We start from the raw sequence: 57,671 nt of genomic DNA, 5'->3' as shown, positions 1-57,671 counted from the left end.
CCACCGTGCTGGTGACCAGCATGCGCGTGGAGAACGCCCCCTGCGCATCCGTCACCGGCTCTCCCATCCAGTAACCCGACCCCACACTGTAGTAGCCGGACTCAGGGCTCCTGATGCGGTTGATGCCGTCGGTGTAAAGCCGGCCGCAGAGGGACAAGGTGGCGTCCTTCACCGGCCTGCCATCCGCATCCACCACCTTGCCGGTGAGCAGCTTCTCCGGCTCAAGCACCGCATCGATGGCCTGCCCGCCCTCCTTCCAGGCGAACTGCACCACGTTCAGCGCCATCCCGGGGGCATCCACCCAGAAATGGCCCTTCTCCTTGTCGAAGGACGACTTCACCACGCGGAACTGGCCTTGCGCGTTCGTGCGGGCCTTGGCCCTGCCGCCAATCAAGCCAATGAGGCCGCTGTCATACGCCACGCTGACATACACCGCCGCATCTGCCACCGGCTGCCCGTCCGACTTCCGCGTCACCGTGCCCGTGAGCCAGCTCGTCGCCGTGACCAGCACCAGACGATGTTCATTGCGATCCTGGCTGGAAAACTTGGGCTGCGACTCCCGTGGGCTGACATAATCCGGATGCAACGCCCGCAATTGCAGCGCGGTCGAGTCCGGCACGCCTTCAAAGCGGAAGCGGCCCTGCGCATCGCTCACCGCCTTCCGCACCTCGGGGTCCTCATCGCTGCCGATGCGCAGCGAGCACGAAGCACCGACGACCGGCTTTCCGCGATCATCCACCACCACACCGATCACCACGCCAGGTTCGGCGGTCGCAGCCGTGCCGGCTGGCTGTGGAGCAGAAGCCGGTGCCGTCTGCGCCGGTGTCCGGGTCAGTCCTGTGAACGACAGCAGCGCAAACACCAGCAAGCCCATGCCCCAGCGCGTGCGCCGTCGGCTGGCCACATCCTTCAGCGCCTCGATGCGGCGTTTCAGGTCGTGCTTGTTCTCCGAAATGCCCAGCAGCGTGGCCGAGGACAGCCACAGCAGCCACCCCGCCGCCGCACGATTCGCGAAATCCAGCAGCACCGTGCCGAAGCGATGCGCCTCCTTCACATCCGTGTATCGCAGCGCCAGCGCATCCGCCGCCATCTCCGCCTCCACCCGCAGGCGACGTCCCGCCCACCACACCAGCGGATTGAACCAATGCACCGCGAGGATCAGGGAGGCCATGACTTGCGTCCACAGATCACGCCGCCGCAAATGGGCGATCTCATGCAGCAGGATCAGCCTCAAGGCCGACGCCTCGCAAGACTCCGCCACATCACGAGGCAGCAGGATCATGGGGCGGAACAGCCCGAACAGCGCCGGAGCCCGCACCGCATCCGTCACCCTCACACGCGGCATCCGCGACACTCCGGCAAGCGAAGCCGCATCGCGCAAAATCCCCGCCACTCGCGATGATGGGGGCTCGCCATCCGCACGCAGACGACGCAGCAGACGCAGATGCAGCGCCAGCATCGTTCCCAGCATGCCCATCACTCCCACGAGCCAGCCCAGGGCCAGCTTTTGCTCCACCGTCCAGGGATTTGACTCCAACGGCGGCGTCAGTGGTTCGGCGATCACCGAAACAGCCGGCACCACCGCCTCAGTCATCTGCGATTCCACCGGTTCCGTCACTTCAGCCACCTCAGCGCTCCCATCGATCATGGGCACGCTCGGAGCCGCCAGCGCCGGTTCGTTTCCAAGCCATCCCATCATCGACCAGCGGGACTCGCCCATGTCTGGCAGGGCAAAACGCAGCAGCACCAGCAACCACAACGCATGCCGCCACCCCGGCGACAACTGCCGCCGCAGCGACACCACGATCAAAGCCACGGCGAGGGCGAAAACCGCCCCCTTCCACGACAATCCGGCCAGCAACAGCAGCCACGTCTCAGCACAATCAAACAGCGCGTTCATGAGGAGTCAGGATTTGGGTTGGATGTCGTCCAGCAGCGCCTTCAGTTCCGCGATGTCGGACTTCGTCAGTGAATGATGCTCGGCCACGTGGGCCACCAGCGGCTGCAAAGCACCGCCAAACAGGCGGTTCAGAAAGCTGCGTGTCTCCTCCGCCACACAGGCGGAACGCTCCACCTCCGGCGTGTAGAGGAAGCGGTTCCCCTGCGGCTCCGTCCCCAGCGCCCCCTTCGCCGTCAGTCGTGCCAGCAGCGTGACCACCGTGGCCCGCTTCCAGCCTTTCTGCTCCTCCAGCAGGCCCACAATCTCCTGCGACGTTCGCGGCGCACGTTCCCACAGCAGTTCCATGACCTCCCATTCAGCCTCGGTGATGGCGACGGACTTGGGAGCGGATCGTCCGGCCTTGGCAGCTCGTTTTTTGCTCATGTTTACGATTGTAGTCAGATTCGACTACATCTGTAAACAAAAAACTTCTTCCTGGTTTGCGGCGGCACGTTCTCCAGGTGGTCCGCACAGTCCCCTGTGCGGTGTTCCGTGACGTCTTCCGCCAGGTCAGTCCATCCGTCCTCAGGACCCTTCAGCAGAACGGACCATGAGTCGATGCCAGCATGGAAAGGCACAACGATCTTCCCCGCACCCGCAGTGTGCGGACCACCTGGTCCCAGGCCGTGTTTGAAAACCTCTGCCGCAGAGCGGCAGCCGTCTCGTAGGCCGGCCTTTGAAGGCCGGGAGACGATGTGGGAAATTGCGTTGAGTCATGACCCGCGTCGCAGCGCGACGCCCGAACCCGTCCTCTCGACGCTGCAGGTTCGCGTGTCGCTCTGCGACACAGGATGCCTTGGGCCACCCCGCCGTTTCCGATTCCCGGCCTTGAACGGCCGGGCTACGGCACGTTCGTCGCTCCGCGACTTCCGAACAGGTTTTCAAACGCGACGCCTAGTCCTCCGGCATCTTCACCTCACACGACGCCGCCTCGCCCACATCATTCGCCGCGATGATGTGCAACACGCTGTCAGGCGGCAGATCCATGGGCGGCAGGCGGGTTTCCAGGCCATGCACCGTCGCCAGATTCTCAAAGGCCGTCCCACCGGGGCGCTGGAGCCGCAGACGATAGCGCCGCGCGTGCGTGCCGCGCTTCCACGTGACGAACCAGCCGCCATCCGGCAGCCTTTCCGCCGTGGCCGACCGCACCGGACACGGCGCGGAGGGATGCGCGGGCACATTCAGCCCGAACAGCCGCCACCGCGCATCAGCTTCGGACAGCACGATGTTCAGCTCCCGGATCACGCTGCGGTAACGCTTGCGCAGCTCACGCATCGCCTGGTCTTTGGACACCACGCCGCCACGCAAGGCGCTCTTGCGCTGGTTCACCGCCGAACGCGCGGACTGATACCCCGCATGCGCCGCCTCGCACGCCGCCGCCGTGGCCTGCATGTCCGCGCTTTCCAGGGCCGGATTCGTCCGGAACCAGCCCGCCAGACGGGACAGCAGCGCGGCGCGTTTCGCCTGCGACTCCGGCACCTGCGTGCTGCGGTCCGGGAAACCCGCCGCATCCCACTGCGCGTTGACGGTGGGCCCGTAAAACATCACCAGCCGCAGCCGGCAGAGACTCAGCGTGCGTTCCGCAGCCGCATCGGCCTCCCGCAACGCCTTGCGCCGGGCTGCGCGGTCCTGTTTCTGCCCGCCCACCTCCGCCCGCGCCTGCCGTGCTTTCTCCAGCGCCGCCACCATCACCGCGCCTGTGTTGATCTTCAGCCCGATCCCCTCCCCATGCTCCGCACAGGCCCGGGCCATGTCCGTCAGACGTGCCAGCAACACGGCGTCATTCGTCGGAGTCGGGTTCGCGGCCATGGCAGCATGCAGGGAACGGTTTTCGCTTCGCAGTGAACGGTGGAGAGGCCCCGGACGGCCCCAAAAGCTCCCTGTGGAGCCCAAAGGAGCCTCAAAAACCCCGTCAAGAGTCTAATCCTCTGCCAGAACCGATTCAAGCCTCATCAACCGAGCGTCGTTGAATCGTTCCTGAGACTCGCCACCCCTACCTGAAGCCACTTTCTGTGCCATTCGGGCTTCATGATCCTGCAAACGACAGTCGCTAAGTTTCCATTGAAGATGCGCCTCCCACCCTCGCGATTCCCGCCGCCCCTTCTCCATCTCATGGCCTGCAAAACGCCGGTCGTTGAGCGATCATCGAGCCTTGGCTGCCCCGTCACAGATTCCCAGCGTGGCTTCCCCACTTTCATTTCCCACTAACCGCCCGTCGCTGAGTAATACCCGAGACTGTCCCCGGACCAAAAAACAGTCCATCCAGCCTTCCCCAGCCTCCCTTCCCCCGGCTGAATCTTTCTGCCACCCTGCCCAGCCGCCTCCCGCCCAGCCGGGAACTCGTTTCGCAACCCATCAGGCTCCCCTCGATCGAAACAAATCTCTGCGCCACGTGAACCAAGCGCCTGTCCCAAGCTATTAAACCCGGGGGCCGGGAAAAGACGATGAACAACCCTCCCCCGTGCCGCGCGACGGGGTGAGGGCGCGAAACCGGCAAATGGCGGCTCGCTATCTTTCGGGCGGCAGCTTCGCCTCACATCGATGCAGGAGGGCTTTCGGCTGGCAAGGCCACCGAGGCCAGGTGCTGGAAGTACTTGTCCAGGGGAGCCTTCGACAGGTCGTGCACGGCGTTGGCCTGCATGTCCGCCGAAGGCGTGTGCTCCATCATTTTCAAAATGGACGCGGCGCGGGAACCCTGGTGCTCGCTCGCAATCTCCTTCGTCAGCGTGTCATGGGTGACCGACGACCTCTCCCGCATCTTCTTCATTGTCTGTTTACAGGACAAATCCAGCGCAACGAGCTTCGCCAGATCATGTGCGCTCAACTTGCCGGCATTCACGCGTTCCTTCTGCTCTGGATCGAGCGTGGGGATGTCCAGCAGCTTCATGGCCGCGGCCAAATAGAGCCGCAGGCGGAAGAGATTCACAAACTGCTTCAAGCGCCGTGGGTTGTGTTCCAGCGCGTCGGCCACGTAGCGGGCGCAGAGGAATGCCATGAGCCCGTCATTGAGATGCGTCTCCACCTTCTGCACGTCCGCCTGAACGCGCGCGGCTTCGCGCGCACGCTGCTCCGCCTCGTCCGATGGTTGAAAAGGGCTTTTCGGCGACGAACCAAGCTGAGGCAGCGGTGGCACCGGTGCTCCCGGGGAGATGGGTGGGGAAACCGCAGGCGCATCACTTCCAGCGAGAGCCGCAGCCTTGCCTGACGCCTCGCCTTTCCAGCCGGTGATCATGCGCAGGAACTGATCCTGGTCTGGACCCACAAGCCCCGGCAGATGCAGCGTGATCTGCACGAACTTCTCCAGGAACTCATGGCCGAATCCCAGCGCCTTCTGCTGCGACACCTTGCCATCAGCCTCCGGCGCCAGCAGCAGCGGCAGCAGCTTCTCATGCTTCGCCGCCACAGCGGCGGCCACCTTTTCCCGGTCCATGCCGAGGATGCAGATGACTCCCGGCGGCGCGGGTTCATTCGCACGTCGCTCGTGTCCGGCCACGCTGAGCATGAGGTGCAGGCTTTGCAAAACCTCCGCGGCTTTCGGGGCCTCGCAGCGATCGAGATCGTCGATGAACACCACCACGCGGTTCATCGCCCAACGCGGCTTTTCCGGTGCTTGGAGCTGCTCCGGAGCATCGAGTAGGAAGGTGTAGGACATCTTTCGCAACCAGCGACAGACCGCCAGCAGCAACGCACGGCTCACAAAACGCCACTGCGCGGGCCAGTGCGGATCCGTGTGGCTCCGCACCTCGGCCATGAACCGCTCCAAGGGTCCTGTGCCCGGCGTGTAGGCACGCATCAGACGTGCGAAGTCCTCATGAAACCGGTGCAGGTCGTCCACACTCTCCTGATGATGATCCCGGGTGAAGACGCTCACCATGTCCACCTTCAGCGGACTGCCAAAGCTGCTCACCAGATCCTTTACCATGCCCCAGATCAGCAGGGGCAGGCCCAGCACGGGCAGGTGCTGCGTCAGCAGCGTTTTCACGTCGGTCGCCGAGCCGTCCTTCGTCTCCGTGGCCACCCCATGCGTGAACAGCCACGCCAGCGCCCCCAGGCCCAAGAGCCACAGGCCCAGCCGCATCCCGAGCAGCAGGCGCTCCGCACCGGAAAGCCGCTGCCAGCTCAGCATCGCCCGCCGCCGCCAGCGGCCGGGCCACGACAACTTCTCCGCCATCTGCCGCTCGTAGGCCACGGCAAAGGCCGCCCACAGCGTCTTCCCCGCCTCATGCTTCCACGGATTGAACCACACCGTGGGAATCAGGTTCTGCTTTTCCAGCGATCCACGCAGGCAATGCAGGAAAGAGGTCTTCCCCGCTCCCCACGGTGCCTCCACGGACACCGTGATCGGCGCCTGGGTATCCGGGCAGGCCAGAAAGGCGCGCAGGGCCTCCTTGCACTTCTCCGCCGTGTCCGTCAGCGTCTGCGCCACTCCGTCGGATGCCAGCGCCACGCTGTAGGCCGGTTCCTTGTAGATCTTCTCGATGGCGGGCGGCGGAGGAGCGGGACTGCTGGCAGGCGCTGCTTTCGGATTCGGTCGCTCGGAACTCGGCGGTGTCTTGGCGAAGTCTTTGAAGGCGGGAACGCGTTCTGTGTTCTCGGGATGATTCAGCCACCAGTCGTTGAACCACCTCCGCATGTCTTCGAGCGGTGGGTTCCCCTCCACACAGGCCATGAGCCAGGCGAACAAATGCCCCGCATGGAACTCATCGCGCAAGGCTTCCTGCGCAGACCACCTCCAAGTCGCAAGAAACTCACGGGACATCGACCGTGACCAAAGCGGTGTCAGAACCAGAAGCTCGCTTCCGGCAAGTGCCTTCTCCAAGTCCCTCTGGACTTCGTCCACCATAAACTCGTGAGATCCTCGTCCCAAGACGGAGAAATCAGCCGCAACAGCACGAGAAACAGCGTCGGAGGTGAAGGCGACGTAGACGGAGGGGGCGGAGGCGGCATAAGCGGAGACAGCGGAGGCGACGGCAGCTGTAGCGAAGGCGGCAGCGGAGGCGGTGTCGGCGGCGGAGGCAGCGAAGGTGGAAGCTGCGGCGCTGGCGTCGGCGGCTCTTTGCTCGATCTCAGTCCCGAATCGCTCATAGCATAGCCCCAGTGCCAGTTGGCTGTATATCGCCGTGCCGAACTGCTCCCACCAATCACGATGCTCCTTCTGATTCCGCCAGCCAATGAACATCAGGGGCACCACCCGCCACGCTGCACGAGCCGCTATGGCCACCTGCTTCTCTCGTGGAAGTCCATGCAACTGCTCCTGCACCCTCTGCCGATAGGCCTCGCGATCAAAGCGTGGTGAATCAGTGTCGGGAGGTGCGGATGACATGACGAAGCCGGATCAAATCCCTCTGCCGCTCCCCACGCAAGCACATTGTCCTGCCTGTGTCCCTTCAGCTCCGATCTGTACCCCTTTCTGGCTCAGGCCAGCCTTGCCGCGACTTGCTTCCAGACGGCCTCATGCACAACTTCGGGCGTCGCATTGGCATCAATGATCTGGATGCGCTCCGGCTCGGCCTTGGCGAGGGAGAGGTAGCCTTGGCGGACTTTTTCGAAGAACTCGGGCGGCTGGCTTTCCATGCGGTCGAGTTCGCGACCGGTGGCGTGGATGCGCTGCCAGGCGGTTTGCACATCGAGATCGAGCAACAACGTGAGCTGCGGCAGCGTGCCGCCGATGGCGAAGCGGTTGATGGCGTTCACCGCATCGAGCGGAAGGCCGCGGGCATGGCCTTGATACACCGTGGTGGAGTCGAGAAAGCGGTCGAGGATCACAAACACGCCGCTTTCGACCAGCGGACGAATCTTCTCCCGCACGATCTGCGCCCGGCTGGCGGCGAAGAGGAGCAGCTCGGTCTCCGGCGTCATGGAATGGCCTTCTTTGGCATGCTGGAGCAGATGACGGATGCTTTCGCCGATCTCCGTGCCGCCCGGTTCGCGCAGGACCTCGACTTTGCGGCCAGCGTTTTCGAGCCGCTCTTTCAGAAGCCGGATCTGCGTGGATTTCCCGCAGCCTTCGGAGCCTTCGAAGGAGAGGAGGAAGCCAGGAGAAGAATAGGCGGACACAGCGGGCAGCGATGAAAGAGACGTTCTACGTCGATAAACAGCCCCGGCAGACATGCCAAGCAGAATCCAACGGCGCGAATCTCAAAAGGGGCACGATGAAGATGACCGGGCTGATCAAGAGCCAAACGAAGCGTCGAGCTTGTCGAGAACCGCGAGGCCCTTTTTGACGGAGCCGCGCTTCGCACGCGCACGGAAACGGGTTTCGGCATCGAACTCCGTGATGCTGATGGTGGCGAGTTCCTCCATGAGCTTGTTGATGCTCATGGAACGATGCGCGGCCAGTTTGCGCAGACGCAGGTGCTTGTCGTCAGGAAGACGGATGGTGAGCGTGCTCATGGGATGCGTATGGATTTCAGAAATTGGGACGGGGTGAGGATCTGGAGCTTGGGAAAGCTGAGTTCGGAGCGTCGGAGATCGCGGACGTTGCTGCTCACGATGGCGTCGGCACCTGCGGCCACAGCAAGCTCAATGAGATGATTGTCCGCTTCATCGGGCAGATTCGGCCGCCAGAGATAATAGACCCGAACCCACTCGCAGACAGACAAAAAGGCGTCGAGCAGGGTTTCCCTCTCTTTCGGCGTAAGCGGGCTCGCAGCCATCAGGGCAGGACGGTGGATCAGGTCCTCATACTCCTGAAACAAAGCCTCGCCGACCAGCGGGAGGGCTGCCCCCTTGAGACAAGCACGCAGGACATCACGATTGCTGCCCGCCGGGCTGAGCATGGCGGCGGTGATCACATTCGTGTCCACGACGATTCGGGCAGGCATGCACCGATGGTGGCATATGTGCTGTCACGATTCAAGAAGCCAGTCTCACTCCCACTCGATGCTCGCGGGCGGCTTGGTGCTGATGTCATACAGCACGCGGTTCACGCCTTTGACGCGGTTGAGGATCTGGTTGGAGGTGCTGGCGAGCACTTCGTAGGGCAGGCGGACCCATTCGGCGGTCATGGCGTCTTCGCTGATGACGGCGCGGAGGCTGATGGCCTGCTCGTAGCTGCGTTCGTCGCCTTTGACGCCGACGGTCTTCACGGGGAGCAGCGCGGCGTAGGCCTGCCAGGTCTGCTCATACCAACCGCTGCGGCGGAGTTCGCCGATGAAGATGGCATCGGCCTGCTGGGTGATGGCGACGCGCTCGGGCGTGATTTCGCCCGGGATGCGCACGGCGAGGCCGGGGCCGGGGAAGGGATGACGCCACAGGGCGCGGTGTGGGATGCCAAGGCTGGCACCGAGGGCACGGACTTCGTCTTTGAAGAGCTCGGCGAGCGGTTCGAGCACTTTGCCCTGCTCTTTGAGCTCCATGATCTTATCGACGCGGTTGTGATGCGTTTTGATCTTGCTGGCGATGCTGCCGCTGGTGGCGCTCTCGATCACGTCGGGATACAAGGTGCCCTGCGCGAGCAATTCGACGTTGTCGGCCACTTTCCAGAACTCCTCGACGAACAGCGTGCCGATGATGCGGCGCTTTTGCTCGGGATCGGTGACGCCTTTGAGGGCGCCGAGGAAGATGGCGCTGGCGTCGATTTGCTCGATGGGCACACCGACTTCATCAAAGAGCGTTTTGACCTCTGCGGCCTCGTTGAGACGCATCATGCCGGTGTCGATGAAGATGCAGCGCACCTTCACGCCGGCCTTGGCGAGCAACACAGCGAGCACCGTGCTGTCCACGCCGCCGGAGACGCCGCAGATGACCTCGCGGTTGCCGACCTCGGCCTTGATGCTCTCGAGCATCTGCGCCTTGAACGCGTTGATGTCGAACTTGGCGAGCTGAGCGCCGCTTTTCGTGAGGAAGTTTTTGAGGATGGCGGTGCCTTCGTGCGAATGCGTGACCTCCGGGTGGAACTGGATGCCCCAGCAGCGATCGGACCACTTCAAGGCCACCGGAACGGCGTCTTCATTCGTGGCGATGACTTTTGTCGTGTCGGCGAGGTTCGCGCAGGTGTCACTGTGGCTCATCCAGACCTGCGATTCGTGCGAGATGCCGCTGAAGAGGTCCTCGTGGTCGGTGACGACGAGTTTGGCCGGACCATACTCGCGGGTGACGCCGGGCTTCACGGTGCCGCCGTGCTTGATGTTGAGGAGTTGCATGCCGTAGCACACGCCGAGCACGGGAACGCCGAAGGACATGAGTTTGGCGTAATCGACATCCGGCGCGTCTTTCTCCGAAGTGCTGCGAGGTCCACCGGAAAGGATGATGACACCTGGCGATTGCAGATTCGCCAGCTCGGCGGGCGGATACAGGTGCGAGGCAAAGCCGAGCTCGCGCACGCGGCGAACGATGAGCTGGGAATACTGGGAGCCGTAATCGAGGACGGCGACTTCTTGGGCGGTCATGAGGGATGAAATGACGAATGCAGAATAGCGAACGAGACCGATCAATGCGGCTCGTAGTTCACCGGTTCCTCGGTGATGACGACATCATGCGGATGGCTTTCCTTGAGACCGCCAGCCGTGATGCGGACGAAGCGGGCCTTGGCGCGCAGTTCGTCGAGCGTGTTGGCACCGACGTAGCCCATGCCACTGCGCAGGCCACCGATGAGCTGGAAGACGACATCGGCGAGCGGGCCTTTGTAAGGCACGCGGGCCTCGACGCCTTCAGGAACGAGTTTGCCGGAGCTGTTTTGGCCGTAGCGGTCCCCTGCCCCTTTGCGCATGGCTTTGAGGCTGCCCATGCCGCGGTATTCCTTGAAGGTGCGGCCCTGCCACTTGACCATGTTTCCCGGACTTTCGGAGGTGCCGGCGAGCAAGGAGCCGAGCATGACGACGTCCGCACCACCAGCGAGCGCTTTGACGATATCGCCCGAATAACGGATACCACCGTCGGCGATGACGGTGACGCCCGCAGGCCTGCAAACCTCGGCGACTTCCTGAATGGCGCTGAACTGGGCCATTCCGACGCCGGAGATGATGCGCGTGGTGCAGATGGAGCCGGGGCCGACACCTACCTTGATGGCCGACACGCCTGCGGACATCAGATCGCGGGCTCCATCGGCCGTGACGACGTTTCCGGCGACGATCGGCACGCCAGCGCCCAGATTTTCGCGAAGGCGGGCGATGACGCTCATCACACGGCTGGTATGGCCGGTGGCAGCGTCGATGAAGATGGCATCCGCACCTGCGGCAAGCAGCGCTTTGCCACGATCGATGCAATCATCACCGACCCCGACAGCAGCGCCGACGCGAAGCTGTCCATTTGCGTCCTTGGCAGCATTCTTGAAGGTCTGGCGCTTGATGATGTCCTGCTTGGTGATGAGACCGGCGAGTTTGCCACTGGAATCGATCAGCGGCAGCTTTTCGATGCGGTGGGTGTAGATGATTTTGAGCGCGTCCTCGAAGTTGGTCTGCGGCGTGCCGGTGGCGAGGCGGGTGCCCGGGGTCATCACGGCGGAGACCGGCGTGTTTTCATCCTCAATGTACCAAAGGTCACGGCTGGTGACCATGCCGACGAGTTTGCCGTCCTTGTCCACGACGGGGAAACCGCTGACGCCCTTTTCGTGCATGAGGCGATGGAGTTCCCCAAGACGTGTGTCCGGCGTGACCGTGTGCGGATTTTGAATGACCGTGTTTTCGCTGCGCTTCACCCGCGCGACCTGATCGGCCTGCTGGTCGATGGGCATGTTCCGATGCACGACACCAAGTCCGCCCTCGCGAGCGAGAGCAATGGCGAGTTCGGACTCCGTCACGGTGTCCATGGCTGAGGATAGAACAGGCACATTCAGGCCTATGGAGGCCAGTTTGGTGCCCACATTGACTTCCCCAGGCAAAACAGCGCTGTGCGCCGGAAGGAGAAGAACGTCGTCGAAACTTAAAGCAAGAGAAGGCAGATCACCCATGTCGCAGGTAAGCGGCGATCAGGCGACTGTCATGCGGAAAGTTGTTTGATGTGCGGCCTCCGGGATCCGCAGCAGCGAATTGGCTTCAAACCAGCACTCAGAAACCCGGTTTGTAGTTCCGCGCCTTCCCGGTGAACGGGTCGATCTGGATCGTGTAGAAGTTTTTGGGGAGGTTGCCCACATTAATTGTCGCACCGATATCGTAAGTGATCGTGAAAAAACTCTCCGAAAGCGTCTGAAAGGTCAATACAGCCTGGGTCACGCCATCCGAACTAGTCGTTGCGCCAACTTTCCGGCAAGTCCCGTCAGGCATGAATCGAATGGCACAGAACTTTGCCCCGGAAACCCCGGAATACCCAGGAGTAGCCCCATTCTTGGTATCTTCCAGTTGATCGCCAGATAATGCCTTCGACAACTCGTCGTCCACTGGAATGACAATTCCTTCAGCAAACTTCGTCAGGTTCCCGGCGGGGACCATTGATTCACTGATTTTCAGGGCCGTGCCAGTTCCCTCTACTTTTGTCTCAACCTTGAGCATTTGGTAAGATCTAAACATTGGCGAATCATCGGCGAAATCCCCACTGTAGCTGAAAAAACGCAGTTCGACCGGGACACCCTGAGCAAATGCGAGTTGCTGGGCTTCCGAGATTGCACCGAGCAAGGTGTCCCCTGTCGATGACAGCCTACTGGATTGCAATGTCTTCATCAGAGCAGGTGTGGAGAAGGCCAGCAGGAGCACAATGATTGTGACCACAACAAGCATTTCGATCAGGGTAAATGCCAGCCGGCTCTTTTTGCGAATGAACGACAAACGAGTCATGAGAGGTGCTTCGTGCTAAATGTAAAGTCCAACCGTTCAGTAGCTCCAGCGGGCTTGCTTGAGAGCGATTGTGGTCGTAAAAACCCTGAAGTTAAGTTTTTGCGCCTGAAGAAGCGAGGTCAACGCCGCTGGCTGGTCGCTGGTTCCTAGCACTTCTTGATTGAAACTCGCTGCGCTTCGGAAAAACCCTCCAGTGGAGGAGAGCACGCTACTACGCATCGACTCGTTCTCCTGCCGCGACAGAAACTCACCTGACCTCTCATCCAATGCAATCATCGTTACTTTGAGAAGAGGTGGCAGCAAATGTTGTGTGCCTTGCGGATTGACTGAATTAGCGGTCGCACCAGGGTTCACCGTCAACGTCGAATCATACAAGTAATTTGGCGCAATCGAATAGGCTGGAGTCGTGCTGCCTATCGTTTCGGTCTGGGGGGAAATCACTAAAGCCAGAATATTTTCTGCAATCGGCCGGGTGAAGGCACGGGTTGCGGTCGTTTCTGAGGTTGTCACCCGGCTACTCAGCGCGGCAGAAGTACCTTCGTTAAACCACCGCCCCCCGTTATTAACCGATGAATCTACGAGGGGCCTCAACGTAGAGTCATAGATGCGATTCATCTCCGCTGTAGGGCTGTACTCCATCAATCGAAGGCGACTTCTCGTCGGCACCGAACTCAGTTGGTTCAAGAATGCAGGTCGATACGGAGCATCGTCTCCCCATTCGACAAAGTATCCTCGACCACACAACAAATTCACCATGTTCTCCGTGTTGGCAACAGTGCTGGCAGTAGAGGCCCCAACGGGCGTCAGGCGAGTCACTCCCAATGGTGCCTGGAAAAAAACGGCGTGACCTGGAAAATTGGAAACCTGGCCTGCCGCAGCGTCCAAAACCTCCGTTGTGGGGCCGCAAATGAATTGTAACTCAGATTGCCGAACATAGTTCTTGGCGCGGGTAACGGCCTGCCCGGCTGCGTCAGTACGCAAAGGATCAAATTCGTTGTCCCAGTAAGTGTTCAACGTGGCCTGCGACAGATTACGCGTCAGAACATCAAATGCTGTTCGGGCTTCCCGGAATTGGGACACACGAGAATTCGAACGCACCCAAGTGCGCTGAACAATTCCGACAACCTGGGTAACCACAAGCATCAAGATCACCAAAAAGGTCATCGAGACGAGTAACTCGATAAGCGTAAATCCCTCCTCAGACAGATCGAGGCGGGAGCGACGGCGGATGGCAAGTCGGCAAATCATGGCAGAGTATCAGCGAGTTTTGGCGACCAAGTGGTTGAAAGTGGTGTATCGAAGAGGACTTCCGGAGTCGAAGTCGAAGTCCGAACTGCTCGAATTGGCAATCCTGATGACATATTTTTTGAGATACGGCTGATCTTTCTCAGCTTGAGGCAATGACGCCGGAGTTGCTGTCTCAGGATCAATCTCAACGACATATACGATCTCTGTGGAGTCCGCAGACACCTCAGCCCCCTGATCATTATAATACTTTTTAACAGCTGATGTGGGCAGCAAGGAGAAGCGGGCATTGTCCAAATCACGAGAAATCTGCTCCAATATGTTGCTGTTTGTGGTGATCAGCGCGGTTTTTCGAGACATTTCCAGGCCCTGAGGAAGCAGGCCAAGAAGCGTGATTATGGCTAGCGCTGCAATCGCCACCGCGAGGGTGACTTCCACAAGCGAGAAACCACCCGATTGTGATGATACCAGTCTTGGCTGTTTCATGATCATTCCATTCCCTGTTGGAGTTAGTAGGCAGGTCATCAAGGGCTGAAACGCTTGCTCTCAAGCGTGCGGAACCGGTAGAACGTGTCGAGCGGAGCTTGCCCAAGCGGGTTCGTGGAGGCTGCATAATCGGGAATCGGAGTGGTGACATCCGTCGGATCGATGTAGCGCTCGATAAGAGTTGAACCGCGGTACTCACCCAACACAGCATCCTTGACCGGATCGAAAGTATTGGAGGGAGTGGAGCGAGCTTTGCGAACCACCTGGGCACGCATGTGAACGCGGAAGGTATTCCCGCGCGTAGTCACACGGTTGTAAAGGTTCGAATAGGGCCGTTCACGCGTATTGTCACCTGTGGAAGAGTGGTTCTGCCAGAACTGATCCATAATGGTCTGAATCGTCGTGGTAGCCGTGTTTTCACTAATGTTGGAAATACCGCTGATATTCTCTCCGTTAGAAGATGCCCCTGCCTTGACGTCTGGGATCAGGTGGATCTCGCAAATTTGACTGGCACTCCGGAACAAGCCATTATAGCGACCCGCCGCATGGTTGGCCCCCGTGGCTTTGTGAAGAAACTTCTGTTCAAATTGGTAAAGTGTCCGTGTGACATCAATAGGACGATGCCAGAACTTGCGATTTGAACTCTCATCCCAAAAACGATCTCCCGTGCTGCCCCACATGGCTGCCGTGGCCGCAGTCTGGTGGGATTTGGCGTTGTTGACATCGTTAGTAGGTATGGCGGTCATGAATTCCCCTTTCATCAGCGCATGCATGCCAGTGGCGCGGGTGATGTGGGTAAAGGGCATGATCTGGTAATTGAGGTTGAGGCGCCCAGCGACCGACAGCGGTTCGCTGATGGCATAAGGCTCAACCACCGGCATGCAAAACATGTCCAGGAGGTAGTGATCACGCGGATTGTTGTCGCCTGGATGGCCAGTGGAAACTGGTTTTCCCAGCGTCGAATGAGAACGAGCGTATGGACGAAACAGCAATGTCTGCCAAGGTTTACCATCCGTGTTGGTATTGTATGCAACACCACTGCCGCTCACCGCATTGGTGTTGACACTTCCTCCCCCCCAAATTCCAGTCGGCAGAGAACCAAACATGACCGGTGACGACACCATGCGATTGGGTGTCATGTAAACACCGCTGCGCCAGTCATCACTGTTTCGCCAAGGCTCATAGAAATAGCCGGAACGGTAGAACTTTTTCACACCATGACGGGTAAATTCTGCGGCATGGAAATTGCCTTCATCTGGTTTGTTAATGTAGGCGCCGTCCCGCGAGTTGCCAATGCCATTGTCAAAGTCGCCGTAACTGTTCGCTACCGCAGCCCAAGCGTCCGACGGGGGAAGATCAGGGATGCGATCATCGCCATACGGCACGTCTTTAACCAGGAAAGGGCTGTTCTTGACGTAGTTATAGAAGGCCGATGTCGTTACCCGCATCGATGATGTGGGAAGGACGCAGCCAGCTTCACCACCAGCCGAATGCGTGGTGAATGTGTGAATGTTGCGAGGCTGGTTGGCGGGGGAGAGATTGTCAATCGCTTGCCAGACAGGATGTTTCATCCACATCGAGTTAGGAACATCACGTCGAGCTGCAATCAGACGATAATCTCCAACCGCAGGGACATACGTGCGGATGACATCGCTTCCACTCCAGGGACGGCCTTGCTCGTCTGTCAACTGCTCTGTTGCTTCAATCGGTATGACTCCAATTCCAACATTCCCGCCGCCGTTACCGGGGCCGCCGAAACTCGTCGCAGTATCAAGCCGACCATGCAGTAGTTGGTCATCTGCGCCGTCGAAAGTCTGATCAAACGACGGAGTTGTGGCGTATAGTGAACTTGGAGGATCCGAAGTCCGATAACCTGGATTGACGTTGCCTTGCATTCTGCCGAGGCAGCCCATGCGATTAAAGCACCACCAGTGTGGTCCCTGGAGGGAGCGTCTCCAAGTAAGTTGGCCGGCCGCGTTGGTCGTCCACCAGTGATTGATTTCGTTACGATTGACAGGGTCGCTCTGAGGTTGCCCACCACGGCGACGCTCACCCGAGTAGACCAATGCAGGAGCTGGAAGCGACATATTGTCAAAGGATAAATTGATGGTCTGAACTTCCTCACCGCTGCGACCGGCTCTCTCATGCTTGTCATAAATCTTAATTTTTAGGTCACGAGAACCGAAAGTGAGTACTATGGGGCCGGAACGAGGAACGGTCACAAACTGACTGACCAAACCATAATTATTCAATCCGGTATGCCCGGGATTGTCGGGCTGCATGTACCTGTTTCCCGTAGAGTTTCGAGCGTTGCCATCCAAATATGGATCAGTGTCATCACCAATTTGCGAGCTTCCCCAACCGGGAACCGAGCGGCCACCCGACATGGAGCTGGGTCCAGCATGCCCCCCCAAAGAATAAACATTGCTGAATTCGTAGAGGTTTGTGTTCGATTTTATGATGACGGGTCGTGTGGTTGGGAAAAGAGGCACATCATTGCCCGCAACGTCGCGAACTTTGATCGAACGAATGAACTGATCATCGAGTTCAATGGCCCATTCCGGGTGAAACTTGGTCCATCCTAACATAGGACAGAATGTTTCCAGCATGAGCATCACTTGAATGCGTTTCTGGTTCGTTGTAAGTGGCGTGTTGGGAAGCAACGTAAGATTCCAATTCTTCGGATTGTAGCCTGGGTGACGTGACGGGTGCTTCTGGCTTGTCGGATCGTCTGGATCGCAGCCGTAGTAATATTTGCCCGCACTGTCTTTATACGGGGGGGTGAGAGGGGGGAAATTGGAGTACCACCGCCTAAATCCAAGCGTGTTGGTGCCTGGCGGATACGACGCGGTTAAGAACTCTGGTGCTGCATTCCCATCCCCCTCATTCGAGGCCCTGGGAGACGTTGCCATGGGAGCACTCCCACCACCACTAAGGATGCCTCCGCAGTTGACCGGATATCGTTCATCGTTCTTTCCATCAGCGGTGCAGATGATCTGAAAACCAACCTCGGAAATGGTGAACATCCGGCCAAGCCCCTGATACACTTGACTGCCCTTTTGCCAGCGAGCAGGAGTTACTTGGCCATGACCCGGTAGCACTCCAGTACTGTCCGACAGGACGTTATTGCCCTGCCTGTAGCTGGAGCCCGACCTCGTGCCGCCGCTGGCCTTTGTCGTGCCCCGCTGTTCAGTGTAGGTGTAGCGGCTGCTGGTGAGATCGTCCCGTTTGTCATACAAGGCCGTGCCCGTCGGCGAAATGTTGCCATTAACATCGAGAATGCTGGAGGCATCATTGTCACGGGCCAAAAGGCCATCGTAAAGGTTGGTGCAACGGATGTAGTCAAAAAACTGTACGGCTAGCTGTGCGGCGTTAGCAGTTCCATACTTCGCACCAAAGTCTCCACTGCTGCCCAACGACGATGTCCGCGGAAACTGCAGGCCGGTCATTTGCGCATAGAGATAATTCAGCAAATTGGAGTTACGGGCCAAACCCTGAGATGTTCCATAGCCACTGGCCGAGCCGCTGACGTCGTAACTTCCGCTGTGCGGCTCCGCCCGGCGGAAGATGTAACTATTCGCAATGGTAGCCCCAGTTTTGCCTCCGCCGATGGTGGCGCAGAGTGCAATCATGTTATCAAAGCTGGTGCGCTTGGTCGCCCCCTGTCCCTCGTCAGCCACTGGCCACATGGCCACCCGAGGAAGCCCATAAATGCTGAACTCGGGTGCCCGGCTGTGCGCCGTGAGAAAGAAGCGAGACCTTTCAAGTGTGTCACGCCCCATCAGATATCGAGTAGTGTCGCCTGGAATCGCGACCCGAGCGGCAATACGACCTTGGGAACCGCTGTAGTTGCCGCCGTCCAGATCATCTTGGAACAACATTTCATCCACACTGGCAAACAGACGCTCCTTCCTAGCGTTAACCGCATCACCATTGGTGGCCGGCTGCTCCTCACCATTCGAAGATGAGAACTCGTCTGTCATGAACGGGCGTGTACCAGACATGGACCCACCTGAAGCCACTTTAGGCATCAAGCGGTAAATCAACTCCTTGGTCTGGACTATGTTGTTGATCGCTGACTTGGCCAATCCTGGAGCAAAAGGGTCGAGGCTGATTCCAGGAGCAAGAACGGCGCTCAATGCCACGGTGGCGGGATGACCTGGGTAACGTTGGTATTCTGCTGATGCTGGAGGGAAGTTGGCCCACTTGGAATCACGCTGATGGTAAAAGTATGGAGGGGAGAAGAAAGTGGGCTCCGAAGCTGTGTTGATGTTGACCTTGCAGGACTCATCATCAGTCCAGAACGCGACACGCCCAACGATGGGATTTGCTGACGAAGGTTGTTTGCTGGGTTGGGAGCTGATAAAATTATTGCTGCCATCCAAAGCACCCGTGGTGCCATCTTGCAGAATGTAGATCCACTCCACAGGCATGGGCAGCCTCATCTTGTCAGGGTCACTGCCTGCAGCCGACGGTGTGACGACCTCATTATAGGTGACGGAAGCGCCACCCACGGACGGTGTTTTATTATCATATTCAAAACCCTCTACTGCTACCAGCTTTTCACCGGATACAGGCGAGTTTCCGGTGTAAGCAGCCCTGGGATCGATGATCGGGAAAAAGAGCGCCGTCGTTCCCCCAGTCAGCGCCGGACGAATGACAGGCTCATTGAGGTCAACATATCTAGCTTTGTTGTTGGGGGCATTCCAATCCGATGGCACCTGATGGGCGGAGCTGAAAATTTCCGCTTCGCTGCCACTGGTAACGACCATTTGAGAACTCGAGTAAAGCTTGTGGGCGCGGACGAAATTACCAATTGCGTTATAAACTCGAGCCATCCCGGGTTGCGTCGCATGGATCGTTCGCGAGGCAGCTGTGGTCGCGGTGTTCTGTGCATTCTGCAACTGCGCTTGGGTGATGGCGACCGCGAAATCCGCCAACTGTTTGGCTGAACGCGCAGCAACAAAATTCTGGGTGGCTTTGTACTCCGTTCGCGTCAGCGAAAAAATTGCTACGATCAACATCGAGATGAGGGCGACGGTTGTCACAACCATCACCAGAGCCATCGCTTTGCGACGTTTTGAGCCTGTCGAAGTGAGTTGAATGGCTTTCATAATGTCAGAACTTCAATTTCGTGAATTTAAGCGATGCTACGAAATCTCTTTGCAAAGCTCAAGGTATTTATTTTGTAATTACAAACCGCCATCAAAACGGCAGAATCTACCAAGCGCTATTAGCAGCGACGGCGACGGCGCCACCCCAATGCGAAGGCCCCAAAGGCAAGGAGAAGCAGACGACTCGGCTCTGGAACAGCAACAATGATCGTGCCAGCCGTGTAAAGTTGGCTGATATCCCAGAACTTGCCCAATCCCAGATCAGGCAGGTCCGTGAAATTGGAGCTGTAGGTGCCCGTAAGGTTCGAGAAAGTGCTTGTTGGGACGATGCCAGCCCAGTCGATCAACTTCCACGTGTCGCCCACGCCGAATGACGCCGGATCAAGGCCGTTGATGGCTGAAACAACAAGGGTTGAGCCCGTCAAATTGACTGCAGGAGTGCCCGTTTTGCTGAAAACCAGACGGTCTGCTTCACTGGATGTCGTGAGGCTTTCATTCAGCAACAGGTCCAGGCGCAAAGTGCCTCCCAGAATGAGATCGCTACCAGTTTCCAAGCTGACAGTCAACGTTTGGGCGAGATTGCTTCCCGGGGTTCCGACAGTCAGGTTAGCACCGGTCGCAATGGTGATGTCACTGCCATTGGAAGGTGCCAGCCTTCCGGTACCGCCCAAAGTGGCTCCAGAATTAACCAACACAGCTCCAGACCCTGTACCAGACCCTGTCAGGTTATTGACAAGGAGTGTCCCGGCCGAGATGGTGGTAGATCCGTGATAAGTATTGGCTCCAGTCATGGTGACGACTCCCGTTCCAACCTTGAGCAGCGAAAGGATATCGTCTTGGGCCGTTGAGCCACCATCAGCTTCACGAAGCACGCCGCTAAACGCCACGCCCAAGCCTGTAGTGGTGCTGGAGTCCACTGTGACAGTCTTGGTCTCCTGGACACCGGAGCGCACGTCTTGCAATGTGACAGAACCCGTAAAGGTCACCGGATTGGCAGATGCAATGATGGTGCTGCCAAAGCCGTTGGCATTGACATCGATATTCTGCGACACCGTTGTGAGTGCGGCATTGTCGATCTGAAGTCTCACATCGGGATTTGACTCATCTCTGACCCAGTGAACAGGGGCCGTGTCCACGCCATTCACAACTCCAACATCAGGGGCCGCCATAAAATAAGTCTGGCCTGCGTAAGTCCCGTTGCTCACAGTCACCTGGGTTCCATAACGCATGTTGGAAGCTGTGCTGAACTCCGTCACGCGGACGAGGTTCATGGTGAGGTCGTCATTGATGGCGATGATGGAGTAGATGCCGTTGCGTTCGGGGTTGTCGATCTCATCCTTCACCAAGATCGTTTTGCCGATATCTGCGGAACCAAATGTGGTGCCATCGATAACCCTGCTCACACTGTAAAAGGCACCAGGACCCGCATTTCTAGTTTCAGCAACAATCAATCCACCTCCATTTGGGTCGAATGCGCCTCCATAAGCCCCAATATTTCCTGCGCCAGGATCAACAGTGCGCTCAATACCGAGAACGGAACTGCCAGCCGTCGCGTAGTCGACATTCGCAACAACAGTGGTCGCATCGCCAAGCTCCAGTGTTGAACCAACTCCCAAGGATCCTGGGTTCGAGACAACCAGAGTGCCATTGCGAATGATCGTTCCGCCCGTTGCAGCAGAACCCGTGGTGCCAGTGTGTGATCCATAAGTATTCGCGCCCGAAAGCGTCACGGTGCCACCCCCAAGAAGAGTGATGCCACCTGTTCCAGAGATCACGCCTTGATAGTCGGTGCTGCTCGAATCAGGTGTCACGAGGAGAATATTCCCTCCAGAAACTCGACCCACTTCGATCGACCCAGTCACGGTGGTCGCAAACCCACTTGTGGTGAACACAGAAATGCCCTCACCATTGACATTGCCGTATTTCATGGCGTTGCTCATGACGCTCCCTTGGAAGACGAGATTAAGCGCCGCATCTGGAGACCTGGTGTCAGTCGTTGTTCCGATCTCAACCAGACCCGTTCCAAGAGAGCCATCATTCACAGCCACAAGCGTCCCTTCTGCCAAGGATGTTCCCCCGGTGAAGGTATTGACGGCGTTGAGTTCCAACACCCCGTTACCCGCCTTTACAACACGCCCGCCCTCAGCCTCCAGAACACCATTGACTCGCGCGTCAACGTAGGTGCTGGAGTTTCCGCTGATGACCTCAAACATGCGCGATTTCCGCCCTAAGTCGATTCCGTTGACAAAGACGACCGTCTTGTCGGCATCCTGCGCACCCAGAATCAACGAGGTATTGTCAGGGACAAAGCCACCAGCCCCCCAGGTGACCGTCGCGCCGCTGTTGCCGAGATTCACCGTGCGATCAATGGTGTAGGCCGCAAATCCCCCACTGCTCGTCCAGTCAACTTGATTCGCACCAGTGCCCAGGCTTCTGGTGAAGTTTGCGGAATTGAGTCCTACCACACCACCATCGATCCGCAGATGGCTGTTCGAAGGAAGCGCCCCAATCGAATCCAGGCGCAAGACACCGCCTTGGACGTAGGTGGCTCCTGTGTAGCTGTTGCTGCCAGACAGCGCGGTCGTTCCATCCCCTGTCTGCACCAAGTTCACGATCCTGTTCAACGCAGCATTGTTAACGATGCTGGAGGAGATCACGAGCGGTGCCTTGGGGTTCCAATTGTGAATGATGAGATCGGCACTCACTCCATCAGTATTGACCAGGCCGGTGGTGAGCATGCCGCCCACGATCGAATTGCGATGATTGCCGACATGTGTCGTCTGGAGGATCGCGCCACCGTTGAGTGTCAGGAGATCTGTGACGGTGACGACACTGGAGTTCATAGCGGCCGGCACCTCTGCCAGGTACTCGGAATACAGTGTGACGTTGGAAGCAGTCGCAGTTGCGTTTTCGCTCAGATAAATGGTGTTGTTGAACGTATCGACGAAAACAATACGTGCCCCTCCGTAAGTCAAAGTGGCCGAAGGATCAGTGACCGATGCGCTGGCAGACAGCGTGATGGTGGTTCCCGAAATTGCCGAAATCACCGTTCCCGATGGGATGCCCACGCCGACAACCGGCATTCCCACCGTCAGATTTGGATTCGGAGCGGCGAGCGTGACTGAATTGCTTCCAGTCGTCGTTCCACTGGTGGCCACGATGGCGTCCGGAATGCCATTGCCAGTGACGACCTGACCTGCACGAAGACGCGAGTCTGTCACATTGGTCACCATGTTGCTGCCTTGCACAATGTTGCCGGTCAGGAACGCATTGTCGAAGGCGTAAAGTGTTGGCGCTGTATTATCCGTGACGGTGGGCGCCTTGCTCAAGTTGATGGTCGCGGCGTTCGTGTCCACGGCGGTGATAACTGCTCCGGTCGGCACACCGCTTCCCCGCACCAACTGACCGATCTGCAGGCGATCGACACCTGGAACTCGTGTCACCAATGTGTTGGAAGCAACCGTATCTCCAGCAGTCGAGAAGTCGCTGTTGAAGAACAAGATGGTGTTCACAGCCGCATTCGCAATTGTTGCACCTACGAAAGACTCTTCAAGCAGGGCGCCGTCATGAACGTTATTTACTGCGTTCCAGGAGGCAATGTCAGAAATGAAGTCATGCGCACCCTTGATGTCTGATCCAGTGATCAAAGAAGTTGAGGGGTCAACAAAACCGAAGTCGTTGACGCCTGGATTCAGTGGATCCCGGAAGGTGAATGTGAAACGAGGAATGATCACGCCCACATCGATGAGAGCACGTCCAGCCAGCGCCACACGGGCATTCGCGGATCCACCCTGAACATCAAAAAGAACCGTGCCTGCTTTTTCCATCGTCACGGCTGACGGGTTATTGACGTCTTGCAGGTTAAGGAAGGAGAATGTGTTGTCCGCGATACTGCCGATCACGCGCACAACTGACGCTCCTTCGAGCACCTGAAGAGTGCCGATCATGTTCTGAGTTGTGGTCCGTCCGGTCACACTCTGAAGCTCCAGCACCCCACCGGCCAGAATCAGCCCTCCGACATCGTTGCGCACGTATTGGTCGTTGAAAGCTGGCGACAGACGCAAGGTCCCGTCTTCCACTGTCATCCCCTCAAGACCGTAGCCCCCGAAAGCCGTTCCTCGCATGTCCAAGGTTCCTTCACCGCGTTTTGTGATCGTGTAAAACTCCTCGGTGGCCGGTGTTGCGTAATTGCCGCCCCAGGTGAGCACAGTGAAAGCATTGCCTATGTCCAGAATGGCTGGCTGGTTGATGGTAAATCCACGGTCGGTGCTGGCATTGGTGCCGTTGTGTTGGAGGATGCCCCCGTTGAACACCAGGTTGCCAGTGGCGTTCCCAGAAGCGCCGAGTCCACTGGCGGTTCCAGCAAAAACCAAGTTGTTGGCACCGGAGTAAATCGCAGGCACAGAAATCTCGATCTGAGTATCGCTAAGAATCGCAGTCACGACCGCGCCTTCGGGAATGCCCGGGCCGGAGACCGCCTGACCAACACTGAGCTTATTGCTATTTCCAGACGGAATATTCACGGTGGTGCTGCCACTGCTTGTTGTGGAAAGCAGTGTCGCACCAATGCTTCCGGAGACCAGTGCATAGGTCAGATTGTTCTGCCCAGTGGCCGTGACGGGGTTCGAAATCTCAATTCTGGATCCATCGAGAATGCGCAGAATAGTGGAACCGGAAGGTATGCCATTCCCCGAGATGCCTTGTCCAACCGTCATTCCAAGTGTGCTGCCGACAACAATGACAGCACCGCTCTGAGTGTTCGCAGCACGAGTGCCAGAAAACAGGGCAGGATCACCAAAGGTGAGATTGCTCGTCACTGACTGGTTCGCGTTGATGGGAGTACCGCTCACGCCTATGGTGATTTGGGTGCCGTTGACAATCGAGAGAATTGTCACTGTTGACCCTGTTGGAATACCGGTGCCAGAAACAACCTGGCCGATGCTGAGTCCTGCTGTGCCACTAGGAACAGTGACCGTCGCGCTACCGTTGGTGGTTGTCGCGGAGATGGCACCCGTCCTGCCCGTGATGTTGCTGCCAAAGGTCAGACTGGCTCCGTCAACCGTGACTAACGCACCATTGGACAAAGTAACGGTGCTGACCCCGGCGGGGGTTATGGCACTGATCGCCGTGATCGTGACCCCGGCTGGAAGCTCGGCTCCGGTCACGCTCTGCCCGATGGTCAATCCAGTGGTGTCAACGTTCAGACTTCGTCCAAGGGACGGAGCAAACGATATCAACTGCTGATTCGCCGCGAAGCCTTGCACCGCAAACGTCTTGATGGTGGTTGTGCCCGCATTGAGTGTGGTGACACCCGTATAGGTGTTCATACCGGAGAGCATCAAATTCCCCAGGCCCGTCTTATCAAGACCATTCACCACTGGATTGAAACTGAGCGCCGTCAACGTGCCGCTTCCGGCTGAAGAATTGGCACTCATCGTAAGCGTGCCGATCTGATTAACCGCATCAGTGACTGTGATCGTGTTGATTGTGGCATTCACCCCCGAACCGGTGACCACAACACCAGGAGCAAGTCCAACCAAACTGACTCCCGTGATTGTGTTCGTGCCGCTAGTTACCGTGCCATTCCGCCCTGTCGGGGCCAGATTCGCTATCGTGACCCCAATGTCCAGCACTCCGCTGCCCGTGTTGTTCTGGATGATAAGGAGGTCGGCGTTAGAACCAGCGCCACCGCTGAGAGATCCTGTGCCTCCGAGGTAAGCGGAATGAGCCCCCATGTTGGCCGTGACGAGCATGCCACTTGCCTGGATCACATTGGCTCCCGTCAATGTCACATTGTATAGGCTGTTGCCTGAAACAGATGGAGTGTTGTTGAAGCGGATCGTATTCGCCGTGCGTGTATCCTGAATACTGTTCCCGATCACATCCATATTTGCATTCACAGCCCAGTCATTTGAAAGAGGACCAGGCAGCGCCCCTGTGTTTGTGTATGCAGTCAGTCCACGAATCAGAAGATCAGCACCAGTTGAACTTCCCGTGTCAGCACCTGCTTCATTGAATGTGCTTTTCACCGCCCAAGTCGAGCCGGCAACAGTCGCCCAGCCACCGATGATGCCATTGGTGTTGTTGGTATCGGTGCTCGCAATGTCATTGGCGCTAAAATCGAGAGTCGCGCCTGTGCTGCGACTGATACCATTCATGCGAAGTTTGTTGAGGCCGCTTGTTCGGATGATTTTGTTCGCACCAGCACCCAGGGAGACGCCTGAAACAATCTCCACGTGGTTGTTTGCATCGAGTGAGGATGCGAGTTCCAAAATCCCACCCAAGCGTCCGCCACCAAGAACTAGCGCACCGGTGTCTGACAGCTTGCTTTGGTTATTGGTGGAATAATCCAGCTTCAACGTGCCTGCTTGGACAGTGTGATTAGGCACCACTGCACTCGTGAGGCTGTTGCGCGTTGTTGGATCAGCCTGACCCGACAGGATCAGAGTGCCTTCGCCTAACTGGTTGATCGCTGCGGCGCCGCCGAACGTTCCTTTGATCTCCAGGCTGGCGCCCTGCTGCACCGAAATGATGGAGTTGGCGGTGGCGAACACTGGACCAGCCCAAGAACTCGTGCCCGTGGTCGTTGCAAGCGTGCCTCCAGAGAGGTACATGGTCTGCACCGTGTTGTAGGCGACATTTCGAAGATCAACCGTGGCATTGCGAGTGCCCAAAGATACAATCCCGTCGGTACCGCCGGCCACGATGACACCTGCCCCCCCGGCCGCCCCGAATGCACCGTCCACCGTGGCTGCGAGAATCCCTGCGGTCACCAAGGTTTCACCTTTGTAAGAACTGGCCGTTCCAAGCACCCAGGTGCCGTTGCCAATCTTGTTGAGCGAAGTGTATCCGCCTTCTCCATCTCCCAGTGCAAGGTTGAACAAGTTATTGCCGCGATTGGCACCGCCCAGAGTTAGTGTGCGGCTTCCAGAACCGATGAATTCAACGGCAGGCGACAATCCATTGAAACCAAACGTGAGCACCGCACCAATGACGGAGCCATCGGCAATGATTGCCCCCGCACTGTCGCCAGTCCCAAGAGTGAACGAGCGATCTGTAAATGATGAAGTGTTCTCAAAGAACCTCAGAGATCCTCCATTCAACACAAGATTAGCCGCTGCATTAGATGCTGCGCCAAGGCTGCTGACGTTACCACCAAACCCAAGTTGGGCCACACGGATCCCCCCACCATTGATGACGGTCGGACCACTGTAACTGCTGTTCACTGAAGCAAGCGTCAGGATGCCATTCCCCGACTTTGTAAGTGCCAGCATGCCGCCCGTGTTGTCACCATTGGAAAGCACACCATCGTAGGTGAAGCTGTCGGAGGAATTGACAGTGAGGACGGAAACAGTGCCGAAGGCGGCATTGTTGGTAATCGTGCCGCTACCAGTCACACTCGCCACGGTGGTGGAGAAACCATTAAGATCAATCGTCCCGTTGTTCCGCATGCTGTAGCCTGAGTCGCTACGAAGCCCGGTATTGCTCTCAAACCTGGCGCTGCCGCTGTTCACGGTCAGTGTGCCACCAAATTCGTTATCTCCACCGAGGCGCAGCGTGCCGTTGGCTATCAGGATGTTGCTTGTGAGAGTATTATTTCCCAAAAGCGCGATGTTCGAACCCAGCAGCCGGATGAAGCCAATGGTGTTGTTGCCCGTCAGCTTCATGGTGTTGAAACCGCTGTAAACAAGCCCCTCGTTGGTTCCATTGCCAACGGCTGCAGTGGACAGGGTAAAGGACGTGCCATCAATGATGCTTGCAACGGTGGAGCCTTCTGCAATGCCTTCACCGGACACTGTTGCCCCGACCTCGAGTCCGGCAGTATTTGACACTGTAACCAGAGTGCTGCCGTTCAGGAACGTCGATGAAAGAGTTCCCGTCGTGGCAGGCTGGTCGCCACTTGTTTCCAGGCCACCCGTCAAGTTGTTGTTTCCTGCGATAACCAACACCCCACGGCTGCTGCCATCAGCAGCAAAGATCAGCCTGCCATCAGTGCCGGTGATTGTGTTAACTGAACCGAGGGTCAGAGTCCGATTATCTGCCACTCGGAACAGACCATCGGCCACACCGATTGTGATGCCGCGGTTGGAATCATTGAACACCAAGTCTGTGCTGGCGCGCAGAATCCCGCCATTCACGGTCAACTGGTCTGACACAAACGTTCCGGGATTCAAACCAAGATCGCTTTCCCGGGCGATCTGCAACACACCTTCATTGATGTACGTCCGGCCTGTGTAGTTGTTCGGCAGCGTAAATGCAAGGGTGCTCGACACAGCGGCATTCGGCTGTTGCGAGAGCCGGACGCCATTGTTGCCTATGAGCGCGACCACCGTAGTGCCAGGAGCGATGCCTGAACCGGTGACCGCCGCTCCCACGACGACCCCTGTGTTGAAGGAACCCGACGCCAAAGTCACGTCGAAGCTGTTTGGATTCAGGAGACCGTTTGTACCAATGCTCAAAGTTGGATTGAGCACGAGTGTAGCCGCACCAGCCTTCACCAACTTCGTGGACTGCTGGATGAAATCAAAGGCCAGTCCAGTCCCAGCAATGACCGCCTGATCGAGGGTTATCTGACTGGCCGAGTCAATCGACACGATCGTTGCGGCACCTTGGAAACCGCCCGGTGACACAACACGCATCCCAACGATCAACCCTGCGGTGTTGGACAGGCCGGTGACCACCTCTGTTCCGCTTGAAGTGCCCGTCAGCCGTGTGGTGGTGTCAGCAATCACGCTGGTGATGTTCAGGGTGTTGCTCGGAGTATAAACAACCAACTCATAAGGGTTCAACGAGCCGGCATGAGTGCCCGCGATCAGCTTTCCACCAGCAATAGTGTGAGTATTGAGAGCCGATATGATACCACCGCTGTTGATCGTGAGGCTGCGTTCCGCACCCGATGTCACCGGATTGAGGGTGATTGTGCGCCCACCAGTATCCTGCAGGTTCAATGAATGAATGGTGCGACTGGAAGTGAGCACCTGATTGAAACCTGTCACTTTGACATTCTGGCTGGATACCCAGGAGTCCGACGAGGTCGTGCTCGACGTGATGCTATAGCTGGAATCCGGGAGCGGCACAACAAGCCCCCCTGACATCGTTGCCCACTCACGTTCAACGACATTTGAATTCACTGTGTTTCTCACCGCCCAACCACCAATGATGTTGTTCACAAGCGTGGGCGAACTGCTGAAGGCAATGGTGCCTGTGGTCGTCGATCCGGTGACAGTGTCAAAGACAACCATCGACCCTGCCGCCCGCGTGCCGAAGCTTGCAAAAGTCATTGTGTTGGATGCTGCGTTGTTGTCCAGGCTGTAAACAAGATTAGACCCGCCGGCGAGGGACAATTGCCCCACAGTCTCGGAGAATGTCCCAGCGCCACCCGTGCCATTGCCCACCAAAGTCATGCGCCCGGCATTTAGCACAATGGCTGCTGAGTCGTTGAGACGGTTGCCATTGTTTGCATCAACTGTGTTGGTGATGTTAAGCCCTTGCTGTGTCGCAGCGTTTCCACCGGCTGTGCTGCCGCTGCCAGCGATCGTCACAGTCGTGGCACCAGCAATAGAACCACCATTGGCAAGACGCAGGTCGGCGGCGAGGACGTCGATTGTTCCAGCCACCGTGCTGGCAGAATTCACGTTGAGAATGGCCCCGTTGGTGATGTTATCACCAGTACCCTGAAGTCTCAATCCGCCTGAGACAACATAAACCGGTGATCCCCAATTTACTGTTGTGAGGTTTTCGATACCCAGCACGGAGAAACCGCTGGAGACCACCGTGGTCGAGTTGAAGTTGGTGGCACCGCCGTTCACCACGGAGAATCCACCGCCAATCTGTGAACTTCCGTAAACCAAAGAGACGTTTGTTTTATTGCCAGTCGGCGTGGCAGACAAGCGGTACGTCGTGCCACTGAGAATCTGCTCGATGTAGGCCCCCGCTGGAATTCCATCACCAGCAACACTCAGCCCAACCTTCAAATTGCCGGTCGAACCGACCGTGACGGTCGTCCCGCTGGTGTTGAATGTGCTCGTGGCAATTGTTCCTGCTCCATAGGTCAATCCCGTGTTTGTGCCGTCGGCTGTCGGAGCAGCAGACAGTTCAAACGTCGTGTCGCTAAGTATCTGCTTGATTGCCGAGCCGGCGGGAATGCCTGTTCCTGCAACGCTCATTCCGGGCGTCAATCCAACGGTGCTCGCAACAGTCACCGTGGTATTGCCTGAGACATACGTAGAGATAGCCGATCCGTTGAAATTCAGATTCAGAGTGCCGTTTCCTCCGTCGCGGAACATTCCGCCGGATCCCGACACGATGCGGTTGAAATTCCACGTGCCTCCATTGTTGATGCGGAAGCCGAGCGTGCCGTTGTTGCCGATCGTGCGTGAACCAATGGCTGTGTTCGCTGCGCTGCCGACTCCGTTTCCAAAACTCGTGGCGCTTTCAAGCACCAACGTGGCCCCCGGATTGACGAGAGTACTGCCGCTGTAACTGATATTGCCAAGAGCAAGCACCTGGGTGCCGTCCCCTCCGATCACCAGGCTCAGCACGCCCGTGCCGGTGTTATTGGCGCGATCGCGAAGGAAGCCGTTGTAGTAGTTCGTGCCACTGGAGTTAAGAATAAGCGTGCCGTTGGCGGATTGGTTTTCGCCTTCGAGGTTTTCAACGACCGCACTGGCCGTAAAATCCGACAACCCGCGCACAGTCTCCGTGAAGCCCATTAACTTGAAATAAGTGTTGTTGCCGTTGTTGCCGGTGGAATTACCACCGAACCCGGCGTCGAACCGAATCAGCGAGGTATCTGCTATCTGCTCGCTGGCACCAAGCTGGACAACCGCGCTTCCTGTGCCTCCCATGCTGACGTTACCGATCTTGAGGTCACCCAGGATGGCACCATTTGCGACATAGCTACCGTATGTTGCATTGCTCGCCGCATTGCCAGTGGCATCAGCAGAAATGACGATCTGGGTCTGGTTCTTGACTGCCTGGATGACTGTTCCATCCGGGATACTGGGGTGACCATTGATCACCATTCCGGCATACATGCCAGTGGAACTGGTCACATTCACCGTTCGCCGCGTATCAAATGTCGTCGAGACGCTGGTTCCCGCCGTCGAGGCAGCCACAGAGATGACGAACTGAGTGGTGCTGTTGATTTGCGTGACCACAGCGCCGGGTGGAATATTGGCGTTGCCGGAGATTGGCATGCCCACGTAGAAGTTGTTGGTGTTACCACTGGTGAGTGTGACTGTGGTGCTGTTGGCGGACGTGGTGGCATTAGAAACCTGCTGGGAAGTGCCTATCGGCGTTGTGCTGATCACGCTGGTGGTCTTGGCAAGAACAAGCTGCGGGTTGCCGGCATCACCAAAGCCCCTGTTGAACACTGTTGTCAGCCCGGTGTAGCTATTGGCGGTCTGGCCGCTCAGCGTCACTCGCCCTCCCCCCATGAAGTCAATGCCCAGGCTGGAACCTGTGACCTGCGAAATGACGCCGCTGATGTCCATGCGGGCTGTCGCGCCGCCCGAGTTCACATTCACCCGCAAATTGCTCTCGAGAACAACCGGAGCACTGATCATGTCCACGGCCACAGTAGTGCTGTTGGATTGAACCTTGCTGAGCAAGGCACGGCCATAGTCGCCATTATTGAAGAACAGACTGCCTGTTCCAGCCCCTCTGACGATCTCAAAATGATGGGTGTTATTTTGGTCGCCAATGGTGAGGATGCCCACCTTTTTGTTACCATCCAGCGTGATCGTTGCGTGCGCACCACCTGTGGCAGATGTGAAGGCAGACACATTGTTGGTCATGCTGACGATCGCCCCGATCGAATTTGGAATGGAAGAAGGCCTCCAGTTGGCGGCAAGATTCCATGAGGCGTTACGGTCGGTGTTGAAAGAGTTCATCAACACAGGAATCACCCCTGGCTTGGTGATGGTCAGAATGATTCCATACTGGCTGAATTGACTGACGTCATAGACCAACCCCCCTCCCAAGGTGGGTAGGATCAAATTCCCGCCACCCGAACCACCGGTGCGGTAGTTTTCACCCACATCGAATGTGGACAGTGCGCTGAGGTCGAGCCATTTGCCGAGATTGAAGATGTCTCCACTCTGCGCCTTGCCTGACGCCGTAGCCTGGGTGAGGTAGTTGTTGATGTCCAACACGGTGAAAGTGTGCTGACCGAGTGTCAGCATGCCATTCACCTGAAGATAGTCGTGCCGGCCAGCGGTGACCGCAGCCGCATCCCATGCAGCGACATTCAACTCACGATAGCCGCCTGTGGTGTCATACGTCCCCGTGGCCAGCGCCGAAAGGAGCCCAGAACCACCGTTCAGAGTGGACTGGTTGATTTGGAATATGGATGACGAACCGTCGTTCAACGCGAGGTTGCCATTGAAAGTCAGCGTGCTTCGATCTGCCCCGAAGTTGGTGCCAGGAGTGAGCAAAGCACCACTGTTGATAACGTGGTTGGTGCCGTCGAGGAAGTTGTTGCCGACGGTCCCGGAGGTTCCATTGATGATACCAGTGCCCGCAAGACTGCCTCCGCTGTTCACCACCAGGCCTCCCGAACCTGTGCGGTGAGTGGCTGACGTTCCCACCTGTAGGATGCCTCCATTCACTGTGGTGGTTCCAGAGTAGGTGTTGACGCCAGTGATGATCCAGTTGCCAGTGCCGTTTTTGATGAGGCTGGTCGCACCACCGCTGTCACCAACTATGGTTGCCAGCGTGTTGTTTCCAGTCTGCGTGCCGGCAAGCGTCAGCGCACGGACGCCCGACCCGGTGAATGCCATACTGCCTGAATTATTCAGAGTCAGCGTTCCGGTACCAGTGACTTCGATTGTGCCGCCCCCCACTCCCAGAGTGAAAAGACGATTCGATGTCACGTTGGCACCTGTGTAGCGCAACGTCCCTCCATTGAGGACGAGGCTGGCCGCATTCGTCGTATTGTTGGTCGAGATCCCGGCGCCAATATTGCTGTTGGCTCCGATGTTCGCGAGATTGGCCACCTGCAACACACCGCCCGTGATTGTGGTGGGACCAGTGTAGGTGTTGAGTCGGGTCAGCGCCCACGTATTGCTGCCAGCCTTGGTCAAAGACGTCAGATTCGGACTGGTGCCGCTGTTCGCGATCAACAAGGACATGGTGTTGATGAGCGACGAGTCGCTTGTCCCGGTCAGCGTCAGTGTTCGGGCTGCGGTGCTCGTAAAGCCCATTGAACCAGCACTATTGGAAAACACCAGCGCCCCCGTGCCAGATGCGTCAATCGCGCCAGTCGTTCCGAGGTTGAACTGACGGTTGGTGCTGGAACCTTCACCAGTGTAACGCAGCGTGCCGCCATTGATAACCAGATTGGCTGCGGCGTTTGTGGAGGCTCCAATCGCACTGGCAATGCCGCCATTCTTGATATCTGTGATGCTCAGAACACCTCCCGTGATGGTGGTTGCACCAGTGTAACCATTTCCGGCAGCGGCATCAAATGCGATGTTGCGGCTTGATTCCGCAGGTTTGAAAATGGTGACATTGTCACCGGCGACAACTGTCACGGTGTACTCACCATTGGGATCCGGATTGCCCTGAAAGTCTGTTGTGGCCCCCACCGTAAGCGAGTGTCCGGGCAGGTTGAGAAGGGCCGTGTCCGCAGGAGCCATCGCCTCGCTGGTTTGGTTCATGGTGAAGCTCAGTCCGTCTCCGGCGATCGAAACCACGTATGAACCCGGCTTGATGCCTTCCCCTGTGAGAAGCTGGTTGACCACGAGACCACTGGCATCTGCCACCACAGTCGTCGTTCCATTGATGATGCCATTCACTGAGGCAAGACCATTGCCAGGGGAGAGAATCCATGTTCCACCATCAGCTTTCGTGACAGAAGTTGCGCCTGTATTGTTTCCAACCGCCACCATCATGGTGTTATCAGCCGTGCTGTCACCTCGCAGCGTAAGTGTTCGTGCAGTTGTCACGCCATCAAAGCGCATGGCTCCAATGCCATTGAACACCAGGGCTCCCGTGCCATCGGCATCAATGGTCCCGCCCCCTGTTCCGATCGAGAAAAGACGGTTGGTGATGTCCCCGGAACCCGTGTACCGGAGGCTGGCGTTGTTGGTGATCACCAGGTTCGTGGCATCCGCAGTGGCAGCGCCGATGCTGCTGGCTGTCACACCACCTGCAAGGCGCACTGCTTCCAGCACTCCAGCTGTGATGCGAGTGGCGCCGCGGTAAGTGTTGGCCGTGTTATTAAGCTTCAGTGTTCCGACTCCCGATTTGGTGATGGACATTCCCGCGCCAATGTCACTGACCAACGCATCCACGTTAAGTCCGTTGGTGACTGCATTGGCAATGTTCCACGTTTGATTGGCCGTCAATCGAAGGGAAACACCGGAGCCAATGGTATGCACCCCGGAGCCAGCCTGAACGGTGATGCCCCCAGCTCCAACGCTGAGCCTTTCAGTGCCGTTAATGGACACGGAACCTGTCGCAGAAGTTCCTGTTCCGGTGAATGTCAGGCTGCCAATCTGGAAATTGGCCCCGAGATTTGTGCTAAGGTTCCCGGCCGAGTTTGCCGTGAGGAACACGTTGTCCACGACATCAGGCACGGCTCCAGTCGGGCTTCCCGTGGCTGCCGAACTCCAGTTGTCATTGACGTTCCAGAACGAACTCACAGAGCCATCCCAATAACGATTGCTGACGGTGGCCGTGGCGACAATGAGTTGAAGCGCCGTATTGGTCGCGTTGGCCGCGAGAGTCAACTTGTAGCCCAGATTGGCGGTCAATGGGTCATTGTCGGGGTCAAACACAAGACCATTGGAATCCAGCGTGGCAGTCGAACCACTCACCCCAGTGATGCTGCTTCCCGTGATGAGGTTGAAAATGCCGCCATCAAACGTCGTGGACGACGTTCCCCCCGTCACCCCGGAGCCACTTCCGTTCAAAGTAAATGTATTGGCCACATAGTCCACGGAAGCCACGGTGCGCCCCACGATACTGGAGTTCGCGCTGCTCACGATTGGCATGCCAACGTAGAAACTGCTGACGTCCGTGGCGGACCCATTTACCGTTCCGGCCGCCATGGTGATGTTCACTGTTTGCTGGATGGATGTCGTGACACTGGTCAACGGATTGATGGTGAATTCCGCCCCGGCTCCAGTGAATGCAACGCCACGACTCACAGCTATCCGGTCACTCGGAAGCGCACCTCCGGAGCCACCCGTGTTAATGTCAAAGAACATTTTCACCTGACCCGAACCAGTGCCACTGCCGATGCTCAGCCCAGTCGCTGGACCGCTGGCATTCTGAAGCAGATTGAAAGTGCCAATGGCATCATTCGAGGCATTGAAGGTTGAGCCTGGGTTGAGCGTCAATGTGGCCCCCTGTCCCGCCGTGGCAACAGACCCTGCGGTGTAAGAGCCAGCCGCCGTCACAGAAAGCACCGCGCCTGATGCGGCCGTGACCGCGGTGTTTGCGAGGGAACCACCGGAGAGGACCAAGGTCCCTGCGTTCACGTTGGTGCTGCCTGTATAGCTGTTCGCACCGCCCAGCGCCCAGGTGTTGGAACCGTTCTTGACGACGCTGGTGACACCCGTGTTGTTGGCAATCACCGAGCCAAAAGAGTTGACCAACCCTGCGGCCGAAGATCCGGTGAACGTGATGGTACGAGCGGTTGTGCCAGAATAGGAAAGTGATGCAGCGGTGAACGAAAGCGCACCGCTCCCAGAGGCATCTAGAATTGCCCCATTGGCACCAATGGTAAGGGATCGGTTGGTCGTGGCAGTGACACCGGTGTAACGCAGCGTGCCGCCATTGAGAACGATATTGCCGGAGTCACTCGCTGCTGCGCCGATGCCACTGCTCGTGCCACCGTTGCCGAGAGAACTGACGCTTATCCCTCCGCTCCAAACTCCGCCCCCGAGGTCCACGCCGTTGATGGTTGTGGTTCCGGAGTAGTTGTTCACTCCGCTGAGCGTCAAAATGCCGCTGCCGTTTTTGACCAGATCAAGACCGGAGACATTTGCAGCCGTGATCACACCTGAGAAGACAGTGCTACTGTTATCACCACCAACGGTCAGCGTGGACTTCACACTTGTGGTGGAATTAGTTATCAATCCTGCGCCAGCAACCGATCCCACGGTTTCGCTACGTCCCGCCAAGTCCAGAACACCACCTTGAGCGACAGTTAGAGCCGAGCCATTTGGAATGACCTCATTGGCACCGAGTCGAAGCACGCCGTTGTTTATGGTGGTAGCACCAGCATAACTGTTGCCGGTGTTGTAGATGATCAGTGTGCCCAAGCCGGATTTCCCTAATCCGCCACCGCTGCCGCTAATGACACCGTTCAGGTATGTCGTCACGTAAGGACTATCAACGTTGATTGTGCGCACCCCCCCCGTGCCAAGATTCACAGTGCCCGTCAGGAACAGGCTGTGTGAGAAGTTGGTACCACCAAAGGTGAAGTCACCGTTCACATTGATGTTGTTGGCCAGCCATGTGGTGTAATTCAGGTTGTTAGTTGCCGCTCCAGTACCACCTGCGTTCGCGGAGAGAGTGTATCCCGTGTCTGTAATTCCAGACAGAACAAAAGCTCCCGGCACATTCGTACCGTTCACCGGCTGGCCCACAGTGAGCAACCGTCCGTTGGGGCTGGTCATGGTCACTGCCGCCGAACCACCGGTCGTGGTGGAACTGATCACGGTATATCCCGCTGCCATCACGGTGGTTCCTTGTCCGATACTCAATACACCCAAGCCCGGCGCACCGTTCGCGATGGCTGTTGTCCCAGCCGTGGTGGCCGTGGTGCCCGTGCCAACAATGAGAGCCCCCTCATTGAGGTTGAAACCGTTGTTGAAGGTGTTCGCGCCGCTAAGCACGAGCGAGCCGTTGCCAGTCTTCGTGATGGTGCCTCCACCGGTGACAATCGGAGCCTGGATGATGAAGCCGGTGGGAGAAACGCCGGACACATGGATCACGGGCGCGGCGTTGGAGAACTGCAAAGCCGAATTGGTGGCGGTGGCCGCGGGCGCGATGATCGGCGTGGTTCCTAGATTGTTGTTCACCACTGTGATGGCGCTCGCACCGGAAAGCACCAAGGTGTGCAACGCCGTGGGGGTGTTGAACCGCACGCCGGCCTGGGTTGTACCGCCATCGTTGTTGAAGGTTAGGCTGTTCAACGTGGTGGTGGTGGCGCCGGTGTAGTTGAAGAAGTTCAGCGTGGCTCCGCCGTTCAGCGTCACGTTGCTCGTGGCGGCGATCTGGCTGGTGGTAGCGTTGAACTTGTTGGCGTTGGCGAAGGTCACCGTCGCATTGCTGATGGTGAGATCGCCCGGAATCGCAATGGTGTTCGCGGCGCTGCTCAGGTTGAGCGTGCCCCCATTGACATAAGTTCCGCCAGTATAGTCATTCGACACACCTGCGACCTGGCCGGGATTCAAGGTGAGTGCTCCAGCTCCGCTTTTGATGACACTGATGGCACCTGTGATCTTCGTGTTAAACGTGGTCGTTCCTTGATTGGTAAAGACCACCAGCTCGCCCGCAGCCGCAGTGAGCGCCGAACCAGCGTTGCTTGCTGTGATGGCCATCGCTTGGGCGGAATTGGTGAGAATGCCGACTCCCAAGGTCAGGATGGAGTTGTTGCCGAGCGTGATGGTCTGCGCCGCCGTCGGGGCCATGCGCAGGGAATTGATGGTCTTGGATAAGGACAACGTGCGGTTGCTGCTATCGTTGATGTTCCAGGTGATCTGCGTGGCAGCCGCGGTGAGGTCAGTGCCATTGTAGCCGGGGAATACATTGCCGCCGGCAAACACATTGCCGCCCACCGTGGAGCCAAGCTCACCGATGCCAACACCATCGAGATAGGTGGCAAAGCTGTTGCCGTTCACCACAGCCCATCCGCCGATCAAACCATTCACCAACTGGCTGGCAGAGAAACCCGCGCCATTGACAGAAGAAACCAGAGCGCGAGCGTTGTTATTGTTCCCAGAACCACCCATGCCTACATTGGTGGTGAAATTGACCACACCGTGATTGGCGACATCCCGTTGCAGATTACCGATAGTCAATTGCACGGCGCTGCCTGCATTGACCGTGGGAAGGAGGCTCACGATGCTGTCGCCACGCAGAATCGAAAGACTGTCCAGTGTCACCACCGTGTCCGCGGAACCACCGCCACGAATAATCAGGGAGCCGCCCTGCAGACTGACCGGAGTTGCCGCAACAAGACGCGCCGGATTGTCTGAACCCAGTGGGTTGAGTCCAGTGTTGTCCCAGTCCAGCGTGGCGAAGTTCACGTTGACTGCACTGGTGGCAGTGAAAGCGCCATTGTCACGCAGCACGAGGGTTCCTCCACGCACCACGGTGGTGCCCGTGTGGGTGCTGGCATTGCTCAAAACAAGAGTCCCGGCAACGTTGTTGACCAAAGTGCTGGAATGTTCAAATGCGAGGTTCCCAGCCAGAACTCCGGCAAATATATTGGTGGCGTTGCCAGGGCTGACAGCTCTGAGGACGACAGACGTCACAGACGAATTTGTCACCGTGCCGCCGAGGGCCAGCGGGTTGGTGGTGAACATCGTGCCCACCATCTGGTTGAAGCCGCTGAGGTCGAGCGTGCCGCCGTTCATTGCCAGGTTCTGGAAGCTGCCCAACGTTGCGGTCGGAGTCACCACGATCGTGTTGTCCCCGCCGTTGAGAATCAGTTTGCCTTCATTGACGGTGGTCTGTCCGGTGTAGAAGGCGCGGGCATTGAGGCTGAGCGCACCAGTGCCGGACTTCCACAGGCCTGAGCCGTTTGCATTGCCCAAATGGCCATTGACGGCAAGAGTAGTTGCATCGCCGATGGTGTGAAACACGAAGAAACCGCTAGAGGAGTTGAGGGCGGGCAGGTTCAGGCCAGCGTTGCCCTCGAAAGCGATGACACCGCCGGTGCGGATGGTTTCGGTAAGGATGCCAGCCCCAGTGGTGAACTTGCCAAAGGCCGCCACGTTGGCATTGCTAATGCCACCGCCACTGTTGAGCATCAGGCTGTTGATGCTCTGGCTGGCAGTCATCGTCGCGTTTGTGTTCAAGGAGATGTTAGTCGTGGAACCGTTGATCAGAGAGGTGCTGACCTCATTGGACGCGAGAGGACGCAGCAAGGTCGTCGCTGAATCACGTGTGATGAATGACAGGCCGCTGCCATCAATGGCGGAACCAATCATGTCGGGACGAATCGTCATCGTGGTGGTGCCGTTGGCCCCATTTCCCTGGCCACTAACGGTGTTGAAATTTGTCGTGACGGCCACACGAGAGAACCCATTGATCGTGTTGGCTCCAGCGGCATTGAAATCGCCACGAATCCATAGCGTGCCTCCCGTCTGAATCCCGTTAAGCGTGGTCATGGTTAATGTGATGCCTGTGGCTGGATCGGCATCCAAAACCATTTCACCGGCCCCGGCGCCCACAGTAAGCGCCGTGATGGTTTCGGTGACGCTTGCTCCATTGTTCGGCAGAATGGTGAGCAAACCGCCACTCATGTTCAGCGTCGATGAGGGAAGGCCGGTCAACGGTGAGGCGAGACGATTGTTGACGGCCGCGCCACTGTTGTCGAGCGTGAGGACGCCGCCTTCGAGCACCGTGTGGTTTGCCAGGAGAGCCTTGCCAGTCCCGCCGCTATAAGTTACCCCGCCACCCGCGATGGTAAGAACGCCGGAGGAGCCACTCAGAGCGTTCTGTGCCCCGGTGATGGTCATCACACCAGCTCCAGTTTTAATGATGTTGACCGCATTCGGAGTGGCATCATTAAAACGACTGATCAGACCGGAGAAGGTGGTGTCGTCATTATTGAAGCCCACGGTCAACGTCGGGGCGTTCGCCACACTGTTAAACACCGTGCCGCTGCCTGCCAGGGCACCCCAGTTGGTGTTCTGTCCGTTGAGATTGAGGAAGGTTCCTGACTGCAGTGTGAGCGTGGAAAACCTCGATCCGCTGTTGGCCGCACCTGACAGTATGGTGCCGGCTGCCACATTGACCGCTCCGGTGAAGATCGACTGGTTGATCTGTAAGACTCCGTTGCCATTCTTTGTAAAACCACCCGACGAGCCAAGAAGCCCGCCGAGAATAAACCCAGGTGTGGTAGGCGCAAAGTTGGTCACGCCATTGAAGTCATACGTGTTTACCGTGATCGAATTGGCTGTGGAGCCAAGATCAATCCTCCCCACAATCAAAGGTGCCGAGGCTGGGTTATAGGGGTTGGCAACAATTCCACCAGTTCCAATGGTCAGCAACCCTTCTCCAGAACTGACTGTTGGAGGTGTCGTGCCACCGCCAGTGCCGTTGAGAACAATGCCGTGCAGATTCTGCTCGCCGGCGAGCACCAGCAACCCGGTGCCGTTGACTGTCACCGTATTCGCGACGAACAGGCTTGCAGACGCGTTGTCGAGAGCGGCAGCGTGGCTCAAGGTGATGCTGTTGGCCCCAATTGCGGTGATGGTGGTGCCATCCACGACGCCATCACCCCGCACGACCTGTCCGACCACCAAATTCGACGTGTCGATGCCGGTCACCATGGTGTTTCCATTAGTGATCGAGCCGGTCTTGCTGATGTCAATGACACCACCCGCCCGCTGGACCAGAATGCCACTGCCTGAGTTGAAACCACCGTTGATCGTGATGTTCCCGGCTCCAACGTTGCCAGTAGCTCCGATGATCAGCACCCCGCCGTTGACCACTGTTCCTCCGCTGTAAGTGTTAGTACCATTCAGCGTGAGATTGGCCGCGCCATCGCTGCCGGAGAACACCAGACGCACAGGGCCCGTGCCATTGTTGACGATTGATGCATCGATAATCGCAGTGCGGTTCACTCCACCGTAAGGCAAGGCATGTACATAAAGGTCGCTGGCACTGTTAACAACACCACTGGTGATGGCACCATTGGTGACAGTGATGTTGCGGTTGTCGCCGCTGTGCGCGAGGAGCAAACCTCCCCCTTGAAGGGTGAGCTGGAAGCCGCCCAGATTCACAGTTGTCTGTGCCGCTCCAGGATTTACAAGCGCAAAGGTGTTTACGGTGGTGTTGTTGAACAGGGGACCCACATTACCCGTGGCACGGATATTGTCTGTTGCCTGCGGTGCGGAGCTCCCCAAACCCGTAAGTGAGTTAGCCGAATAGCCAGCGAAGCCTGTTTGGTTCAGTCTGCCGACGCCGACGTCTGGGACGTAGCTGGCGAATTCACGGTCAACCACTGCCCATGGCCCTATGAGGTTGTTGGTGAGACCCGCCCCGACAGTGCCAGTCGTTGTATCAACACCGTTCAAAGTGGCTATACGAATAGCTGCGGTCAATCCGACGAGATCCTGGCGATTGTCTGGGAAACGAACTGTCGCTGTTGACCCCGCTGAACGACTTAGAGAGGCTAGGTTCAAGGTCGTGCTGGCGATACTTGCAGGACTGTTAAGGGTCGTGGTGCCACCACTGGTGGTGCTAAAAAACGACATCGCCGTCTGGATCATATTGTAACCTTCGTTCAGCGAAACATGGCCCACGCTTTGACTCACATCACTTTGGAGTCGCCCTTGATAGACCAAGCTGCCGCCGCGCAATGTGATGTCTGCATTAATGTTTACGCGATCGGAAGTCACGTAATTGAGACTGTCATCCAGGCGGAAGAGGGCATAATTCACCGCGATGGAGCTTGTCTGCGAGAGCCTGCCGCCGTCCACTAGGTAATTGTTGCCTCCTGTGAATACTGTCGGCCCCGTATGATCACTGTCTGCCAGGAAATTGATAAGACCTGAACTGCTCTTCAAAAATGCCACGTTGCCGGTGATCTTGCCGCCCCAACTGATCGTCGTCCCCTCGTTACCCAAAATGATGGAGGCTGCTCCTCCTGAGCTGGTGATCGTGCCTGCATTGCCAGCCAACGCGCCGCCGTCGCCTCGGGTGCCCAAAACAAATTGTGTGGTGCCGTTGAGGTCAAGGGTGGCACCTGGGGCAATCAGCATGAACTGGTTGGGAGTCAAAGTGTTGTTTCCACCTCCCAGCTTCACGGTTCCTGCATTGATGGCAAAATTGCCGGTCAATATCTGGCCGCTGATGTTGGCCAGTCCCGCACGATTGCCAGGGGCGTTCAGGATCAAGGTTCCGGGCAGATCCTTGACAAAACCAGATGCCCCGCTCAGGAGGCTGTTAACAGTCAAAGTGGTGCTGGAGGCGACCGCCATGTAGCCCTCGGCACCCAATGCAAGTCTTGGCACGCTGATTGTATTGTTGCCGCCGACATTCAAGACAGCTCCAGCGGTCAGTGTGAGGGTCGCGCCTTGTGTGGTGATGCCGTTGCCGATGTTGATTCCGGTGCCGTTGATCTTGATGGCGTTGGCTGTGCGATTGGTTGTGCCTGCGAACACAGGTGTCGCGGTGATGTTCATCGTCGCGTTCGTGGTCGCGGCAAGGCTGTCAATGCTGTTGGAGGTATTATAACCAGTGAACGCCTGAATGCCATTCGTGTTCGATGCCGTGCCGTTGTGATTATAGGAGACGAAATCGGTGCCGTTGAACGTCGCCCGTTGCAGCAGATTGTTCGTGAGCCCTGGAGCTGTCGTGAACACGATTCTGCTGCTGGCGTTGCCGATATTCGAGCCGGAGAAGATGATCGAAGCATCGCCATTAAGGGTCAAACTCGCGAATGTCAGGGTGTTCGTTGTTCCGCCAGGACTGAAGTCGATGATATTCGTCCGGCTTCGGTTAAGGGTCAGAATGCCAAGGTTTTCACTGGAACCGGTGCCGCCAGAGATATTGAATGTGCCGCCGGTTAATGTCAGCGGTCGTGCACTCGTCGTGTGATCCAGGCCGCCAAGCCAGTTAAGCGCCCCGGAAGGTCCCTGCACCGAGATCGTGCTGGTTCCTCCGATCGTGGCACCAGCGTTCATGGCAAACACACCTTCATTGACCACAAGAGCTCCGGTGAACGATGTGCTGTTCACCCCGAGTGTGAAAGTGCCACTCCCTTGCTTGGTTATTGAGGCCACCGCGCCAAATCCCGTGGTGGTTTTGTTGATCGCGCCGGCGCCGGTAAAGGTCAGCGCCTGACCGCTGCTGAGCGTTCCAGTGAGATTCAGCGTGGTTCCGGCGTCGGCACCGATGGTGGTGGCAGATCCAAGAGTCACCGTGCCACTGACTGTGCTGCTACCCGAGAAGGCTTGGAGGGCGCCCGCACCATTGATGCCTGCGCCGTTCAAGGTAACCGGCTCGGCCGTGGTGACAGCACCCAGTTGCAAGGCAGCTCCGGTGCCGCTGACCACTGTGTTACCCGCAGTTGTTCCAAGCGCACTGGCGTTTGTGATTCTCACGACACCAGCCCCGATGGTGAGCCCCCCCGTCCAGGAACTGTTGGCAGCAGCCATCACCAACGTGCCGTTGTCATTTTTCCGCAGGGCATTGTTCACAGCTCCCAAGACAAACGATGAATTGAGAGTGAGCACTTCCCCTGCGACCACTTCAATGGCGTTGCTGGCTCGGTTCAACTGGATCGTGCGGCTCGTGGCAAAAGTCCCGGTGGCGCGGAGGCCGACTCCCGTCGCCGCATTCACGTTCAAGATCACCTGATTGGCCGCATTACCCAATGCAGCATCACTGTCCACTGCAAGCACCCCGCCCTGGATGTCAATGTTTCCGGTGAAGGTGTTGGTTCCGTTGAGTGCGAGGGTGCCATTTCCCATCTTTGTGATGGACGAGCTGCCACCCAGCGGGCCGGAGAAGGTCAGGCCCTGCACCGCATTCGAAGTGGTGGCAGTTGAGACGCTGATGATCTGATTGCTGCCCAAAGTAGCCGGACCCGTCAGTTCGAGCCCGTGACCATGGTTATTGGTGATTGCCAGCGGCCCGTTCAGGGCGAAAGCCGCCATCTGGAGCGTCTTGTTCGAAGCAGTGGTGAACAATGGCGCGTAGGTGCTTCCCAGCCGTCCAATGGTCAGATTGACAGCACCACTTGGATTCAATGTGATGCCGGTTGCAATCGTCTCCATGGCACCCGTGCCGTTGCCGTCGTGCAACAGGGCGATATTACCTGCGTTAAGGTTCACTGCCACAGTATTGCCCGAATCCAAAGCGCCCAAGGCCAATGTTCCCAGCCCTGTTTTGGTGATGGAGATCGCTCCGGGCCCTCCCTGCTTGGTAACTGTGCCCAGTGCAGCGGTCATTCCGGGATTGACCACATCGATCGTCAGTGTCCCGGGCAGGGTGACGGTTCCGCTCAGCGTGAGGTTTGTGCCAGCAGCAACCGTGCTGTCGAACGACAGATTGCCAGCCGCGATGGCATCGTTGCCAACAACGAAATTGCCGCTCGAAAGCAGGCGGGTGTTCGCGGCCAGTGTCAAAACGCCAGTGCCGGCTGGACCGGCGGAGACGCCACCAAGGGTCCCATTGTTGAAACTGCTGCTGCCGCCAAAAACAATGCCGCCGGCCTGCACATTCAATCCGCCCGAGTAGGTGCTTGCTCCGCCGAGTTGAAGCAATCCATCGCCCGTCTTGTTGATTCCAGCCGCACCAATCATCACCCCTGTGATGTTAAGTGTCGGCTGCAAGGGGGCGATGTTGACCCCATTGGCTGTGACCGCCGAGACGTTGAACGTGCGCGTGGAGCCACCCAGGTCGATCGCACCCAGTCCACCGAATGAAAGGAGGTTGTTTCCATTGGCGGTCGCAGGTGCCGACAATGTGATGGTCGTTCCGTCATTGATTGCCGTGATCACCGTTCCAGCAGCGATTCCACTGCCCGTCACTGCTGTTCCCACCGCCAAGCCAGCCGTGCTTCCCACGGTCACTGTGCTTGAACCCGTGACCACACGGGAATACATTGAACCAGTGCTGATGAGTGACACACCGCCAAGACTGGAGGATGTCGCCGTGATGTTGCCATTCAATGGCACCGTCCCCAAGGTCAGCTTACCCGGACCGACATGCAGGATCGGTGTGTTGCCGCCAGTGTTGTCAAAGACCAGGTTGCCCAAGGTTTGATTGAACCCGTTCAACTCGAGGGCGGAGCCCCCCAGCATCGTCAGAGTGGCTGTGCTGGCGATCTGGTTTGATGCTCCCAAAACGACCGTGGTCGTGCGTTCCTGGAAAGTCGCTCCGTTCGTGCTCGCCCCACCTGTGATCGTGACATTTCCTGTGCCGAATGCCTGCCCCGGGGAATTGAGAACGACAAAGCCGGAGTTCACGAACGTTCCGCCCGAATAAGTGTTGTTGCCGCTGAGCACCAGTTCGTTGGTGCGGAAATCACTGATGCCAGCGAAGCTGCCACGACCTTCCGTGCCATTGATGACAAGGGTCACTGCCCCCGCACCATTGTCCACGATGTTGGCACCCACAAAGACGTCACGATTCTGCACATTGGTGTTTCCGTTCACATATCCAATCGCATGCAAATAGAGATCCGCCGCAGCGTTCGGGGTGCCTCCGGCGGTTAGATTCCCGTTCTGAATGGTGATCGGCATGTAGAGGGCGCTGACGTAATCTCGCCCAGTCGGCGAGCTGCTGGTGGCGTTGGCATTGCCGTCAAGAGTAGCCTCGAGTCCGTTGATAGCCGTGACCGTTCTGCCCAGCACAGTGGATCCCACGACGAAGTTCTGCGGAACGCTCGCAAGAGTGATGACGTTGCTGCTTGTGGAACTGTTCACCACCGTGACCTGCGTATTGGTGGTGCTGAAGCCCTGTGAGGCTATCAAGCCGCCGCTGGTCAGATTCAGGGTGAAACCACCCAGGTCCAGCGTTGAATTGCCTGAAACCACCATCGCGAGACTGTTGATCGTGCGGTCCCCCGTCAGCGCCATCGTTTGGGGCAGAGTCAGCGTCGGATTCGCGGTCCCAAGGGTCTGCGTGATAGTGAACTGGGTGTCGCTGATGATCGACGCCACCTTGGCGTTGGCAGGAATGCCGGTGCCAAGAACAGAATCACCCACTGTCAGACCAGCGGTGCTGGCAATGGTGAGCAGGTTCTCCCCGACCGCTCCCACCGAAGCCACACCAGGGAAAGTGATCCGCATGTTCTCCGAATCCGAACCGTTGTTGAAAAAGAGACTTGTCGGAGCGCTGATGTCCGCATTGGCATTGCCCGCAAGTGTGACAGTGGTGCCATTGATCGACGTCACCGTGGAACCCAGGAATGCACTGCCGACAACAAGTCCGGCCGGCACAGTGGAAACCTGGGCTGTGTTGGTTGAAGTGGAACTCGACAGAACCGTTGCCCTGCCAGTCAGGAGATTTGGAGAGTAGCCTGCATAACCGACCCCGTTAAGGGCGCCAACGCCGGTTCCTGGCGTATAGCTGGCGAACTCACGCTCAAACACGGCCCATCCTCCGATGAGGTGGTTGGTGAGGCCGTCACCGACGTTTGTTGTGGGCACGCCATTGAGGTTGGAGGTGAAAACACGAGCCAGACTGCCCTGGGCGCCATCCACGTTGAAAAACCGGAGCGTGGCGTGCGATCCAGCCTGCCGGTTCAGGCCGACGAAGATAGCTGTGGAGCTATTGATGCCAGTGCCTGGCTCAGCCACATCAATGATACTGTTACCTTCCGCCAAAGTCAGAGCTCCGAATACTTCCGTGCCTTCGAATCCATTGCGAGCGCGATATTGAAGCATGCCGCCACGCATCAAGATGGGCGCGGTGTCATTGATCCGGTTGTCCACCTGCTGGTCCAGAATGCTCACGGCGTTATTGTTGGTGATCAACAACGTCGCGTGACTGATCTCCAGAGAACTGGTGTTTTCAAAAGTCGCCTCTCCCAGCAACTGGGTGCGTCCACCATTGAGAATGGTCTTGCCGGTGAAATTGTTGGCCGAGTAAATGTTCCAGTCAGTGAAGCTGTCGGCAGCTGTGGACCGCACTAATGCGATATCGCCCGAGATTGAGCCTGAGAAGTTGACACCAGCATTGACGAGACCGAGCGTCGCTTCCGTTCCAGATGAGTTGATGACCGTTCCTCCTCCGGCACCGGGAACGAGATTGGCATTCTGAGCAAAAGCTCCATCAATGCGCAGGCGGCTGAGCACTTGCGCCGTGCCATTGAGGTCGAGCATTCCTCCCTGAAGAATAAAATCGTTGTTGTAGAACAATGTGTTGGACCCACCGGCGAGTTTCAGCGTGCCTTCATTGACCACAGTGACGCCGGAATAGAACTGGGGAGTCGAGAGTGTCATCGTCCCTGCCCCGGCCTTCGCGAGGCCTCCAGAGGCACCATGCATCGTCGCCGTCACATTCAAATCACCCAGAGTGTGGAAAATGAACTGACGATTGCTCAAAGTGGAGAGGCGGCCCCCGTTAATTCCGACATTGCCGGAGAATGCGAGCACGCCACCGCTGTCGAGGATCAAAGACTGGGCCGATTGAGCCGAAGTTCCGCCACCGCTTTTCAAAGTCAGCGAATTCACGGTAATGGTGTTCAAGGTCAGCGCATTGCTCACGGAGCCGACGCCCGACAATGAGACATTGAGAGGGGTTGCAACTCCACCCAGGTTGTTGCTCAGCGTCGTCACCATTTCGGTGGCTGGATTCAAGGGGCGGAGCAACCCGTTCGCCGTGTCTGCAGTTGCGAATGAGGTTCCCAAGCCTGTGGCAGAAGGATCGACGATAGCATAGGGGAGAATGGCTTTGTTGGTCGATCCTGCCGCACCAGCCTGACCGATGAAAGCATAACCTCCGCCCGTGGCCTGGATGGTGGCGACTCCGTTACCTGCAGCTGAGCCCAAATTGCTGCCGCGGATCAACACTGTGCTACCAGAGTTTCTAGTCACCGGCCCGGTGGTGATGTCTAATTGTCTGGAAGCGTTCGCGGTCAATGTGATGACAGCCTGTCCTGGGTTGAAGGTCAGAGCACCAGTGGTGGTCTCCGTGGTGTTGGCGGCACTGTTCCCGGTGATGTCAAGACGGCCTCCATACAGAGTCAGCGCACGGTTGCTGAAGCGATTGTTGGCGTTCGCAGCTGACGCGTTGTCCAGGGTTAACGTGCCGCTCGGCATGATGTAAACAATGCCGGCTCCTCCGTTGGTTCCAGGCACACCAATTGTCCCGTTTCCGCTCAATTTGAGATTCCCCTGATGAACGTAGATGCTCTGACCGGGAAACGCATTGGCAGATGTAAGCGTCCATGTCCCCGTGCCCGCCTTGACCAACGAGTAGGCGCCAGAAGCGAGATCACCCGTGTAGGCCATCGGGGTGGTAATGGTGCCGTTGCCAGCACCGACCAGCCCAAACCAAGCCCCGCGATTGCTGCCACTCGTGCCCACTCTCCCAGTAATCACCCCACTGATGTTGAGAGTCGATCCTGAATCGACGCCGATGGTCGCGGCACGCATCTGACTGTCGGTACCACTAGCACCCGAGAAAGTGATCGTGCCAGTCCAATCGTTGACGCCAGACACGCTGCGCAGCGCACCACCACCACTGATGCCATTCGAGGTGTTGTTGTTTCCTGGCTGGAAGACCAACGCCTCCGACACCGTGATGCCGCCGGCCAGTTCGAGCGCGGCAGCCACATTGGCAATCAATGTGGCTCCAGAAGCCACGCCGCTGGACAGGTTGAAGGAACCGCCGCTGCCAAGGGCGCTTCCATTGCTAATCCGCAACACCCCCTGGCCCACCGTCATATTCCCTCCCCAGGAGCCTTGCGATTGGGTAAGAAGAAGTGTGCCCAGGTTATTCTTCTGCAGGTTGTAAGTGCTGGACGTGAAGGTGAATGCGGCATTCATGGTCAGCGTGTTGCCATCCGTGACCTCAAGGGAATTGTTCCCCTGGTTCATGATGAATGTCCTGCTGGTGCCGAACGTCCCGTCTGCACGAAGCCCGGCTGTCGCGGAATTCGTGTTTGAGAGAATCTGGTTGGTCGAGTTTCCAAGCGCTCCATCACTGGTGAACGCCAAAACTCCCTGCGAAACGTTGATCATCGAGTTGGCGCTGGTGGTGGCAGTGGTGCCCGAGGACGCCACCGCCTGGTTCAGCACCAGTTGGGAGAGCACCAGCGTCGGATCATCGACCGTAACCGGCGCACTGAGAGTGACCTGCCTCCTCACCAAGGTCGGATTATCCACTGTGATATTCTGGCTCAGACGAAGCGTGACTCCATCAACCACCTCCGCTACGTAGGTGCCGGCCGGAATCCCATTACCGGAAACAGCCATGCCCACGCGGAAGCTGCTGGTGTCTGAAACTGTCACCAAGTTCGGACTGAAAATGGCAGAACCTGTCGTGGGAGTCGTCACGTTATTGTTCACTGCAGTGACCGTGGCCCCTCCTGGGATACCAGTCCCCGACACTGGCATGTTCACGACGAAGACGTTGTTGAGATCGACTCCCAAGGTCAGCACGGTGCCGCCATTTCCGACGCTGGCTGCGAAGTTCTGCACGTTAATGCTGTTCACAACCGTGCCGGCATTAAGGCTGGTGGCACTGACTCGTTGTCCCGCCACCAAGTTGGACACGCTTTCGACAGTCAGTGTTCCATTGCCAGCGATGTTTGCAGCCAACGCGGAGAAGTTCACCGCACCTCCAAAACTATTCGAGCCATTGCTCAATAGAAGCGTGCCATTGCCGTTTTTCAGAATGCTCGTGGCACCAGTGACCTGCCCCGCCAGTTCAAGTCCCGGCAGGACATTGGAATTTGTAGCTGTGTTGACCGTGAAAGTGGTCGCACCACTGAGCGCGGTGCCGCCTGTGACCTGCAACCCGTAGCCGTTATTGTTCGCAATGGCCAAAATCTGCCGCCCTGACGCCAGACTTGCGATTTGCATCCGCTTGTTGGCCGCCTGGATGTAATACGGAGCCTGTGAACTCGCCGTGCGTCCCACCGCGAGCGTGGCATTGCCAGTGACTGTGATGGCATGATTGAAATTGAAATTCTGCGTGCCTCCGCTGCCATCACCGTCATCGAGCATCTGCAATGTGCCGCCAGCCATCACGAAGGTCTTCCCAGACAGCGATCCCACTCCCTCAAGGCGGAGATTGGAGCCCGGTTCAAAGCTTAACGTCCCGTTGAAGCCTGCATTATCACCAGCGAGTGTCACCGTGCCACTTTGGGAGGCAAAACCAATTTGCTGCGTCACGCCATCCGCCAGAGCGTTCACCGCCGTGATGGTCGTCCCGGCATTCTTTTGCGTGGAACGAATGATCAGGGTGGTTGTGTTATCACCCGTGATTCCTCCCGCGATGACAAGGTTTGCACCAGGGTCCGTGTTTGGACGGCCGCCAGCGATGGCGTCCAACACCAAGGTCTTTCCACTCGCAATGGCAATCCCATGGAGGCTGTCCCCTAATGTCAGCGTGGAGGCATTCGCGACTGACTGGATCACTGCGTTCTCATTGACGGTCACCTGATTTGCGAACACAGGCCCGCCTCCTGACGAAGTAGCCCCTTTTGAGTCCAGGACCAAGTTGCCACCATTCAAAACGATCTGGGCCGACCCGATTGGGTTGAATGCCCCGGTTGCTGTGCTGCCGGTCAGGACCAGCGTTGGTGTCTTGCTGAAGGTCAACGTCGCAGAGTTCACCTGTTCAAATGCATTGGCCGCCGACGCATTGCCAGAGACCATGAACGTGGTGCCATCAATGATCTTGGTGACAACTGAACCCTGTTTGATACCAGAGCCGCTCACAGTCATTCCCACCGCCAGGTTCGTCGTATCGCCAGTCATGACGATCCCTGACTGTTGGATCTCGAAATCATTCGGCTCAAAGTACAGGAATTGCGCCGCTGTGCTCTCATTGACGCCGACCATTTCAATGCTTGTGCCCGCATTGAGGTTGTTCAGGCTGGTCGTGTTGTTGAAATACATCCAGCCTGCGCCGGTTTTCTGAATGGTCATCGCACGTCCTTCATCAGAAACCGCGCCGTCAAAGGCAACGTTCACGTCCGAACTGATCGTCACCGTTCCTGCCGATCCCGAGCCCGGAGTGCCAAAGATCGTGGGTTGGCCAGCCGTGCCGCCGAACCGCAAGGTCTTCCCAAATCCTGCTCCGTTTCCAACGATCTGTGCGCCGACAAGGTCGTATGCACCGACTGAGAGAGTCGTTCCAGTGTTGAGTAACAGCCTACCGAGCTGTGCCGAGGTGAATTCAGTGTTCGTCAGATTGATCTGCGCGTCACCTGTGATGTGAACCGCGTTATTCAATTGCAGAGCGTTGCTCGACCCCGCTGCCGTGTTGACTTCTGCCTGGCTGAGACTGCTGGTAGGGATGACCTTGCGGATCTGCCCGTTGCCTTCGTCGGTGTCCGGACCCGCGTATCCCAGGTTGATATTTCCGCCTCCCGAGCCCTGCACATAATCAATCCGGATGTCATGCATGCCTGACGAAAGAAAAACAGGAGAGCTTGAGAGATCCGTGGCTCCCTTGCCACCATCATTGTTCACCACAAGGACGCCATCGATGTAGATTCTGGCCCCATCATCCACACTGGCAAAAAAGGTATAGGCTCCAGCGGTTCCGATGCTTACCTTGCCCAGCCACTGCACGCCGTAACTGCTTGCCGTGCTCGTGGCACCATTCAGCACGTATTGAATGGAGGTGGCAGCCGCATTCCCGTTCAAACTCGCCACCACATGGGTGGGATCGTTAGGGAGTCCTGCGGAGAATGCACCTGCTGGCAGGGAAGCCCCGGTGGCAATTCCGCTGAAATCAACCCGGCTGCTGTCACCAGTGCCGCTCGTGTCGAATACGCGTCCAGAAAGTCCATCCGGCGTGGATGAAAGCCCCCGGATGTCGAAAACCGACCCGGCCTGAAGTGTGATTTGATTGGTGCCCAGTGGATTCTTGTTGCTGCTCAGGTCACTGGAAGCCACTTCGACCGCGAGTTTCACCCTCTCCCCCACCGTGATGCCACCCTCAAGCGTGCTGGCAAATCCAGCGCCAAGCGAGCCAAGTTTGAGGACGGCATAACCTGGCCCTGCAAACGATGAAGTGTCATCAAACTGAACCGAGATCCCATTGGTTCCGGCGAGCGGAGCGTTGATGGCTACTTCAGTGTCGAAGGCGAAAGAATCCCCCTTGATGGTGATCGTAGGCGACGCGCCAGCGAACGTAAGCGTGTTGAATTCCGAGAATGTCTGCAGATTCACGCCCGCCGCATCGAACACCAATGCTCCCACAGTGACGCTGTCGGGCAGGTTCACCAGCGTCGGCCCGCTGCCGAAGCTGCCAAACACAGCTGTGTGATTGCCGGGGCTCGTCCACGTGGTGCTCATGGGCACGTTGTAGCTGGTGCTGGTCCACCAATTGGTGCCGGTGGTGTTCCAGTCTCCCCCTTCCTGGGGATCAGGGCCAAAACCAATATCAGGTGCCCAGTAGAAAGTCGCGGCTCGCAGAGGCGTGGCGATCTGCAGCGTGGCGACGAGCAGGGTCATGCACCATCCGAGGAAGAGGCGGTTTCGGCGGAGTGTTTTCATCGAATTAGGGAAAGAAAGCGGGAGAAAAAGGGGAAAATCGAAAGTGAGGACGCAAAGGGAAAGCCCTCTGGCGTTTCATCGTGACAAGGCGCTGATTATCACCGTCCAAATCGGGGTAGGATCGTGTCTTGCAGCGGCGTTGGGTGGTCTCATGAACTATGACTTTAGACAATGCTACGAAAGGTGTCCGCGTATGACACTTTTTCCGGGCATTGCGTTCAGAATAGCGAAGCGGGCCGCGTTACGTCAACGCAAATACATGGACCATACCAATTTCTGGATTTCCCAAGCCTCAGGGCACCACCACCGCAGCGCCGTCTAAGATTTCCACCCGGAAGGCGGCTAAATCGCCGGAATCCCGAGTGATGAGCACGCTAATTCGGTGGGTTCCCGCCGTGAGTTCCAGGTCTTGCTGAGGAGCCAGTTCCTTCAGTTCAGTCCCATCCACCGCCACAACAATCCCCTTCACGGCGCTGAAGCCGAGTTTCACCTTGCCAGCGGAGTCCAGTTTGAGGCCAAATTGCACGATTTTCGGGAACCATGGGTACATCCGCTGCGCGGCCGGGAGGTCAGCCAGCGGCAAGTCGCCATTCACCTGGCTGATCGCGATCTGCCACGGATAGGGGTATTTTTCGTCGTTCAAGGCAAAGCTGCCCACGTGACGAACGTGGTCCACGTCCTTCTGCTCCATCTTGCCCATCGCCTTCCAGGTGCGGACGTAGCGGTTTGGCTGGGTCTTGTAGGCCCCTTCCCGGCCCAGTTCGCTCAGGAAGCGCACCAGATCGACGAACTCATCCTCCCGCAGGCTGGCGGTCAAACCGGGAGGCATCATGCTCACCGGACTCATTTGGCGGCTGGCGACGGCCGATTTGGCCACCTTCACAATCTGATTGGCAGGGTCACGAATCGTCAACTCTTCCGCACCGTCGTTCACAAGCCCGCCGGAGACGACTCCGCCGTCTTTTTTGGTCACAATGACCATGTGGTAGCCCTCTTTGATCTTCTTGCTCGGCTCCAGCAGGCTTTCGATCAGATAATCGACCGGTGCCGAGGCTCCGATGCTGACCAGATTCGGTCCCAGCACGCCGCCGCTCTCGCCAATGGCATGACACGTCGTGCAGAGAAGCTGCTGGCGACGATAAACCGCCTCGCCACGGGCAGGATCACCCTGGGATTTCACTTTGGCGACCATCGCGGCCATTTCGTCGGCCGTCAGAGGTTTGTCCATCTGCTTCACATTGCCCGCTTTTTTGAGCGCCTCGGCCAGCGGTCCCTGGATGCCGCGGCTGGTCACCATGCGGATGCCTTCGACCGCCACGAGGTCAGGAATCGTCTTGCCCGCCAGCTCCTTCGCCAGCACACCAGGGAGCTGCTTGTTCTTCAAAAACGCCGTCAGAACCGGCTTCGCGGCCTGAACATCGGCGGTCGCGAGGAAATCCACGGCTCGTCTGGCTGCCATCTGCGGCCCCACAGAGGTCAGACCGTCAATCATGAGGCCCTTGAGCCCCAGATCGGTCGATTCGGCGAACAGTTTGTCGAACAAATCACGGGTTTTCACGCCACCGAGCGCAGTCAGGCCTCGCATGGCTCCATCCCGGATGGCCGGGATCGTTTTGGCATCGGTCAGGAGCGCCACCAGCTTGTCTCGAGCCGCTTCGATCTTCCAAAGGCCGGCCAAAATGGCCGCGCGATGCACCACATGGGGTTCAGGACGGTCAAACCAGGCCATCACCGTGTCCTGCGCCCCTTCCGGAATGATCTTCCGGTCGGTGGCAGCCTTTACGAGGGCGTCCTGCAGCCCGATGTAATGCGGAGCCATGGCTGCATCGTTCACCATGTCGGCCATCACCCTTGCCTGGGCCATGTCTGCAGCGTCTCCTGCCATCGCCAGCACGGCGGCGGCGTCCTCCTTGCTCAGTTTGCCTTCTTTCAGCGACGTAAACAGCGGGGGCAGGGCATCGCTGCGGCCGGTGCTCTTCATGGCATAGACCAGGTGCTTTGGACGGTCGTCCATTGTCATTTTGCCGCTCACCACCGCAGGCATCCACACGTCCGCCTGTTCACGACAGGTCAGCTCCAGTAGGAAGTCCAGGGATTCATCCATCGGCTGGTCCAGCGTCTTCAAAGCCAGGCTGATCGCCGCTGGCTTGCGCATTTCAGCCAAGACCGCCACGGCCCAGAGGCGGACCTGGGCGTTTTCGTCGGCGACGGCCGCAGCCAGGACCTTCATCGCGTCGGGAAACTCCTTCCAGCGGTGGCTCAGAATGCGCAACGCGGCGGCACGGATGCGGGCATCGCTGTTTTCCCACAGCTTCCGCCAGATCGTGGGCGAAAACGCATTCACGCCCTCACGTGCCCAGGCGGCCTCCAGAAGTGCGTGCGCGTCGGCTTCCTTCGCCGGATCGAGCTTCGCTGCCCAAGTGTCGAGGCTTGACGTGACCTTGGCAGCGCCCTGATCCCGCAGTTCCCGCTTGGCGAAACGACGCACGTAGGCCCGGTCGCTCTTCAGCATCTCCAGCAGCTCACCGGTGCTGGCACCGGCGATTTTCGGCTTCGGGCTCAGGGGGCGGCCTTTCGCGGTTACGCGCCAGATGCGGCCGTGCTGGTGGTCACGCCGTGGGTCACGGAAATCGACTTCGCCGTGCTGGATGATTGGGTTGTACCAATCCGCAATGTACAGAGCGCCGTCGGGGCCCACTTTGACATCGATCGGACGGAAGGCGCGATGCGTGCTCGCCAGCACGTCCGGCATCTGCTTGGCGATGTAGCTGCTGCCGCTGGGAGTCAGCTTGAAACGGTTCACGCGATTGCCGCGGAAGTCGTTCAGCACGAAGGAACCCTGCCAGTCCTCCGGAAAATGCGGGTCCTCGACGATTTCCAGCCCGCACTGCTTCGGCTGGCCGGGGCTGAGGCCGTGCAGGATGCGCTTGGCTCCTGGCGAAGTGGCGAAAACACTGCCCGGAAAGATGAAATTGATCCCTTCCCCGCCTGCGCCGTCGCAGGCAAAGCTTTGCCCCCAGCGGTCGAACTCAAAACCCCACGGGTTGATCAGCCCCTTGCTCAGAATCTCCGCCCGCCGCGTCTCCGGCCGGAACTCCCACACGCCACCGCCCATGAGGCGGCGGATGCCATGCGGCGTCTCCATGTGCGTGTGGATGTAGATGGACTGGAGGAAGTAAAGCATGCCCTCCGGCCCCCAACGGAAAGTGTGCAGCAGATGGTGCGTGTCTTCCGTGCCGAAACCGCTCAGCATGATCGTGCGCTCGTCCGCCTTCAGGTCGCCGTTGGTGTCCTTCAAAAACAGCACTTCGGTCGAATTCGCCACATACAGACCGCCGTCCCCCGGGGCCAGAGCGGTCGGAATGTGCAGTCCGTCGGCAAAAGGCGTCGATTTATCGGCTTTGCCATCGCCATCGGTATCTTCGAGCACCACGACCTGATCCTTGGCCTCCTCTCCCGGTTTGATGTGCGGATAAGTCGTGCTGGAGACGACCCACAGGCGGCCCTGGGCGTCCCAGTTCATCTGCACCGGCTTCTGGATCATCGGCTCCGCCGCGAAAAGGTTCACCTCGAAGCCTTCCGGCACCACGAAGGACTTCAATTCGGCCTCGGGATTGGCGTCAGGCAGGTCGGCCAGCGAGGTCGGCTGCGAAGCACACACACAACCAATCGAACAGACAAAAAACAGGGCTAGGCGGGAGGTCATAAAACGAGGAGGGCAGATTACGCCCCCGCCCTGCCTTTTTGGCAAGCATTCTCTCCTGAAATCCAGCGCTTCACCGCCTCGCCAGATAGCTCCGCCGTTCCGGCTCCGGCAGTTTCTCGATGGCGTAGCGCAACATGGTGCGTGGCATTCGGGAAGCATGAGCGTCCAGGAAGGTGCGGAGCACCTGGATGTCGCGCTTTCCCGCCTCCCGCAGCATCCAGCCGCAGGCCTTGTGCATCAGGTCATGCGGATGAGACAGGAAGTGAACGCACAGGTCCAGCGTGTCAGCGAAATCACCCTTGCGGATGAAGGCCAGCGTCGCCAGCACGGCGATCCGCTGCTCCCACAGGCTCTTCGACTGCGCCAGCGTGCCCAGAATGGTGCGGTCCCGCTTCAGCAGCCAGATGCCGAGGATCAGTGGCGCACTTGTGTCCACGAGGTCCCAGTTGTTGATCCACGCGGTGTTCGCCAGATACAGGCTCACGATCTTCTCACGCGCAGCCTCGTCCTTGCGGGCCTTTTCAAAACGACGCACCAGGATCAGCAGCGCCAGCAGGCGTTCCTCATGCCAGTTCGAGTGCAGCAGCTCGAGAACTTCCGACTCCGCCAGACCGTCCGTCTGCGGCAGGAGGGCGCGGACTTGCGGCACGGTGATGCCGAGGAACAGGTCGCCCTCGCCATACTCGCCGGGGCCGGTTTTGAAGAATCGGGCCGCCCCGGCCGCCCGGTCGGGGCTGCCAAGAGCGCGGAAGTGCCGGCGGAACGATGCGAAGGTCATGCCCGGGGCCGTTTTCATCGCCACAGCGCCACGGCCGATGAGTGATCGTGATAAAAGCGCTCAAACTTCGCCGACGAGCCATTGAACAGGTCGCGGTCGCAGAAATGCCGCAGAGCAGGCCGCCCGCCGTTGCGTGTGTAGGCCGCCCCCACCTGGCCGGAGAACTCCTGGGCCGCCAGCGCGGTCTTTGGACGTCCGGCCACGTCCCCGCAATACTGCCAGAATGTCCAGTCTCCGAACACCCGTGGCACGCTGAACCTGACCGAGTGGCCGGGCTGCTCGCCGTAACGCGGCACCCACAGCCCGCAGGCACGCAGCACCTGGCGTTGACCGGCGGTCAAGGCGTTCAGTTCCTGGCATTGCTGGAGAAAGGCCGCCGTTCCGTGCAAAGGCACACTGCAATACAGCAGCGGCCACACCTGGGTCCGGGCCTGCACCATCTGCGCCGCCCGCGCCAGCTCTCCCCACGACACACGGTCCGCCCCCTCGTTGTCCAGCACCAGCATCACGCGGTGAGCGGAGGTGCCGTTCCGTCGTGCCACCGCCTCCACCACGTTCATGAAGCGCTGGAGCTGCGCCGGCACGTTTTCACGACGTTTGAGATAATGATAAGCGCCCCAGTGCAGCCCGGCGGCACGTGCCGGACGCTCCCGCCGGGCGTAATCCTCGTCCGTTCCGCTCCGGCCCCGTGTCGCCCGGTGAATCATGAGCCGCACACCCATCGCCCGCAGCAGATCGGGGCGGATCGTCCCGCCATCCCAGCCGAAATCCACCGTGTTATTGAGGCAGCCACGAGCCGCCCCCAGCGTCATCGTCTCCGTGCGGATCGGCGAGCAGGCACTCAGCAGCAGCACGGTGCCGTTCACCCAGCAACACAAACGCGTCCAGTTCATGCGGCCGGTTTAGCCGCAGCGGCCGCACGGCGTCAACCAACAAAACCGGCCCGTTGCACAGGCCATCTGCCTGTCAGAGGGCCAGCAGATCACGCAAGGCCGCACGCACCTCCGACATTTGCACGGGTGTCAGAGTCCCCATCCGACGCTGGAGCTTTGAATGATCAAAACTCGCCAGGCCTTGCACGTTCACCGCAGACTCCTTCGGCAGCCACGACGGCTTCCCGAGGTGCACCTCACCACGCATGTGCCGCAACTGGGACGTCAGCGGTGCAACGACGCAGAGCGCCCGGGCATCCGCAGGTTGAGGCATCGACAGAACGAGTACCGGGCGGCTTTTTTCGACCATGCCTAGTGGTTCGGAACGGCCAAGTCGAGGGGTGAAAAGCGGTGTTGTGGTGGTAAAAGAGGTGCATGGCC

18 protein-coding genes (1 of these 18 running past the window's edge) are annotated in these 57,671 nt (G+C 58.2%); all 18 read right to left on the bottom strand.

Annotated elements, in window-relative coordinates; genetic code table 11:
- On the bottom strand, positions 1-1,900 hold the 5' portion of the coding sequence (locus IAE77_RS23050; RefSeq protein ID WP_294231827.1) for a M56 family metallopeptidase. 1,706 nt of this gene lie to the left of the window's left edge; the window shows 1,900 of its 3,606 coding nt (coding positions 1-1,900); it begins with the start codon at positions 1,898-1,900; the stop codon falls past the left edge of the window.
- A 6-nt stretch (positions 1,901-1,906) separates the two neighbouring features.
- Positions 1,907-2,323, bottom strand: a complete 417-nt coding sequence (locus IAE77_RS23045) for a BlaI/MecI/CopY family transcriptional regulator (protein WP_294231825.1) — start codon at positions 2,321-2,323, stop codon at positions 1,907-1,909.
- A gap of 510 nt (positions 2,324-2,833) precedes the next feature.
- Positions 2,834-3,748 (bottom strand): hypothetical protein, encoded by a 915-nt coding sequence (locus IAE77_RS23040; protein ID WP_294231823.1) that lies wholly within the window; start codon positions 3,746-3,748, stop codon positions 2,834-2,836.
- Between the two features lie 724 nt (positions 3,749-4,472).
- Positions 4,473-7,262 carry a P-loop NTPase fold protein gene (locus IAE77_RS23035; RefSeq protein WP_294231821.1) on the bottom strand — a complete coding sequence of 930 codons (2,790 nt, stop codon included), beginning with the start codon at positions 7,260-7,262 and terminating at the stop codon, positions 4,473-4,475.
- Positions 7,263-7,354: 92 nt separating this feature from the next.
- Positions 7,355-8,050: a dTMP kinase gene (tmk, locus tag IAE77_RS23030; protein ID WP_294231819.1), complete on the bottom strand. Its 696-nt coding sequence runs from the start codon at positions 8,048-8,050 to the stop codon at positions 7,355-7,357.
- Between the two features lie 60 nt (positions 8,051-8,110).
- Entirely contained in the window at positions 8,111-8,332 is a 222-nt protein-coding gene (locus IAE77_RS23025) for a hypothetical protein (RefSeq protein ID WP_294231817.1), read from the bottom strand.
- A complete protein-coding gene (locus IAE77_RS23020) occupies positions 8,329-8,763 on the bottom strand; it encodes a putative toxin-antitoxin system toxin component, PIN family (protein WP_294231815.1) in 435 nt (144 codons plus the stop codon). Before IAE77_RS23020 ends, IAE77_RS23025 begins: the two co-directional genes overlap by 4 nt.
- Before the next feature lie 45 nt (positions 8,764-8,808).
- Positions 8,809-10,329 (bottom strand): glutamine-hydrolyzing GMP synthase, encoded by a 1,521-nt coding sequence (gene guaA / locus IAE77_RS23015; RefSeq protein ID WP_294231814.1) that lies wholly within the window; start codon positions 10,327-10,329, stop codon positions 8,809-8,811.
- 41 nt (positions 10,330-10,370) lie between these two features.
- Positions 10,371-11,828 carry an IMP dehydrogenase gene (gene guaB / locus IAE77_RS23010; RefSeq protein ID WP_294231812.1) on the bottom strand — a complete coding sequence of 486 codons (1,458 nt, stop codon included), beginning with the start codon at positions 11,826-11,828 and terminating at the stop codon, positions 10,371-10,373.
- Positions 11,829-11,925: 97 nt separating this feature from the next.
- The gene (gene vccD / locus IAE77_RS23005) at positions 11,926-12,648 is read right to left on the bottom strand and encodes a Verru_Chthon cassette protein D (RefSeq protein WP_294231810.1); all 723 of its coding nucleotides are present in this window, start codon (positions 12,646-12,648) and stop codon (positions 11,926-11,928) included.
- A gap of 36 nt (positions 12,649-12,684) precedes the next feature.
- A complete protein-coding gene (gene vccC / locus IAE77_RS23000; protein WP_294231808.1) occupies positions 12,685-13,896 on the bottom strand; it encodes a Verru_Chthon cassette protein C in 1,212 nt (403 codons plus the stop codon).
- Between the two features lie 9 nt (positions 13,897-13,905).
- Complete coding sequence (gene vccB / locus IAE77_RS22995) at positions 13,906-14,379, bottom strand: Verru_Chthon cassette protein B (protein ID WP_294231806.1); 474 nt, start codon at positions 14,377-14,379, stop codon at positions 13,906-13,908.
- 38 nt (positions 14,380-14,417) lie between these two features.
- A complete protein-coding gene (gene vccA, locus IAE77_RS22990; RefSeq protein ID WP_294231804.1) occupies positions 14,418-19,493 on the bottom strand; it encodes a Verru_Chthon cassette protein A in 5,076 nt (1,691 codons plus the stop codon).
- 119 nt (positions 19,494-19,612) lie between these two features.
- Positions 19,613-51,832 (bottom strand): autotransporter-associated beta strand repeat-containing protein, encoded by a 32,220-nt coding sequence (locus IAE77_RS22985; RefSeq protein WP_294231802.1) that lies wholly within the window; start codon positions 51,830-51,832, stop codon positions 19,613-19,615.
- Between the two features lie 334 nt (positions 51,833-52,166).
- A complete protein-coding gene (locus IAE77_RS22980; RefSeq protein WP_294231800.1) occupies positions 52,167-55,580 on the bottom strand; it encodes a PVC-type heme-binding CxxCH protein in 3,414 nt (1,137 codons plus the stop codon).
- 70 nt (positions 55,581-55,650) lie between these two features.
- Entirely contained in the window at positions 55,651-56,358 is a 708-nt protein-coding gene (locus IAE77_RS22975; protein WP_294231798.1) for a DNA alkylation repair protein, read from the bottom strand.
- Between the two features lie 14 nt (positions 56,359-56,372).
- Positions 56,373-57,251, bottom strand: a complete 879-nt coding sequence (locus tag IAE77_RS22970; RefSeq protein WP_294231796.1) for a GH25 family lysozyme — start codon at positions 57,249-57,251, stop codon at positions 56,373-56,375.
- Positions 57,252-57,324: 73 nt separating this feature from the next.
- Positions 57,325-57,600, bottom strand: a complete 276-nt coding sequence (locus tag IAE77_RS22965; protein WP_294231794.1) for a type II toxin-antitoxin system PemK/MazF family toxin — start codon at positions 57,598-57,600, stop codon at positions 57,325-57,327.
- Between the last annotated feature and the right edge of the window lie 71 nt (positions 57,601-57,671).

Origin of the sequence: Prosthecobacter sp., assembly GCF_014879935.1 — a bacterium.
GTDB lineage: Bacteria > Verrucomicrobiota > Verrucomicrobiia > Verrucomicrobiales > Verrucomicrobiaceae > Prosthecobacter.
This window is presented reverse-complemented; position numbering and strand designations above follow the sequence as displayed.

Bases quoted from the DNA above. Each gene is read 5' to 3' on its own strand.
- IAE77_RS23045 (WP_294231825.1), bottom strand. From the start codon at position 2,323: ATGAGCAAAAAACGAGCTGCCAAGGCCGGACGATCCGCTCCCAAGTCC.
- IAE77_RS23040 (WP_294231823.1), bottom strand. From the start codon at position 3,748: ATGGCCGCGAACCCGACTCCGACGAATGACGCCGTGTTGCTGGCACGT.
- IAE77_RS23035 (WP_294231821.1), bottom strand. From the start codon at position 7,262: ATGTCATCCGCACCTCCCGACACTGATTCACCACGCTTTGATCGCGAG.
- tmk (WP_294231819.1), bottom strand. From the start codon at position 8,050: ATGTCTGCCGGGGCTGTTTATCGACGTAGAACGTCTCTTTCATCGCTG.
- IAE77_RS23025 (WP_294231817.1), bottom strand. From the start codon at position 8,332: ATGAGCACGCTCACCATCCGTCTTCCTGACGACAAGCACCTGCGTCTG.
- IAE77_RS23020 (WP_294231815.1), bottom strand. From the start codon at position 8,763: ATGCCTGCCCGAATCGTCGTGGACACGAATGTGATCACCGCCGCCATG.
- guaA (WP_294231814.1), bottom strand. From the start codon at position 10,329: ATGACCGCCCAAGAAGTCGCCGTCCTCGATTACGGCTCCCAGTATTCC.
- guaB (WP_294231812.1), bottom strand. From the start codon at position 11,828: ATGGGTGATCTGCCTTCTCTTGCTTTAAGTTTCGACGACGTTCTTCTC.
- vccD (WP_294231810.1), bottom strand. From the start codon at position 12,648: ATGACTCGTTTGTCGTTCATTCGCAAAAAGAGCCGGCTGGCATTTACC.
- vccC (WP_294231808.1), bottom strand. From the start codon at position 13,896: ATGATTTGCCGACTTGCCATCCGCCGTCGCTCCCGCCTCGATCTGTCT.
- vccB (WP_294231806.1), bottom strand. From the start codon at position 14,379: ATGAAACAGCCAAGACTGGTATCATCACAATCGGGTGGTTTCTCGCTT.
- vccA (WP_294231804.1), bottom strand. From the start codon at position 19,493: ATGAAAGCCATTCAACTCACTTCGACAGGCTCAAAACGTCGCAAAGCG.
- IAE77_RS22985 (WP_294231802.1), bottom strand. From the start codon at position 51,832: ATGACCCTGCTCGTCGCCACGCTGCAGATCGCCACGCCTCTGCGAGCC.
- IAE77_RS22980 (WP_294231800.1), bottom strand. From the start codon at position 55,580: ATGACCTCCCGCCTAGCCCTGTTTTTTGTCTGTTCGATTGGTTGTGTG.
- IAE77_RS22975 (WP_294231798.1), bottom strand. From the start codon at position 56,358: ATGACCTTCGCATCGTTCCGCCGGCACTTCCGCGCTCTTGGCAGCCCC.
- IAE77_RS22970 (WP_294231796.1), bottom strand. From the start codon at position 57,251: ATGAACTGGACGCGTTTGTGTTGCTGGGTGAACGGCACCGTGCTGCTG.
- IAE77_RS22965 (WP_294231794.1), bottom strand. From the start codon at position 57,600: ATGGTCGAAAAAAGCCGCCCGGTACTCGTTCTGTCGATGCCTCAACCT.